Origin of the sequence: Pseudoalteromonas sp. T1lg48 (genome assembly GCF_002964785.1) — a bacterium.
Classification (GTDB): Bacteria; Pseudomonadota; Gammaproteobacteria; order Enterobacterales; family Alteromonadaceae; genus Pseudoalteromonas.
Genome location: NZ_PQCC01000003.1, coordinates 1 through 56,831, shown reverse-complemented (window position 1 = coordinate 56,831; position 56,831 = coordinate 1). Strand labels below are relative to the sequence as shown.

The following is a 56,831-nucleotide window of genomic DNA, read 5'->3' as shown; positions in this document are numbered from 1 at the left end:
GAGCAATTACCGAGCTGTGAGCCCAAGGATGTAGGTTGGTTTTCACATGCCAACCCATTCGAGTTCGATATCCATCATTTTGCCTACCATGACAGTGCCCTGCGATTTTGGGGGGGAACACCCAGCGTCGCCCCTTATGTATTAGCGGCGCACAGCATCAATTGGTTTAATGACTTTGGGGTCGACAAGGTACGCGCACATAACCTGAAGCTGCAGCGGCAGCTGCTTGATGAATGTGAAAGCCTAGCGGTCTCGCCTATGTCTGAGCAGCACCGTAGCGGTACCCTCATCCTTCATGGAGGCGCCAAGCAGGAGCAGATGATGCGGGAATTGGGGCAGCATAATATCAGTGTAGACGCGCGCCACCTGGGGGCTCGAGTGTCATTTCATATCTATAACGACGAGCAGGATGTGGCGCAACTGATATCAATATTAAAGCGGTTTATTTAATTTTGCCGCTGCGTTGATATTTTCTTTGTACTTTTGTAATTCGCTGATTGCGTTCTTTTCATTGTCGATAAGGGCGCGATAATTGGCACGCACTATGGTGGCCTGCTGTTTTTTCGCCTCGTCGATAGAGTCGCTGCCTAAATAGTTGGCGGTGGCTTGATTCATATTATCAAGTTGCGCCAGATCTTCAGCCATACGCGCTTCGTAGTCACTAATATTACGCTCGTGCATGGCGATGCGGCGGTCATATTCTTGCGACTTCAGATAGCTGTCTACCTCACTCACATTGGGCTGCTGTGTTTCTTCTTCTTCGCTGGTTACGGCTGTCACTGTTTTAGCGCCAGAGTAACGCACCTTAATAATTTGGGCATCTTTGCCACAGGGCTGCTGGCTAAAGGTGGCAACGCCGTTGATGGTGCATTTATAAACCGCGGCATAGCTGGGTAAGGCTGTAAGACAAAGTGCTGCGGCAAATATAACAGGGTATTTCATAGGACATGTCCGTATGGTTAGGGTTCTAAGATTCTAGAACTTTCCCTTGGGAAATCAACACCCCGTTAACAAACTAATATATTAGTAGCGGCTATCTCCGCTGACAGAGTGGGTGCTGTGTATAGGTATATTGCCGATAGGAGCAAGCTCTAATTAAGCTTTAGTTAAGGTGGTGGGGGCGCGATTGAACTTCGGACGCTTGCGACTGAACGCCGAAAAGCAAAAAACCGCGACAATGCGCGGTTTTTTCCAAAACTAATGGCGGAGAAGGAGGGATTCGAACCCTCGATAGAGCTACAAACCCTATACTCCCTTAGCAGGGGAGCGCCTTCAGCCACTCGGCCACCTCTCCGGCGCGAATCAGTTTGATAAAATATGGCGGAGAGATAGGGATTTGAACCCTAGATAGGCTATTAACCTATGCCGGTTTTCAAGACCGGTGCTTTCAACCACTCAGCCATCTCTCCATGGGGTAGGATAATACTGAGGCTTGTCGCCAGTGTAAATAGATAATGAATCGTTTGCTTGATTTTTGTTCTATTTCAGCGAGGTAGCCGCCTGGAGAAGGGGATTTTAGGTGCTAAGCTGGTTGGGTCTTAGCACCTAGTAGTAACATTAGTGTAATTAATTACTTGTAACGCACAACACCGCTAAGAGCGAGTTCTCTACCAAAGCGGTTTAGTTTGGCCATCATTTTCGCTTTACGCTTGCTTGGTTTTACTGCTACATGACTGGCTGCTGTTTGATTTAGGGTGTTTACTGGATTCATAGTCGCTTGCTCCGGGTTGTGCCTGTGGTTGAAAACAAGGCTATTTTGCAGCTCTCCTGGTTAAAAATAAAACGATAAATTTTGGCCCATTCGGATAAGTTATATTTATGCGATTAATGTTTTATTAAGTTTCATTTTTAGGTGTTGTTGCATGATTATTTAGGCGAAAAATATGATAACGGTCCATTTATCAAGGTTTTTTAGCTTGTAGTAATAGGTTTTATAAAATATTGTGCATATTTATTCAGATAAATCATATTTGTTATAGGTAGTTGTTTTGGACCGTCCAGACAGGTATTTACTGCTTTATCATCCGTTGCAAGCAAAGGCACAGTTAAAAACGATTCGCCATCATCTGGAAGAGTCAACTATCGGCTATGTTGAGGTCGCGACCAGCGGCGATTTTTACGCCGATTTACAGGGTCTGCAAAGCTACATACCAAATACCAAGCGAGTAATTGTGCTCGGTGGTGATGGTACGCTCAATTTGGCCGCCAATGCATTTGCCTACAGTGATGTTGAGGTCGCCCTGGTGCCCTGTGGCAGTGGTAATGATTTTGCTCGGCAATGGCGTTGCTCACAGCAACAATGGATAGGCAGTGCACTGACGCGTCCGAGTTCATCCATAGATCTGGGTAAGGTCAATGAGCGTTATTTTATCAATGTTGCGGGCGTCGGTTATGATGCTGCGGTGGTTAGCGCCAGCCAGAATAAGCGAGGCCGCTGGGCGCATTTAAGCTATGCATGGCAGGGAATAAAAATGTTGTATCGTTACGCTCCTTCGTTATTACAATTTTCCACTACCGAGGCGCAAGAGCAAAGGCTGCTTATGATGTGTCTGGCCAATGGCCGCTATTTTGGTGGCGGCATGTGTCTGGCGCCAGAGGCGAATCTTAGCGACGGCCAACTTAGTTGTGTGCAAATAGGAGCAGCGCCTTTTTGGCGGCAAATTCAGGCCTTAATTTTAAGCTATTTTGCGGCCCATACGAGGCTTAAGCAGGTCGCTATACATCCTGTATCCCAGCTCGATGTACACACCGCAAACATAGGCATAGAGGCTGATGGGGAGTATGTAGGAACCACACCAGCGCTCTTTTGCGTGCAGCGCGATGCCCTGCACTTTGTTATACCCCTCTAGGCAGGAGCCTTAAGCGGGTGCCTGTGTACGTCTGAAAAAATGGCCAATTTTATCGAAGGGTGTCAGTACGATGGCATTGCCCAAAAGGACAAAAACAAAGCCGTAGACCGTATTGAGCTGCCACACAAAGCCCTCGAACAGGGTGCTTAAAATCACTGCCACAAGTGGGAAGAGCACAATCACATAGCTGGCTTTCTCCGGGCCGATATTCTTTAGTAAGACAAAATAACAGGCGAAAGCGATCACAGTGCCGAAGGTGCTAAGGTACAGCAGCGATAACCAATAGCCCGTGCCGGCGGTGCTAAAGTCCCAACTGACATCGCTTAGTAAAGCAAATAGCGCCAGGCCTAAGGTGCTGTACAACATGCCCCAGGCATTGCCTTGCAGTACGCCGACCTGAGCTAAGGAGTTACGCACACTGACCATATTGCCAATGGAAGCCACGAGTGTGCCTGCCAAACACAATAACAGACCGATTAAGAGCTCATTGCTGAGATCTAAGGTGGCGATGGCCGGCCAGAATAAGATCACTATGCCCACTATGCCTAACAAGGCACCAAAATAAATGCGTTTGGCAATGGGTTTGCCGAAGAACAGTCGGGTGTTGAGGATATTCATCAGTAACAAGGTACTAAAGGCGATGGAGCTCATTGCCGAGGTAAGATAATGCTGCGCCCAATAGAGGATCAGATAGTTGGCGCCGAAGTTACACAGGGCCAGCAGGGTAAAAAAGCCATGATCACGGGCGCTAAAGCGCATGGGCAGCTTTTTGAGCAACACGTAAGTCCACATAATGGCGGCGGCAATGGCAAAGCGCAGGAACAGCGAGATCTGCACCGCCACGTCACCAAGCTGGAACTCGATAGCCAGCCAGGTTGAGCCCCAGATCAGGACAGTAAAAAAATACAGCAGGGCATTGTTCATGGCGTTTTTCTCTAGGCAAGTAAAGCTGGTATTTTAAAGTTATTCTGTATACTGTACATAAACAGAAAACATTATTTTACACCTGTACAGATTTGCTATGTCACGCATTATTAATAAGCAAGGTAATATCTACCTTTATCAGCAAGTAATTGATTTAATAAAAGATATGCAGTCACACGGCTCCTTGAGTGCAGGTGAGAAGCTGCCTTCTTTACGTGCTATGGCACAAAAGTTATCCATTAGCATTCCCACCATTCAGCAGGCCTACCAAGAGCTGGAGCGCCAGGGGGTGATCAGCGCCAGAGAGAAATCCGGTTTTTACCTCAATGCCAGCTCCGAGCAATGTCATCAACCGCGGCGCATTCAACTGGCGCGCCAGCCGGTGGCGGTTAATAAGCAGGCCCTGATAGAGCAGGTTTTTGATGGTCTGCATCGCGCCGCCGTGGTGCCTTTGGGGATCGCCAACCCGGTTGCGGTTAATCCCACCGATAAGGTGCTTAGTCGCACCATGCGTAAGGTGATGAATGTGGCTGGGCACCAGGCCATTAATTATGGTCCCCTGGATGGCTTTGCGGCACTGAAAAAACAGATTATTAATCGATATCTGGATTTTGCTATTGGCGTTAACAGTGATGAGCTGATTATTACCAATGGCGCCCAGGAAGCGTTGCACATTGCGGTGCAGTGTGTGACTCGGACGGGCGATATCGTCGCCATCGAGTCGCCCTGCTATTTTGGTATTATCGAAATGCTGGAAAGCCTGGGACTCAAGGTGATTGAAATTCCCATGTGTCCACAACAGGGCGTGTGCGTCGATGACCTGCAGCAGGCGTTTGCCGAGCATGACATCAAGGCCTGTATCTTTTCGACCAGTATTAGTAACCCATTAGGCTCGAAAATGCCCGAGGAGCGGCGCCAACGTTTGGTACGTTTGGTGGAAGAGCAAGGCGCGGTCCTTATCGAAGATGATGTCTATGGTGAGCTCGCCTACGAACCCGATGGCGCCAAACCGGCTCAGTATTATTCAACCAAGGGTAAAGTGATCACCTGTTCATCGCTGTCAAAAACTGCGGCACCGAGCTACCGTGTGGGCTGGATCATTGCCGGCAAATTTGCGCCTCAGGCGCGACGCTTAAAGCGTGCCATGAGCTGTGCTTCTTCACTGATGAATCAGTGGACCCTGTACGAATTTATGAACAGCGGTGATTACGATAAAAACCTGCGCATTATGCGCCAGCGTCTGGCGCTTAATAAAGAGCGGATGCGCGCCTTGGTGCAGCGGCATTTTCCACCAGGCACCCGCATGACCAACCCACAAGGGGGCTGTGTATTGTGGCTGCAACTGCCGACACAGTATGACGTTATTGCCTTGTTCCATCTGGCCTTGGAGGCCGGGATCAGCATTACCCCCGGGGCTATTTTTAGTGCCACCGATAAATACCGCCAGTGTTTACGCCTGAGTTTCGGGGTGCAGTGGAACGAGGAAGTAGAAAAGGCAGTCGCCCGGTTAGGGGCGCTCTGCCTGCAAGTGCAAAAGGGTAAGTCGAAGGGGACAGCGAAGGCTCTGGCAAAGACCTAATTCAGCATTGGTCAGGTGGCCCTCGCCTATTTACGCTTAGTTACCTAGCAGCTGATACTCTTTTAGTTCAGGGATCATGCTAAGTAATTGTGCTTCCTGCTGTGCCAGTTCGCTAAACGAATGACATAGCGCATCGGCACGCTCTTCAATATGAGCCGCCTGCAGTTCGACTCTTTGCTCGACCTGCTCACCAAGGCGCTCCATGCGTTGCTCAAACTCGTCCATGTCACCGCCCGAACCCAGTAGTTCAGAACCCAGGGCAATAAAGATACTGCCGATAGACTGCACCATGGCCTGTTCAATGGCTTGTTCAAAGTCTTCGTCAAACTGGCTTTCAATATCATTACCCAGCTGTTCGAAGCTTTGTTTGCCCATCACAAAGGCGCCGTCTTGGTAGAAGGTTTGCTCAATATTGACGCCGATATTGTCGACCAAATCGCTTAGCGCTTCATTGTGGCTGATGCCAAATGCCGCCCCGACTTCTTCCAAGGCCACTCCGGCGATTTTCACGCCATCCAGGGCTATCTGGGCCACCTCGGGCATATAGGTACGAACCTTGTCAGTGTAATCAGCCAAGGCCTGTTGCTGCTCGGCGTTTAACTCAACGGGCTGACCATCGACCTCAAGCAGGCCATCGCTGTACACCAGATGTTGATTATTGGCATTGGTGATCTGTAGGCGTTGTGGCTCGATACGCACATCATTTTTAAATTCAATGTTGCATTGCTCAGAGCCAAAGGACAGCGAATTTGCTTCCCCGGCAATGGCCGTGCCTGAAAGACTAAGGGCAGAGATAATGGCTAGCGTGCTGGTATTCATGATGATATTTCCTGTTATTCTGTTGACCCAATGAGCAATACAATTTCGATGCCAAATAATAAATTTATTAAAAATCAGCATCTTGTGTTTTCTTTGCCAAGGTGGTCAAGGCCTGTGTTAGTGCCTATGGCTAACATTTAGCGAAATTAACAACGACGGTAAGCCTGGCTATTTTGAGGCCGCGAATGATTAATAAAAGATGTTTGTCGAAACGATAAAAAAATCTCACTTTTCAGTTTGGGCTTTAGCGGCTATTTATTCACTCGAAGGCGCCTAGCCCTGAATTCGCCGGACCCGAGTAAGGGAAAGGTGAGAACTGATTTAGATTTATTGGAGTGTATTGTGGGTAAAACATATTCCTATGATGCGTTTGAAGACGAATTTGTTGCAGATGAATATGAAGCGATGGGACGCAATCAAAATGACCGTCGCAAGCGCAAAGTTAAGAAAAAACTGGACGACTACCTAGAGCAGCGAAAGCTAAGAAAGCATCTTGGTAGCGATGACTTTGACGACTATTTGAATGAATAATTAAAGGGGCTTTGGCCCCTTTGTTGTTAGCGCAGCACAAAAAAGACCGCCATGGCCAGTATGGTGGTGGCGTAAATGCTATGGCTTTTATAAGCGGTAATGATGGCGACGATGGCGGCGACAAGATACGGATTGCTGTAGCTGAGTTGCCACTGTCCGCCAGGTAACACGACGATGGGCACCCAAATAGCTGTGAGTACCGCCGGGGCGCTAAAGCTCAAAAAGCGTTGCATTTTAGGACCGACCCGAAAAGGCAGGGCGCGGTGTAAAAATAAATAACGACTGCCAAAGGTAATGGCCGCCATCAGCAAGATGGTGGTGATCATTGCGTTCCTCCACGGCTGAGTATGTAGCCAAAACTCATGCCGATGAGGGCACTAAATACCAACCACAACTCCACTCCCCAGGACTTCAGTAACGCGGCGCTTATCCCAGATGCCAACACGCACGCCAGAGTGGGCCAATTTTTAATGGCCGGGATCACCAGGGCGATAAAGGTGGTGGCGATGGCAAAGTCGAGCCCGAGATTGGTTAAGTCCGGCAGCAATTGGCCCGCGACTATGCCCAGCAGGGTCCAGATATTCCAAGCGACATAAAAGCTAAAACCGGCACTGAGGGCATAGATCAGCCGCACCTGGGTTTGATAAGCCTTAGGGTGGTGAGAAAAAGCAAAGAGCTCATCGGTCAGCACAAAACTCACTGGCAAACGCCATCGGAGCGGTTGCGCTATAACCTTCTGGCGAATGGCCAAGCCATATAAAAAGTGCCGTGAGCTGATGATAAAGGTGGTGATGGCTATGGTCAGTAGGGGAGTGTCGTTTGCAATCAGCTCAATGGCCACGAGTTGCGCCGAGCCGGCAAAAACCAACAAAGACATTAGTTGCGCTTCAACTAGCGTAAAGCCATTTTGCATCGCCAGCGACCCGCACAGTAGTCCCCATGGGAGTACGGCCAGGTTAAGCGGCATCATATCGAGCTGGCCTTTAATAAATGCCCGCTGTCGCAGCTTGGCGCTGCGTTTTGTGTGACTAGATTGAGCCATAGTTAAAAATTAACCAAGTTGATTTCGCACCGACGCTAGAGTTTGGCATAATCATGCCTATTGCAAAAGAAGTGGAGCAGTTATGAAAGTTTGGGATGGATATATACGGTTTTTCCATTGGGCCCTGGTGAGTTGTTTAGTCGGCTTATATTTCTCTGCCGAGGAAGGAGCCATGGAGCTGCATTTTGTACTTGGTTATATCACCCTGGCGCTGTTGGCAACGCGTTTAATTTGGGGCCTGGTTGGCAGTGATACCGCACGGATATCGGCTTTATTGCATGGCCCTAAAGCGGTTGCGCAGGCTTTAAAAGCCAAGCATTTAACGCCCGGACATAACGCTGCCGGCAGCTATATGGTGTTGGTATTTTTCGCCTTAATTTTGTTGCAACTGGTTACCGGCCTGATGGCCACCGATGACATTATGGTTGACGGTCCCTTGGTGCAATATGTTTCCTATGAATGGGTTGAATGGGCCTCCTCGCTGCATCATCAGAATTTTGATTGGCTGCTCATCGCCATAGGGTTGCACCTTTTGGCCATTATTGTTTATGCCCTACGCGGTAAAAAACTGGTGCCGGCGATGATCACCGGACGTAATCAGCAACTGAAAAACGCCGTGCGACTGAAAGCCAGTTGGCCGGCCTTTGCCATCTTTGCCGTTTTATTGGGTATGCTGCTCGCCACCTGGGGTTATGAGCCGCTGCAAGCCTTGTTGTAGGGATGAATGGCAGTTGTTTACATTTAGTTACAAAATGCTAATGCGCCGCTAGGGCGCATTGGATGCGGGGTTCTACCTCGCATTTTAGTGTTAACCTTGCGTTTACACGATTGCCATATTGTAACGTTCCTGTTTTGGCTTTATTGTCCGAAAACAACAATAAAGTAGTAGATTTAACAACAAAACAGGTATCACTATGAATAATAATAACCTTCGCCGCAGTGCAATTGCGCTAGGCATCTCTTCTGCGCTGTTAAGCGCACCGGCCATCAGTGCCACCTTACCTGCACAAACTAAGCTACTGGGTTCTCAGTATGAATCACAGGTACAGCGTCAGGTAGCCGAATTTAAACAACAAGAAAAAAATGCGGTAGCCTGGTTAATTGAGTTAAATGGACAATCGCTTTACGGCGTTAGCAAGTCACAACAAGCGGCTTTGAGCGCCAATATTACCGATATGCAGCAGCGTGTAATGAGCGACATGCAGAACATGGATCTCGGCCTAAACGTCATTACCCGTACTTCAAGGTTAGCCAATGCTTTGGTTGTTGAGGGTGAAGAAGCCGAAGTACGTCAGTTGGAAAACCATAGCGACGTTAAAGCCGTGTATCCGGTATATGACTACGAGCTGGCCGTTGCGGATAGCGCCGATTATATTAAGGCCACACCTTTGGTTGAGAATGGCCTTGCCAGCGGCAAGGGTGTGCGAGTGGCTGTGTTGGACACGGGTATCGATTACACTCACGCGGCCTTTGGTGGTGAAGGAACGGCAGAAGCCTATGCTGCAGCCATTGCCGATGAAACGGTTACCTGGCCTCAAGGCATAGTGAAGGGTGGTTATGACTTCTATAACATGGATGACGACCCGATTGACAACGGCACCAATCATGGTACCCATGTATCACACTCGGTGACCGGGATTGCCCCAGATGTAGAGCTATTCGTTTATTCCGTTTGTGCGGGCACATGTCCAGGGGTTGCCCAGCTTATGGCTTTAGAAGAGGCGATGGATCCCAATAAAGACATGGATATTGTTGACCGTGTCGATGTGATCAATATGTCTCTCGGTGGTGACTATGGTGATGTCGCCGAAAGTGCCGTGGGCCTATTTATCAACCGTGCCGTAACACTGGGCACCAATGTGGTGATCTCCGCCGGTAACGACAACAATATTCCGTATATTGTGGGCGGCCCGAGCACAACAGAGAATGCCTTGTCTGTTGGCGCGATGACGCATCCTACTGACGAGGTGCTTAACGCTAAGGGTACGGTTGCAGGTGAAGAAGCCGTATTCCAAGCGGCTAGTTTTGGTCCGCAAGAAGCATTTAGCTTTAGCAGTGAAGATATTGAGCTGGTTTACCCGGATGCAAACCAAACTGCCTGTACGGCATTTGCTGATGGCACAGATTTTACTGGCAAAGCGGTAATTCTCGATCGTGGTGGCTGTGCCTTTACGATGAAGGTATTGGCGGCTCAAGAAAAGGGTGCTGCCTTTGTTATTATCGCTAATAACAATGATGATGGTACGCCGGCGCCTATGGGCGGCTTCGATGCGGCAGTCACCATACCATCTGTGGGGGTTAGCTACGCCACGGGTATGCAGCTTAAAGGGGGTGCAAGCTTTAGTGTCAGTATTGAGTCCGTGGTTACATCGGGTGCGGTCGCTGGTTTCTCATCACGTGGTCCTTCTGTAAGCGGCTTACTTAAACCTGAAATTACTGCTCCAGGCGTAAATATTATGACTGCGCACCCAGGCACGGGCGATGGCTTAAGCGGTGCAAGTGGTACCTCTTTCTCCGGCCCAATTACTGCGGGGGCGATGAGCATTCTTAAAGAAGCCTTGCCCGAGCGCAATGCCCTTGAGTTAAAAGCGACGCTAATGAATGCGGCGAATTTAGATGTCACCATGACACCTAAGTCGATTGACGAAAATGCCGAGTTAGCACCGATCAGTATTATCGGCTCTGGTTTGGTAGACGTGGAAAAAGCAGCCAACTTACCGGTTGCAGCCTGGGCTAAAGACAGCGGGCAGGCAGCGCTTTCGTTTGGCTTACACAGTCTGACCGAGACAGCCACTATGACCAAAACGGTGCAAGTGAAGAACTTCTCAAACTCGGCTAAAACATACGACCTAGCTTGGCAACACCGCTTTGCGGATGATCAGGAGTCTGGAGCTATCACAGCTGAATACCCAGCGTCAGTGACCGTGCCGGCAGGTCAAACGGTTGAGTTTGATGTAACCGTAACTATCGACCCAACTAAGCTGCCAGAATGGCAAGTGAATTTCACTAACTCTTGGTCAAATGATGCAGGTGCATTACTGACTAAATCTGAGCTAGATGGTGCACTTGTGTTCAATGAAGGTGGTGAGCATGCATTACACATGGTTTATCATGTGTTGCCACGTGCAGCGGCAAAACCCGTACTAGATGCGCAAAAAACCGAAGAAGGTGTTGTATATACAATTACTAACGAAGGTGCCACTGATTTTGAGCCGGTGATCATTGAAAATACGGCGACCGATGAAGTAGGTGACGCTGAGCGTTTGGATATTGTTTCTGGTAGTGTTGAAACACTTCAGGTGCCAGCTTCTTTCTGTGCCTCAGGTTATGGTGTATTCACAACCATCGTTTTAAATCAGACAATTACCTCTAACTTTATCGGTAACTTTGCTGCCGATTATGACTTAGACAGTGATGGAGTTTGGGATGCACGTGCTCATTCATTGAGCTACCGTTCGTTCGCAAATGGTGTGCCACCAATTCCTGTTACTTACTCAGTTCCAGCGTCCACCTTGAACAATCTGTACTTCGATAGCGGTACTAACTTCGTGACGCTGCAAAACTGTATCGAAGATTACGGTCTAACCGCCGCCGATCTGGGCACGGTAAACGCTACGGTACGCTTTAGAGTGGGTGAAGGCTACTACGACAGCACAGGTGCTTATGCTGTAGATAGTGCGCAAGGTAGCTACAACTTTGCTCCTGCTCGTATTGTGGCCATGGCCGTAGATGCTCAGGGCGATGAAGTAGAAAGCCTGGCGCCGGGTGAGTCGGCGCAGTTCTTGTTTGCTGATGCAAACTTTACCGTATTGAGTACGTCCGGCTCTGCCGCCGTGCTTGGCTCGGCGCGTGACGATATGGAAGTTGCACCTAGCTTGGCCGACGCCGAATTCAGCGTTGATGAAAACACCGCGAATGACACAGTGATTGGCACCCTGGCGGCCATGCGTAATGCTCCGTTGGCGGGCGCTATTTCCGAGTTCATCGTTACTAGCTCTACCTCAACTGCGGTGGACATCAATGACATGGGCGAAGTGGTTGTAGTCAATGCCGAGCAATTGGACTTCGACGCCGGTCTTGAACAAATCACCCTGACAGTGGTTGCCACCGACACCTATGGTCAAATCTCTAATGAAGCGACCGTAGTGGTCAAGGTGAATAATCTGGCCGATGAAGCCTCTGAACAGCCGAAACCACAGCCTAAGATTGAACCTAAGAAGAGCACCAGCTCAGGTACTTGGGCCTGGTTGACTCTGCTGATGGCACCGGCGTTATGGTTACGTCGTCGTCGCAGCTAAGCTAACATTTGGGCACAAAAAACGGCGCTAATTAGCGCCGTTTTTTTATTTCTTAAAGGGCTTAGTCTTTAAACGAATTATGGCAGTCTTTACAACCTTTCGCCCAGTTTTGGAAAGCCGGTACGATCGTTTCTTTGTCGCCACTTTGCGCCGCTACTGCTAGCTCCTGCGCGTATTTCGCAAAGGCATCGGCCTTAGCATCAAAGGTAGCGCGGTCTTCCCAGATGGCCGGTAGTGCGCTGGTGTCGCCCTTATCTGTGCCGGCGCCGAAGGCTTCCCAAGGCATTTGCGATAGAGCCGCGGCGTTGTTGGCGCGCATGGCAAAGCGCTCAGCGTCGAAAGGTACCTTGCCTTTAAGCATGTCACCCATGTCGGCGATCTGTATACGGAGCATTGAAAATGCCGATTTACGGTAGTCGATAGCATCTTCTGGCTTTTCAAAAACAGAGTTTGCTAGGGCTGATGATGAGCTGGCAGCCAGCGCGATTGCAGTGATAATAGAGTGTAGTTTCATTCCATTAGTCCATTATTATAAAAATTGTGTCCCTTTTTACCTAAGGGGGGAAGTGAAGACAAGCCCAGTGGCGCAATCTTCACTGTACAGACCTATGATTAGTGTTAAGAAGTATTTACTCACCTAGGTCTATATCGGCAAAAATCATCCCTCGGCGCATGCTCCTAAATGCAAGGTAAACCTCGGCAAGCAGAGAAATAAACGCCAGGATCAGCAGCACCATGGCAATCATAAAGCACACGGCTATCGCAGTGCCCAGGTTAACTGATTGAATATTAGCCATAAAAAGTAACATAACCACGGCACTGACCAGGGTGGCGCTGAGTACGCTCAAGCTGAAGGCAAAATGGATATAGCGGGCGCGTTTAAGCAGGGCGCGTAATTCCGTGGTCAGGGAAAAGTTAAAATCTTCGTCGCTGCTAATTTTTAGCTTGCGCTCTAATGTCCGCGCCCGGTCGGTGATACGCGCCAAACGACTTGAAAGCACCCCTAGGGTGGCGGCGATACCGGTGATAAGGAAAACCGGGGCAACGGCGGTTTGAATCACCTTTGCCATGGTGAGGATATTAACGACGTCTGTGTTCACACTGACTCCCACAGAAACAATGACAATGCCGTTAGTCTAGCGGCAATTGTTGATGAAGGATAGACATTTGCTCTGGCGAAAAGCTGGACACTAAGCAATAAAACTGAGAATCTCAGTAACTTAACAACAATCACAGGAGTGAACATGGAACCGGTATTACCTGAGAACAATAACCAAGCGAAGAGCAATGATGAGAAGAGCATGGCGATGCTCTGCCATTTGGCCGCGTTAGCCGGCTTTATCGTGCCTTTTGGCTCAATCTTAGGGCCTTTAATTATCTGGTTGGTTAAAAAAGAAGACATGCCTGTTGTCGATCGCCATGGCCGTGAGTCATTGAACTTCCAGTTCACCATGTTGATCGCCTACATCGTTTGTTTCTTACTGATTTTCGTGGCCGTGGGTATTTTGCTACTGCCAATCGTGGCCTTGTTCTCCTTTATCATGGTGATCGTGGCATCGATTAAGGCCTACGAGGGAAAAGAGTTTAGTTATCCGTTGACGATTAGATTCTTATAAGTGGTGAGCTCGGTAGCAAGATGCCTATTTCGGTGCTCGGCGGTTAAGGTCAGGAAGCTGTTTTGCCCTATTTAAGCCTGTTTCTGAGCGCCTTTATTGCTGCCACCCTGCTGCCCAGCTCTTCGGAGCTGATGCTCAGCGCCATGGTGGTTAAGGGCGGCTTTTCTCTGTCCTTGCTTTGGCTTAGTGCCACCTGTGGCAATGTCTTGGGCAGTTGTGTGAACTATGCCCTCGGCACCCAGGTCACGCGTTTTGCCGATAGAAAATGGTTTCCCGTTTCTGCCAAGGCGATGGCCAGAGCGCAGCGACAATTTAACCGCTTTGGTGTGTACAGTCTGCTATTCGCCTGGCTGCCTGTCGTTGGCGACCCACTGACCTTGATTGGCGGGGTATTTCGGGTGCGCTTTGGCCTGTTCTTGCTGCTGGTGAGCATAGGCAAGGGCACCCGATACCTGCTGGTGATCCTGATGGCGCTTGGGTTTGAAGAGCTGTTTTAAGCGCTCGGTCGCTGCCAGTCCAGAGTCAGTGATACCGAGTCGGCAAAGCGCAGCGCATGAGGCTTGTCGACGCGGGCCTTGGCGTAATGCACGCTAGGGTGGCGATGACACAAGGCCAGAATCTCTGCCACCAGTTTTTCCAATAATAGAAAGTGCCCCTGCTCCACCACCTCGATCACCGCCTTGGTGATGGTTTTATAGTTCAGAGCCTGCTCGACTTCATCTTGTTCACAGGCCTTGTCGGCGGGGTAATGAATCTCCAGATTGATCACTACATCCTGTTTTTTTTCCCGCTCTTCGGGGTTAAAGCCGATATAGGTGCGCAGCCTGAGGTTGGTCACATTGATAATGGCATTGGTCATAAACGGTCCTAGTTTTTCACCAGCTGTAAGAATTCATTGCGAGTTTTCGGATCGGTGCGGAAGTTACCCAGCATCACCGAGGTGCGCATTTTCGAATTCTGCTTTTCCACACCGCGCATCATCATACACATATGCTGCGCCTCAACGATAACGCCCACGCCCTTGGCGCCAGTCACCTCTTCCACCGCCTTGGCGATCTGGTGGGTCAGCTGCTCCTGAATCTGGAAGCGTCGCGCAAACATGTCGACGATGCGGGCAAATTTCGACAGTCCCAGTACCTTGCCATCTGGAATGTAGGCGATATGAGCCTTACCGACGAAGGGCAGTAAATGGTGCTCACACATGGAATAAAGCTCTATGTCCTGGACCAAGACCATGTCATCGGCATCTGAAGTAAACACCGCATTGTTGGTGATTTCTTCCAGCGTTTGTCGATAACCCTGGGTCAGGTGTTCCATGGCTTTGGCGGCGCGCTTGGGGGTATCGAGCAGGCCTTCCCGTTGTGGGTCTTCGCCGACGGCGCTGATGATCTGCTTAAAGCTGTTTTTTAAATCGTCGTGCATAGTGTTCTCGTCTATTTTAAGTGGCGGCCGCCGTCGATGGCGAGGCTGCGCCCGGTAATGTAGTGACTGTTGAGCAGCAGTTCCACGGCGGCGATAATTTCCTGGCAGCCGGGCTCAATGCCCATGAGGGATTTGCTTAAGGTTTTTTGCTTATATTGCTCAGAGTCATGCTCGTTGAAAATGATCAGTGACGGGGCAATGGCGTTGACCTTCACTTTTGGTGCCCATTTGGCGGCGTACGACTTGGTCAGGTTGTCGAGCGCTGCCTTGGAGGCGGCGTAGGCCAAATGTTTCGGGCTGCCGGTTTCGACCACATAGTCGGTGAGGTGGATAACATCGGCGTAGTCCTGCGCTTGATGGAGCATATCTGCGCAGTGCTGATTGATTAAATACGGAACCTTGGCGTGAATGCGCATCATGGCATCGAACAGCTGAGCGTAATCACTGTTGTTGGCTTCGCAATCCCAACTCGAGGCGTTATGAATGATTGCGCGCAGCCCGCTGGTGTGGCAACGGAGCTCATCAATAAACTGCATAATGCTGTGGTCGTCGCTGAAGTCTGCGGCGATGCAGGTCGCCCCTTGCGCCGCCAATTCGTCCACCGCCGGGTGTCGAGTACGGTAACTAATAATGACGTCGTGTCCCTGGGCCAGCAGATGAGTGGCCAAAGCCAGGCCTATGCGCTGCCCGGCGCCGGTTATTAAAATAGGAAAAGACATAACTTCCAATGGCTAAGAGCTGATAACCCTTACTATAAACAAATGAATCCTTGATTGCAGTGTTTACGTATACAAAAGCCGGAGCGATCACTTGGCTGGCGAGAAGTAAGATAAATGGCATCGACGCCGGTGTGCGCCGATGCCAAGTCGTCGAATCTCGAGTTAGTCGTAAATGGTGGGGATCGGCTGGCGCTTATGCTGGGTGCGCTGGTAGATGCCGATAATATGTTCTTCAACCTCGGCGCTGACCGGCTTGCCTTCTAAAAAGTCATCTATTTGGTCGTAGCTTAGGCCAAGGGCGACTTCATCGGCCAGGCCAGGACGGTCACATTCGAGATCCGCAGTGGGGACTTTTTGCACTAGATCACGAGGTGCACCTAAGGCCTCGGCAAGAGCGCGTACCTGGCGTTTGGACAGACCAAACAGGGGCGCTAAATCGCAGGCGCCATCACCGAACTTGGTGTAAAAACCGGTGATGTTTTCGGCGCTGTGATCTGTGCCCACGACCAGGCCCTGAGTCAGGCCGGCGATTTCGTATTGCGCTATCATGCGCTGGCGGGCCTTCACATTGCCCTTCACAAAGTCGACCTGAGCTTGAGCCGGCAGAGTCAATTGCGTGTCGGCTGTGCCAGAGGCGATGCCAGCTAAAACCTGCTCATGCATATGATCGCTGGCCGGTTTGATATTTACGGTGATGCGTTGGCTTGGTTGAATAAAGTCAACGGCCAATTGGGCTTCGTGTTCATCGGCCTGCACACCATAGGGCAGGCGTACGGCAATAAACTGATAGCGCTGGGTGTTATGCTCCTCGTTGAGTTCGTTTACCGCCAACTGGCACAGGCGGCCACAGGTGGTGGAATCGACGCCGCCGCTAATACCTAGCACCAGACTATGGCAATGGGCCTGTTGTAGGCGGTGCTTAATAAATGCCACACGACGGGCAATTTCATGGTTAACATCAATGCTTGGTTGCACCTTCATTTCGGCAACGATTTCGGCTCGCATAACTCCCCCGCTTGAGCTCAATGGTGAATCGCTATTATGTAAGTATTTAACCAAAAGTTAAAGCGTCAGCGCGAGCTAGGACGCGGGCAAAGTAAAGGGCAGGAAAATGGATAAACAGAGAGAAGTGCATGCACCAAGGAGGTGCATGCTCTCGGGCTTTAGCTGTTGCTTACTTCGCGCGCCCAAAACTGCTCTTTGGCAGTGTGCAGTTTGCGGTAGCCGGCCAGTAAGGCGTTGTGCATGTTAAAGCCTTGAAGGGCCAGACCTGGGAAGGTTAGGCCGTGGAATAGCAGGCGTGCTTCGGCGATTTCAATGGCCTGCTCAACATTGTCTGAGCCGAACAGTAACCCAAGGGCGTTCCGGTATTGGCCGTAGTCTCGTTGATCGTCGTATTTGATTTCCAAGACCGCTTTGAGGCAGCGGAAGAAATGAAGGCGCTCTGGAGTGACTTGGTCGATGTGCAGGATCCAATCCACCCAGGCGATGGCTTCTTCGCTCTGTGCCGCCAGGCACAGGTGTGCTTTTAGCTCACCGATACGCAGCGTGTGCCAGGGCGTATCCGCATCGGTCACCACGCCAATAAATTCTGCGACGCGGCTAAGGTCGCAGTGGCCGATCTCTTCAAGGCGGTCGTAGATTTCCATCCACTGCTCGGGATCGCATTGATCCAGCGTGAGGAACTCTTCACGGAATTTCGCGCCTTCGTTGTTGTTGCGCCAGATTAGCTCATCCGTCGGGTAGATGTCCGACAGGCCGGGTACCAGGATGCGACAGGCGTAAACATTCAAGTGGGTGTAATCCATGATGTAGATGTCGTAACCCATGTCATGGATCAGGTCGACACAGAAACTGTATTCTTGCTCTGTGTTGCCACCGAAGTCCCAGTGAACAAATTCGTAATCCGGCTCGGTGCGGAAGAAGTCATAAGATAGCAAACCGCTGGAGTCGATGAAGTGCAGCTCGATATTTTCTGCCGAGGCCACTTCATCGTTATCAAAGGTTGGCGGTTGGAATACGTCAAGCTGGTCTAAACGACGACCTTGCAGCAGCTCGGTTAAGGTGCGCTCAAGAGCCACTTCAAACGATGGGTGAGCCCCGAAAGAGGCAACTGCCGAGCCGTTTACCGGGTTGATCAGGGTGATGCTCATTACCGGGTACCTGCCGCCTAATGAGGCATCGGCAATGCGCAGGTGGAAACCGTGGCCGCGCAGCTCTTCACAGGTCTGATGGATTCTTGGGTATTGCTGAATTACGCTTTGCGGTACTTCCGGCAGGCAGATGCCTTCGGCGATAATCTGGTTTTTAATGGCGCGCTCGAATATCTCAGACAAGCCCTGAGCGCGGGCTTCAAACCGGGTATTACCGGCGCTCATGCCGTTAGACACGAAGAGATTATCTATCACATTGACGGGAATGTAGGCGATTTCTGTATCGCGTATGCGGGTATAAGGTAGGGCACAGATGCCACGCTCCTGGTTGCCCGAGTTAAAGTCATACAGGTGCGAAGGCGTCAGCTCACGCTCTGGGTCAAAGTAGTCCCATAGCTGCTTGTTCATTAGTCCCGCCGGTACTTCTTCACCGTCAACGGCGAACCATTTCTCGGTGGGATAGTGAGTAAACTCGGCATTGGCAAACTCTTCGCCAAGGTAAAAGTCGGCAAAGAAATAGTTACAGCTTAAACGCTCGAAGTATGCGCCCAGCGCCGAGGCTAAACAGGCCTTACCTGTTGCGCCCTTACCCTTGGTGAACATGACGCCGCAGTCTTTATCTCGGATATGAACCGAGTAGCAGTTGGCTACCGGGTTAAGCCACTGGGCTTCTTCAATATTGATGTCCAGCGCCACCAGTTTGTTTTGCATGGTCGAGATCGATGATTCCAAATCCCTGTCCTTGCCCTTAATAAAAGTCTGTTTAGTCATAATATTCTCAAATAAACGAGAGGAATTGATGCGAATAAGCTCGGCTTCGGGCTAAGCACTCACCTAGATCTTTACAAATTATAATTGGCAACCTGGTTATAACACGAACAAAGCAGAAAAAATGTCATACACTGATGGGCAGAATAATAGGGTCTGTTTATCTTTGCGGTTTACTTTATGTTCAATCTAAACGCATTCTGGTGAATATAATCACTGATTTATCTGGTTAAATTCACCCATGAAGCTTGGTTACATCGCGCACCCATGCGCTCACCTTGCTAAGCTGCGAAGCATTGTCGCCTATGTACATAGCGAGCAACACAGAGCAGGATGCGTTTAGATGAACCCGCAGGGCAGCGCGTGTAGCGCATTTCTACTGTGTTGTTACATGTTTATGTAGAATAACTACACCACACATGTGCCGCCTTGTATAAATTCACTTCAAACTGCTGAAGAAACAAACAACAAAGGTCAACAGACCCTAATAACTGGTTAAAAGGATGGGATATTTATGTTGAGGTGGGTGCAGCGTCTGGTGGTCGGCGCGATCATTTTACTGTTACTGGGCACCGCGGCTGTGTACGGGGTTTTATCATTGAGTTTACCGACCCTGGACGGGCGTGGCAGCAGTGATGCGATCGAGAGCACGGTTACCATTAAACGTGACGCCTTGGGGCAGGCCATTATCGATGCGCAAAGCATGAATGACGCCGCCTATGGGCTGGGCTTTGCCCACGGCCAGGACAGATTTTTCCAAATGGACCTATTGCGTCGTAACTCCGCCGGTGAGCTCAGCGAGTTGTTTGGCGAGGCGGCACTGGAGCTGGATAAAAAAATGCGCTTTCATCAGCTGCGCCAGCGCAGTGAACGTATTTTAGCGCAATTATCCCAGTCCCAGCAGGGCTTGTTAAATAGCTACAGCCGTGGCGTCAATGAGGCGTTGCTGGCACAGTCGATCAAAAGCTTCGAGTACCTGCTGACCGGCGCCGAGGTAAGGCCTTGGCGGCCAGAGGATAGCCTGTTGGTGATCTACAGCATGTATCTGGATTTGCAGGCCGGTAATTTTGAGCGCGACATGGTGCTGGAGCAGATTGAACAACTTTACTCAAGGCAGATGCGCGAGTTTTTAACCCAGCCAAGCCCCTATCAGTCGGCGCTGGACGGCAGTGAAATAAGCCTAAAAGAGATGGCCATTCCATTTTTGTCACCCGCTAAACTCACCGCTGCGGTGCCTGAAATTATTGCTGCACGAGAAGTGGGTAGCAATAACTGGGCGGTCTCCGGGGAATTAACCGGCAGCGGCCAACCCATGGTTGCCGATGACATGCACCTGGGATTAGCCGTGCCCATTATTTGGTATCGCGCCCAGTTAAACATTGCCGAGCATCGGGTGACCGGTGTGTCGTTACCAGGGGCGCCGGCGATCGTGGTGGGCAGTAATGACCAAATCGCCTGGGGCTTTACCAATGCCTATGTCGATACCTCGGATTGGATCCGCCTCGACGCCGATGCCAAGGTAGTGACGGTGCAGGAAGCTATTGCCATTGCCGGTGGCAAGAGTCATGAATACCGTTTTTTAATGAGTGATTATGGCCCGGTGCAAGAGGTCAACGGCCAGCGTTATGCCCTCAGTTGGGTGGGCCATTATGATTATGCGGTAAACCTAGATCTGGCGGAACTCGCCACCGCGGGCTCTGTTATCGAGGCGTTCCAAATTGCCGATAACGCCGGTATGCCGGTACAAAATCTAATGGTGGTGGATAAACAAGGGCAAATTGGCTGGCAACCCATGGGCGCCATTGCCGCACGCACTAACCCAAGCGATGTCGCCATTGCTGCCGAAGAGTTTCAGGCCGAGTGGTTCAGCAATGAGCCCCAGCGACCTCGGGTGATCAACCCCAGCTCAGGTCGCCTTTGGAGTGCCAATGCCCGCGTGATATCGACCCAGGAACATACAAGATTAGGCGATGGTGGTTATGCCCTCGGTGCACGACAGCAGCAAATACGCGACCGGCTTTTTGCTCAGCAGACATTCGATGAACAGGCGTTTTTAAGCTTGCAGCTTGATAATGAAGCGCGTTTCTTAGCGAAATGGCAGGCGCTGTTAGTCGCCACCCTCAAAGAGCAAGACAGTACCCAGAACTTACCTCTGGTTGAGCAGTGGCAGGGTTGTGCCTGTGCCGACTCCGTTGGTTACACCCTGGTGCGCTATTTTCGCAGCGCTGTGATGGATACCCTGTTTGCCGATATTGAAAGCAGTTTAGCAACGCATCAGCTGTCTCTTGGCCCCATTAAGCGTAATTTAGAGCCGGCCACCTGGCAGTTGCTAGACAACCCAAGCGTATGGGGCTTTGCCGATAAGCAGCAGTTGTTAAGTAAGAGCTTTAACCTGGCTTTGGCGCGCCTGCGGGCAAAATATGGAGAAGATACGGCGACTTGGCGTTGGGGGAATGTTAATGCCATGGAGCTGAAGCATCCTTTTGCCAAGCAAATCCCGCAGCTCGGGAGCTGGTTGAATATGCCTAAAGTCGAGGGCTTTGGTGATAGTTTTATGCCGGCGGTACAGCGGCCTGACTTTGGCGCCTCACAACGTTTTATTGCCCAGCCGGGAAGGCTTGAGCAGGCGATTATGGCCATTCCCGGTGGTCAGTCGGCACACCCCTTGTCGACCTTTTACCGCGCCGGCTATGCCCAATATGCAACCCACCAGGCCACGCCCTTGCTGCCCGGCACGGCCGAGCATAGATTGGAGATCCGTCCGGCTCGTTAGTGCCCCTGTGCTGGGTAACCAGTGGTCGCAACCTTGGTTTGGTCGCGACCCTGAGCCGCCCGGGCAATTTGGCGGCGATAAACTACACTACAGATGATCATAATAAGCTAACCAAGGGGACAATAATGATTAAAAACAGCATGATGCTTGGCGTTTTGGCCGCCGGTGTGATTACCGTGCTAACGGCAAAGACCGCACAGGCCGAGGACGTTGAGGTAACCAGTCAGCAACTGGATCAGCATATTTACGTGTTATTTGGCCGCGGTGGCAATATTGCCGCCCATGTGGGCGCCGACGGCACCTATATTATCGATGACCAATTCGCCAAGCTGGCGCCGCAAATCAAAGCCAAGCTCAAAGAGCTCAACCCCAATGCTGCGGAGTTTGTACTAAACACCCATTATCATGGCGACCATACCGGTGGCAACGAGGTGTTTGCGCAGGCGGGGGCCCATGTTATCGCCCACCATAATGTTCATAAGCGCTTGGAAGAAAAGCATGGCGCGGGTTCTGAATTTTTGCCGCGCCTGAGCTTTGGTGCCGACCTGACTTTGCACTTTAACGGGGAGCATGCGCGCCTGGTGCATTATGCCAATGCCCATACCGATGGCGATGCGGTGGTGTTTTTTAGCGACGCCAATATAGTGCATATGGGAGATATCTACTTCAATACCGGTGGTCTGCCTTATGTTGATGTCGATGGTGGGGGCAGTGTCGAGGGTATTTTAGCGGCATTGCAAAGTGTGCTTGAGCAAATTGACGATAATACGCAGGTGATCCCCGGGCATGGACCGGTCAGCGACAAGGCCGGGCTTATGCGCTATCAAGCGTTGGTGGCCAAAGCCAAAGCCCTGATGCTCGATGCCATGGCCAAAGAGCAGTCCCTGGACGCTGTTATTGCGGCCGATCCTTTTGCCGAGCTGAATTTGAAGTATGCTCAATGGCTGCCGAAAGAGCGGGTGATCACCCTGTTTTATCGCAGCCTGGGCGGCGAAGAATTGAAACCTTAATTTAACATCTGTAATCGCTTACTTTATACTCCTTGTTCTTAACCACAAGGAGTATAAAGAATGAATAACAACAATAACTTGCCAGATCTCACTGCCTCGGTAGGCAAAAAGAAGGGTCTGATCGGCACTATTTTCGTGGTAGTGGTATTACTGCTTGTGGGGTTCAAGAGCATGTATACCGTGGATGAGGGCCATGTTGGTATTATCAAGCGCTTTGGGGAAGCCACCGAGCAGGTGAACCCTGGCTTGCATACCAAGATCCCCTTTGTCGATACGGTGGAAATGCTGGAGATCCGTACCCGTAAAAACGTCGAAAAGCTGCGCGCCGCAACCCATGAGCAGATGCCATTGACCGCGGAAGTGAGCATCAACTGGACGGTTAATCGTGAGGAAGCCTTTGATCTATTCAAAAGCTATGGCGGCCTGACTCAGTTCGAAAGCCGTATTCTCGACCCTAAATTGCGTTCCGCGACTAAGGATGCCCTGGCGCGCTATAAGGCCGAAGAACTGATCCAAAATCGCTCACAGGTTATCGCCCGTATCGAAGAATTATTGCTTGAAGAAATGAAGAGCTACCCAGTTAAACTGGACTCGGCGCAAATTGAAGACCTGGTGTTGCCGCCTAAATACATTCAATCCATCGAAACCAAGCAAACAGAGAAAAACCTGGCCGCTGCAGAAAAGCACAAGCTAGAACGTCAAAACCTGCAGGCGCAACAGGAAGTGAACACCGCTAATGCCCAACGTGATGCCGCCAAGGCCAAGGCCGACGGTCTGGCCTATGCGATCAAGGTTGAAGCCCAGGCCGAGGCGGAAGCCATTCGCATGAAGGGTTTGGCGGAAGCCGAAGCCATGCAAAAGAAGGCCGAAGCCATTAAGAACAACGCCACCTTGGTTGAGTACATGCGTGCGCAAACATGGAACGGACAAATGCCAACCACGGTTATGGGTTCGGATCAGGGTATTCTTTGGAATATGAAAGAGAAGTAAGTGCCTTGGCATACTGCATTAAGATGATTAGTGCGGTATGCCTATACCTACACCCCCGACGAGCTCTGCAGCGAACTCTTCGGCAAACGCTCGCCTGAGCCATGTTAATACTTTAGGTAATTTCCCTTCTTTTTAAGCACTCCGAGTCCTCGATAATGGCCAAAATTTTCAACGGGTTATGCTAGCGCCAAGAAAAAACAGTAAATTTTTTGATCGCTTTTTGCTCACCCCCTCGTAGTAACAAGGGCTATCCAGTTACACTAATGAGGGATTAAAACGTGAATAAACTACTTAAAACCCTGTTGCTACCCAGTTTGTTAGTACTTACTGCTGCTTGTAGTGACGATGACAACGACAAAACCCCAGTACAACCGGAACAGCCGCAAACTTCCGTGGTGGATGTGGCCGCTGCATCGGATGATTTCGAAACCCTGGTTGCCGCCCTTGAAGCAACCGGATTGGACGCCACGTTGAGCGACATGAATGCGCAGTTTACCGTCTTTGCACCAACCGATGATGCCTTTGCCTTGTTGGGTGAAGACACCATTAATGCACTGCTTGAAGACCCGGATACCTTATGACGATTTTAACCTACCATGTACTCGACTCTCGCGTTGAGTCGGGGGCGGCCGTCTCTGCCGCGGGCTCAACAGTGGAAACGGTCAATGGCGCATCAATCGGCTTATCCTTGTCGGGAGATGATCTTTTGGTCAATACCGCAACCGTCACTCAGGTAGATATTAAGGCGTCCAATGGCGTGATCCATGTGATCGACGCTGTGCTGATGCCGCCTGCGCAAAGCGACGAGATGCCGACCATGAATATCGTTGAAACGGCCGTTGCCGCAGGTAACTTTACAACTCTGGCCGCCGCCCTTGAGGCTGCTAATCTGGTCGCTGCGCTAAGCGACGAGAGTGAAACCTACACGGTCTTCGCGCCCACCGATGATGCCTTTGCGGCGTTGGGCGAAGAGACCATCAATACCCTGTTAAACAATACCGACGTGCTTAGCGAGATTCTGCTCCAGCATGTGGTCAGCGGCGAGGTGGACGCGGTGACCGCCTTCAGCCTAAACGGCACGCAAGCCGAAACACTGTCCGGCAACATGATTGACATTATGATCGACCCGGAAACCGATACCCTTAAATTTGGTGATGCCACAGTGACCATGACGGATATCATGACAACCAACGGCATTATCCATGTATTAGACACCGTGGTCGTGGGTGATGTGCAAGTACCGGCCCCCGCTCAGTCATTGGTCGATATTGCCGTTGCCGATGGCAACTTCACCACCCTGGTTGCGGCACTGCAAACTACTGGGTTGGACCTGGTACTGGCCGATATGGAGCGCGAATTCACCGTATTTGCACCCAACGACGCGGCTTTTGATAAGTTAGACGAAGCGACCGTAGAGGCCTTGTTTGCCGACGCCGAAGCATTGTCGGATCTGCTTTTATACCATGTTCTGCCCGATACAACCGTGCAATCGGATGCGGCGATTGCCCTAGCCAACTCGGACAATCCGGATATCACCATGGCCAATGGCGATGTGGCCACCTTGTCGGTTCAAGACAGCATGCTGTATATCGACCAGTCGCAGGTAACCACGGCGAATGTTGCCGCAGACAATGGCGTGATCCATGTGATCGATACCGTGTTGATGCCCACGCCTTAGTTCAGTACTTATTGTGAGCACGCTTGGCCCGCGTTGTTAGCGGGCCTTTTTTATGGGTGGGAACCGACTTTAAAACACTTCCTTTAAGGTCGCCATCATTTCCTCAACGGAGAGGGATTGCGGCGTGTCGTAATCGCTCAGCAGGCTGTCGGCAAGCGCCCGTTTATGTTGGTGCAGGGCGAGGATCTTCTCTTCTATGGTGCCCTTGGCAATCAGGCGATAGACGGTAACGGGACGGGTTTGCCCGAGGCGATGAGCGCGATCCGAGGCCTGCTGCTCCACCGCCGGGTTCCACCAGGGGTCCATATGAATGACATAGTCGGCGGCGGTCAGATTGAGCCCCGAACCACCGGCCTTCAGGCTGATTAAAAACACCTCGCCAGCGCCATTTTGAAAGGCGTCAATGCGGGTTTGTCTGGCCGCCGCAGGCGTCGAACCATCAAGATACTGATAGCCAATCCCCTGTTCGTCCAGGTACTCGCGGATCAATTGCAAGTGACCAACAAATTGGCTGAATATCAGCGCCTTATGATGGTTGTCGCGCAGTTCCTCGAGTAGGTGCCCCAGGGCCGAAAGCTTGCTGCTGGTCAGCGTGCTTTGCTCGGCCACCAATTGGGGATGGCAGCAGGCCTGGCGCAACTTGGTTAACTGGGCCAGCAGTTGAATGCGTTGCTCCCCCGGGTTATCTAGCTGCTGTAATTGCGTTAATTGTTCCAGGGCGTTTTGTCTCAGGGCTTCGTAAAGGTGCTGCTCATCCTCGCTGAGGGTGATCAATTGATCGATATCCGTGCGTTCGGGCAGTTCGGTTAGCACCTCGGACTTCAGGCGGCGCAGAATAAAGGGTTTGATCAGCTCTTTAAGTACGCGCTTGGCTTTGAGTGCCTTGGCGGGCTCCTGCTGCTGATTATCGATGGGCAGCACAAAGCGCCGGCCAAAACGTTTTAAGTTGCCGAGCAGCCCAGGATTGATAAATCGAAACAGGCTCCACAACTCGGTGAGGTTATTCTCTATGGGTGTGCCCGTGGTGATCAGGCGAAAATCGCCCTTGAGGGCATAGGCGGCTCTAGTACGCTTGGCCAGCGGATTTTTCAGGGCCTGAGCCTCATCGGCGACAATGGTACACCAGCGCATTTTTTCCAGCGTTTCAACATGACGCTGCATTTGCTGGTAACTGATCACCAAACAATCGAAGGCGGAGCTTTGCTCTATGGCTGCTTGTTGCGCCTCGGCAGTTTTTAACTCACTAAAGAGCTGCACCCTGATAGTCGGGGCAAATTTCGCCGCTTCCTTTTGCCAATTAAAACAGACCGAGGTGGGGGCGATGATCAGTGCCGGCCCTTTTGCCGCGCGTGCCACTAGTACCGCCAGCGCCTGCAGAGTTTTGCCAAGGCCCATGTCGTCCGCCAAACAGCCGCCCGCACCCCAATGGGCTAGGCGCATGGCCCAATCAAAGCCGTCGACCTGATAGTCGCGCAGTTGTGCCTGCAGGGTATTGGGCAGGGTCAGGGTTAAGGCGTTAGCTTCGCTCATGCGTTGATGTAATTGCTCCCAGCCGGGCACGGTTTGCATGCGCATGCCTGTGGTGTGGTCACGAATAAGGCGACTGCTCAGCGGATGATAGAAGCCTTGGTCGGCAGCGCCGTTGAGCACATCGAGCTGGGTTTTTAACTGTTCACTGAGGGCGAGAATGCGGTTGTCTTCCAAGGTAATAAAACGCCCGCCGCTGGTGGCCAGGGCATCAAGGAGCTGGCGTAATTCCAAGATCTTGCCATCGTCCAAGGTGGCACTGCCGCTAATATCGAACCATTCATTATGTTGGTTGATACTTAACTGAATATTCTCACTTTTTAGTGGCTTGGTCATATGCAGCGTTTTGCCCCGCGGCCAGCGTAGCTTGATTGGCAGCTCTTGGTTGGGCTTGCTAAGGGCCAGTTGTAGCTGTTCCAGGGTGGCCAGTGCCAGTTGCCAATCCGTCTGAGCTAAACAGGTGTCCTGCATGGCCTGAAAATCCGGGCATTGATTATCCAGCTGCTCCAGTAGCCTCTGCTCATAGGCGAGATCGCGCTCCAGAGCGATGCGTTTGCCCTTGATATGGGCGCTGACATGGCGACTGCCCAGCCCGGGCTTCATCGTCGGACCATGCTCGCCAAAAGGCATCACCACACAGTCGAAGTTCAGCCCGGTTTTCAGTGGTGTGATGTTGACCACCAGGTGTTTATCCGGCTCGGTTTGGGTGAGGGTTTCGCCAATCCCCTCGATATCCGACTCGAGATTGATCAGTGGCGCTATGGCGCGAATGCTGTCTATGGCTTTTTGTTTTGCATGTGCCGGAATCACTAACCCGGATTCGCCGATAATTTTGGCGACCTTAAGGTGATTGGCGTTGAAAATGCTAAATTCTGCTAAGCCGTCGCGGACGTGTTTTAGGCTGACCACGGGGGGCTCCGAGTGCGCGGTTAAAGTGGGAAGATGAGCGATACTTACGCTTAAATCAGGACCATGGGCGACGATACGAATGGTCGGTTCGCGCTGTACCAGCTCCAGGGGCCGGCCTTCACCATCGACCAAGTTATCGGCGCCAACAACAATGGGGAGGGCGCTACTGAGGTTGAGACGATACTCTTTGCTGCGGTAATAATCCTTGCCCGTGCTGGTTTCAATATGGGCGCAAATGGCCTTGTCCTGCTCGCTCAGATGAAAGTGCTCGGGCTCATTGACCAAGCGTTTTAAGCTCAGCGCCTTGCCTTTGCTCCAGCCCTGCTTGGTGCGTTTTTGCTCTTTTGCTTTGAGGCTTGACTCGAAACGGCCAATATCCAGCTGCCAGACGACGCGGCTGGGCTCTTCGCTGTTTTGTGCCGCCGGGGTGTCCAGTGCCAATAATTGTTCAAGGGCAATATCCCAGCTTTCCTGAGAACGCATTAATTGCGTTATATTGAACGTAAAATTCGGCGAATCGCCGGAAATTTGTCGTAAAAAGTACGTAAATAGCGACCATTGAATATGCTCAAAAAAGCGTTCGGCCTCGGCTTTTAATGCCAGTAGCCAGGGCTCGGGTGTGCGCATACTCCAGGTGTAAGCCGCTAAAGCAAAACAGACATAGAGGTAATAGTTAAGCTCACCCTTTTGGCAGTAGCTAAGATATTCTTGGCGAAACAGGTAGTTATCGCGCCCTCGCAGGTGCAGTAACAGGCGTCGCAGCACCAAATCAATGGTCAGTGCAAACTCGCCACGTTGTTTATCTTGCTGTTGGTTGTCGAGCTGGGTTTGCAGCGTCTGCCAGGACGAGGTATCACCTTGCTGACCGTTGCCCAATGCCAGCAAGGTGAGCTGATAGAAGAGGCCATACAGCCCCGCGATATAGGGCTTTTTACGTTTTTGATAGCGGCCTTTTTCCAGCTCGGCCTGGGTAAACAGGCGCATCGCCTTGGCATACTGCTGCTGCAAAAATGCCTGGCTGGCACGCAACAACAGGCTGTAGAGAGAATTGTCTTGTTCATCGAGATGTGCGTTTAGTTTGTCCAGTTGCCCCGCGAGCAGGTATTGCTCGGCCTTTAGGTAGTGTAGCCAGCGGTTTTTTGGCAAGGCGTCGCAGGCCTGATGCAGCCAATGTAAAAGCTGCGCCGTACTTTGCCCTTTTTGCCTGTGTGCCGCCAGCAAGGTGGCAAAGGCCTGATACTGCAGGCGTTCATCCAGGGTCTTAAATTCATCAAGATTAAAAGGGTAAAACACCAGACTGCATAGCGCCGGCGTGCGTTGCCAATCAAGCTGCATGGGATTTTTCGCCAGCTCCATCAGTTCCTTCACCCGCCCTTGCTCACCAAGGAAATACATATCGCGCAGCAAGCGGCGTTTATCCGTGGTGTTGTCTTGCCATTGGTAGCTGTTAAGTACGGGAGCCACCTGCTCGGCGGCGCTAAGCAGGGTCACAAATAGATTTTTGCCTATACAGCGTTTTACCAACGCATTGGCAATCAGGCGATTGATGATGTACCCGTGACGACTTTGTTGTACCAGTTCCAGGGTGCATAAATCGGCGATGATATGTTTGAGTGCCTTGTCGGTAATTTCCTCAAGGGCGCGTAATTCACTGTGCGCTAAAATGCGTCCCAGGGCATGCAGTTCTATGGGCTTGTAGATCACCGCCAGCGCTTGGGCCACATGTTGATGGGCTGAGCCACACTCATTAAAACGGTGTAACAGGGAGGCGATGGCCTCGTTGAGTTCGGCGGTGATGGTAATAAAGCGCATTAAGGGGTTAGAAGGTACTGATTAAGTAGCGAACACGCTAACAAAGCGATGGGGGATGGGCAAGAGAAAAGGCCGCCAGGCGGCCTTTGAAGACAAGATTTTAAAGCGCTAACGTCAGGATCTTGGTGGCCACTTCTGGCGTTATATCACCGTGTTCACCGAGTGCCGTCAGGCCATTGCGGCGCAGATTGTCTACCGCCTCGCTCACAGCCTGCTCCTGAAGGCCGTAATCGCTTAAGCGTGTTTTAACGCCCATTTGTTCGAAAAAGTCCTGAACTGCTTTGATCGTGGCGTCAATCAACGCCTCTTCGTCGGCATTTTCAAGGGCAAATACACGACGACCCAGTTGTAGGATCTTCTCGCGTTTTTGCGCTTTTTTCTCGAACATCAGCGCCGGGAGCACTATGGCCAGAGTTTGTGCGTGGTCCAGGTTGTACAGCGCGGTGAGTTCATGACCTATCATATGGGTGGCCCAGTCGTGCGGGACGCCTTGACCGATTAAGCCATTGAGCGCCATGGTGGCGGACCACATAACATTGGCGCGCACATCATAGTTTTGCGGCTCGGCCAGTGCCTGTGGGCCTTGCTCGATCAGGGTCGATAAAATGCCCTCAGCAAAACGGTCCTGCAGCGGCGCATTAACCGGGTAGGTGAGGTATTGCTCAATCACATGCACAAAGGCGTCAACCACACCGTTGGCTACCTGGCGTGGTGGCAGCGAATAGGTGTAGGTAGGGTCGAGCACGGCAAATTGTGGCTGCACTATGGGTGTACCAAAGGCGCGTTTTTGTTGCGTCGCCTTTTTGGTGACCACTGAGTTGCCATTACTTTCCGAGCCGGTTGCCGGCAGGGTGAGTACCGCGCCTATGGGCAGCGCGCTTTTTACCTCGGCGCCATTGACGAGAATATCCCAGCCATCGCCCTCATAGCGTGCCGCGGCGGCGATGTATTTGGCGCCATCGATGACACTGCCGCCGCCTACCGCGAGAATAAAGGTGATCTTGTGCTCCTTTACCACGGCTAATGCTTCGCTTAGGGTTTCATAGGTGGGGTTGGGCTCGACACCGGCAAATTCCACAAAGTCGAACCCCTCCAGGGCGTTGACAACATCGTCATACACGCCATTTTTCTTAATCGAACCGCCACCATATAAGAATAAAATCTTGTCGCTGGGTGCCAGGCGCGCGGTGATTTGCTTGGCTTGGCCCTGGCCAAAAAGAATTTCCGTGGTGTTCTTAAACTCAAAATTTAACATGGTAACTCCTACTTCTTATTTACTGCGCTGCTGCAAAGCAGAAATCAATGCGCTAGCCAGTTGCTTGTCTGAAAATGGGTTTTGCCCCGTGATTAACTCGCGATCGATCACCACATTGGGTTGCCACTGTTCGGCAAATTGCATCTCGGCACCGGCGTTGCTCATGGCCTTGGCCGGGTAGTAACGTAGTTTTTTACCCTCGAGTGAACTCTCAAACGTGGCTTCTTCAGGGTTAGAAAAGATGGTCATGCTATACCCGTCATACAGCCAGTCAGTTGCTTGTGCATCGCCACCTTGAGCAATGTTTTGTTCATATTCCACCGGGTTTTGCTGGGCCGACAACAGGGCGATGGGGCCGTGGCAGATAGCCGCTGTTGGCTTACTTTGTTCATGAAAATGCTGCAATATGGTGCGAACGTCTTCGTTATTTGCGAGGTCGATCAAGGGCGCATGACCGCCGGGAATAAATACGCCGCTGTATCTATCCAAACCCTGCTCGATCACCTCTTTTAGCGTATGGGTGTCGTTAATGCCTTCTAGGTTGGCGATCACTTTTTGAATGCGTGCCATTTCGGCCTCATCATCGCCAAAATACATGGCCTGCACCGAATTTTTATCCACCGCGGGGGCATTGCCTTTGGGCGTTGCAAGAACCAGTTCATAACCGGCTTTAAGTAATTCGTCCGCCGGCACGCCAAATTCATTGAGGTAGTAGCCGGTTTCATAGGTGCTGCCATCGGCAAGCTGCATCTGGGTTTCACTGGATAAGAGCACCAGTACCTGCTCGCTATTTTCTTGTGCCTGTGCAGCGCCGGTGGCCGTCAGTGACAGAGCGGTTGCGAAGACCGCGGCAATTTTTTTCAAGCTCATCTGTGCCTCTGGTTAATAACCAAGTTAGGTGAAAGATGTATCCAGTATAGTTAAGCTCTATAATAAGTAGAATTCAGTTTAATTTGGGTTAGGTATAAAATATCTGATGTCTTACTTTGTCCAGCTCCGTACCTTTGTTGAGGTGTATCGCTGCCTTAATATTTCCCGGGCGGCCAAAAACCTCGGTTTGTCGCAACCGGCGGCGACCGCGCATATCCAAAGCGTGGAGTCTACCGTGGGCAAGACCTTGTTTACCCGACGTCATCGTGGTGTTGAGCCCACCAACCTAGCCCATGAGCTGGCCGCACAAATAGGCAGTCATTTTGATGCCATAGAGCAGAAAATGGCTTCCACGCGCAGCCGCTCCAGTGAGGTGAGAGGCACTATCACCCTGGCCGGGCCGGCTGAGTACATCAGTTATGTGGCATCGGCACAGTTGGCAAACCTGCTGCAGGGCGGCCATGTCGATGTCAGTATTTTGCCCGGTAATAGGGAGCAGATTTATTCGGCCCTGGATAACGGCATAGCCGACTTAGCCATTACCGCTTCCTTGCCCGATAGCAGCATGTATGATTATCAGGTGCTGGACTCGGAGCGGCTGATGTTAGTGACACATAAATTACTGGCCGACTCATTACCTAGGCAAGAGATCGACGCCACTTTGCTAAATACCTTGCCGGTGGTCGCTTACAGCCCCCAGTTGCCGTTGATCCGCGAGTACTTTGATGTGGTGTTCAAGGCCCATTGCCGCTCGCAGATAATTGCCACCTGTCCTGATATTCGCGCCCTGGCCGGCATAGTGCGCACCGGAGTGGGCTATTCGGTATTGCCCGATTATTTATGTTATGACGACCTGCGCAGTGGGCGCTTGGTAAGCCTGGGTCCAGAGGGACCGGAGAATAATATTTACCTGGCCTGGCGCAAGGGCGCCTTGGCCCATCCCAGGGTGAATTATGCCCGCGATATTTTGATGGCGTTTTCCAATATCAATCGCTATGCATTTCATCGCGAATAAGGGGTTAACCCCTTTCGTTTTGGTGAGATTATCACCACAATAGATTGGAGTTGTGTATTAGGAGGTGAGCATGTCGGTCGAAACTACGCGTTTGGCAATTTGTAATCTGACAAAAGAGCAGTACCCGCAAATCAAAACCCTGATGGATGAAACCTATCCTGAGCTGGGCGGTGCCTGGCCCAGCCACACTATTTTTAGGTTGATCGACCAGTTTCCAGAGGGGCAAATAGGCATAGTCGACGATGATAAGCTGGTGGGCATTGCCCTTAGCGTTCAGGTGGACTACGGGCGTTTTTCCAACCCCCATACCTATGACGATATCGTCGACAGTCATGATCGGGTATTTAGCGATCCCAATGGCGATGCCCTCTATGGCTTAGATGTGGCCATAGCATCCACCCACCGTGGCATGCGCCTGGGTCGACGTTTATACGATGCCCGCAAAGAGCTCTGCCGTCAGTATAACCTGCGCGCTATTCTGGCCGGAGGGCGCATCCCTATGTATCACAATTATCGTGAGCATATGTCGCCCATGGAGTACATCGAAAAGGTGGACCGCAGAGAAGTGTACGACCCTATTCTGAGTTTCCAACTGGCGAATGATTTCCAGGTGAAGCGATTATTAAAAAAATACCTGCCGGAAGATGAAGAATCGGAGGGCTACGCCACCTTATTGGAATGGAACAACATCCTCTTTGAGCCCACGGATACGGTGATCGAAAGCACCAAGACCGTGGTACGGGTTGGCGCGGTACAGTGGCAGATGCGCCTGGTAGAAAGTGTCGATGAACTGTTAAAACAGGTGGAATACTTTGTCGATACCGTTTCGGACTATCAAAGCGACTTTATTCTCTTCCCGGAGTTTTTCAATGCGCCGTTAATGGGGCTGCATGATCACCGCAATCAAACCGAGGCCATCCGCAGCCTGGCGGAATACACGGACACCTTTGTTAAGGCCATGTCGCGCATGGCGGTGGAATACAATGCCAACATCATCACCGGATCCATGCCGCTGGCCGAGGGTGACATCATCTACAATGCCAGCTATTTGTGCCATCGCAGTGGCAAGGTGGACGAGCAGCGCAAAATTCATATTACTCCGCACGAGGCTTATGACTGGGTGATCCAGGGCGGCGATAAAATTGCGGTATTTGAAACCGATGCCGGACGCGTCGGCATTCAGATCTGTTATGACGTGGAATTTCCCGAGCTGTCGCGCATTCTCGCCGAGCAGGGGCTGGATATTCTCTTCGTGCCCTTTTGGACCGACACCAAAAACAGTTACCTACGGGTACGCCATTGCGCCCAGGCCCGTGCCATAGAAAACGAGTGTTATGTGGTGATCGCCGGCAGTGTCGGCAACCTGCCCGAGGTGGAAAGCCTGGACGTACAATATTCCCAGGCCGCGGTGCTGACGCCGTCGGACTTTTCTTTCCCCCATGATGCCTGCCTTAATGAGGCCACGCCCAACACCGAGATGCTGCTGTTCTCCGATTTGGACATGGATAAATTGAAGATCCTGCACAGTGAGGGTACAGTGCGCAACCTCAAGGATCGTCGCGGCGATCTCTATGAAGTAAAACTGGTTAAGGAGAACGGCTAGTGGCCTGGGTGTATTTGATTTGTGCGGGATTGTTTGAAATTGGCTGGCCGGTGGGGCTGAAGTTGGCGCAAGAGCCGCAAACCCGTTGGTTCGGCATTGCCATGGCGGTGCTCTTTATGGCCATTAGCGGCTTTTTGTTGTGGCTGGCACAAAAAACCATTCCCATGGGAACCTCTTATGCGGTGTGGACCGGCATCGGCGCCGCCGGCACCTTCCTGGTAGGGATCTTCTTTTATGGCGACAGCTCCTCGCTGATGCGTTACTTTGGCGTGCTATTGATTATTGCCGGGGTGATCACCCTGAAACTAGCGCACTAAGTGCTTAATATGTGTTACTAAAAGCCCATTGGCAGGCCTAGCGGCGTGTGCGAATAGGCTTTTTTAATGCCCCCACCACGCTGACGATAGGCGCCGTTATCAGCAGTAAAATACCGATGGCATACAACCAGCGATTTTCCTCTCTCGACTGATATCACGTTACCCATAAAAACGATACTGAGTGTCACCAGCGGCACTGATCGCCGCCTCAGGCAGTTCCATGCTAACGCCTGGGTTTTTCTTCTATTGTTGCCTAGTATATTAAGTAGGCCTAGTATCTGGATAATATTCATTAGTGATAATAGTAGGAATATTATTGTCTTACATAAATGGTGTCGCGGTTTGCGATTAGCATTCAGGGGCAAATAACAAGAAGGAAGCAAGAGCATGAAATACCTAGCAACCGCCTTATTACTTACCCTGAGTGCTTGGCCTGCGAGGGCCGAGGTGCCTTTATTCGCAGTCAAGATAGACATCTACCGTACGCAAACGGACCAATCGTCCCCCAACATGATTGCTGCCTTTAATCGGGCCCAGTTGGCACATCAGCCGCGTATTATCACCCGTGCGGGTAAAGAAGCACTGATTGAAACCGGCGAGCAGGATAAGCACTTGTTGTCTATCACCTTGCTTCCGAGTGCTGACGGAGAGTTTTACAGCGCCAATATGAACTATAAGATCAAGCGGCAGGACTGGCTGCAAGCCAGCAGTGAAAGTGAGCAAATACCCTTGGGGCAAAGCGTCTTAATGAGCAGCCATGTTGGCGAACAGCTTATTCTGATGCAAGTGACGGGCAAGCGCTTCCATGACCTTGATACCGCAACGCAATGGCTTGAAGTCGATTAGGGTTATTGCCTAAATAGTCTTAGTCTTTTAATTGAGCAAAAAGAATATATGTAAGGGTTTGTCGGCACTTCACATTTGCTGGTTGCCCTGCTTGATGAGGTTATCACCGCCCTCAACAACCCCAGACATTCAGCAACTGCAGGGGGCAGTGATAATTTAGCGTGGTAAAGCGTTATTCCTGAGGGACGGCAACGCCTCGAAATCGAAATGAGAGGTAGACAGCTGTTATCATTTCGGCTGCGGTACCAAAAACACCAATGACAAATATGCACAAGGCGACAGTCTCATTTTCTAAAAAATCAAATACTGCATTGTTACCAAAATAGGCCAAGCAGCCAAAAATAAGTGCCATGAAGAAGGGGGCGCCAATAACCCCCAGTATGGTTAAGCTCTTACGTAGTTTTGCCGCGTTGTTATTAGATTCCATTTTTATCATTTCCTTTTGGTTTGAATTATGACTAGATGCTGGTTGATCCTAGCGTTCTTCATCTATTGAGGTATTAGCTTAGATGCTTTTACAAAACTGTCTTGCATCAAATTCATTTTTGATTTCTTTGCCGTTACAGTGAGGCCATGGTGCAATGCACTCGAAATATTTACCCACTACTTCTGCACCTAACGTCTTGCTATCGATTAAGTCAGGCAGATCTCGAGGTAGTTTAGATTTGCATTCTGGGAATTTGCTGCTGATATATGTTGGGCAAACATTCACATCAATATTGTAGGATTGTGCGTTGGTTTCACACATTTTGATGGCTTGTGTTTCTCTAAGCTCTATATATTCACTGGTAGGAATAGGTTTGTTTGCGACATCAAAGATTCTTTCATGACCATTCTCTGTTGTTGTCGAATAAAAGTAGTAGCCGCCAGCTAGAAGGGCTATTAGTAAAAATTTTTTCACAGTACTTCCTTGATACTCAAAAATATATAGCAGTTTATAATAACACGCATAAAGGCGAAGGCGTTGGAGTTATAACTTACATTGGCGTTTTAGTGTTGTACAGAGGTGTCTAATTTTGTTCAAAGATTCCAATTACGTAAAACCAATAGTTGCGTTCACCAGCGGGTGCGCTCTTCATTATCTTGACAAAAAAGCCGGTGCTGGGCACCGACTTGGGTTGGGTCCATAACTATCAGCGCAGGGATCACTGCGGCGTAAACTTCAGCATCCTGGTTTGGTCTGTTAATTCAATGTCCACCAGACGGTAGGGGGCATTGGCGCCTTGTGTGGCGCTAAAGGGCATAAGGAACTGCCCGTTGCTATCAAGTTCCTTGGCCACCTCAACCGTTGCCAGCTTAATGCGTTCGCCATTATCGGCACGGCCGGTCAGGGTTGCGCGAATAGCATAGCGACCACTGTTGGTTACCTCCACCGGAACGCTAGCCTGGTATTGATTACCACCTAAGGCCTGTACCTTGGCATCGCTCATGCTGATGGTTTGCATGCTGTGCACAAAGGGCATTTTCACCGAGCGTTTGACCTTTTGGCCGTTAACCTGGGTGTCGACACTGGCCTCCAGTTCGTAGTAGCCATTGGCGGCGCCCAGGTAGGTCAGAGGCTGATCGAAAATCGCTTCGCCACCTTTGTAGCGAGCACCTATTTGCTCTCCCGTTGGGCTATGGAGCTTAAGCTGCACATTTTTATCCTGCAGCTTTTGCGATCCCATGTTGAGCTCGACCCCTAGGCGTTGCTGGTGCTCGGCCAGGGTAAACTGGGTACGAGCCTGCAGTGCATTACCTGAGCCTTTTTCGATTACATGAATCAGATAGATATCCTGGTCATTGAGTGCCTGAGTGGTGTGCAGCATGGGCTGGCCCTTGCCATTAATCTGCTCCAGCCTGAGGCCGACGCTGCCGTCGTTAAAGCCGGCTTGCTGCATCTGCTCGCGCGCGGCGATGGCCCGCACTGGTATTAGGCGCTGGCTTTGGACATCGCGAACGGAGAATTTATCGAGTTGCAGGTCGTAGGGCTTGATCACCTCACCGTTTTCAAAGCGGGCCTTGGGGGCAATGCGGATCAGGTGATCGGCCTGGTTTACAAACACCGGCACCCCCTGTTTCAGTTCTTTACCCGAGACCTGTTGCCAGTATTCAACGCTGGTTTTTTCCAATGACTGTAAGGGCGTTGCGGGTGTGGCTTGCACCTGCGGGAATTGATAAACGGTTTGGGTGTTACCGGCATTCGCCATGGCGCCTGTGCTGCTGAACATCATCAGGGCGCAAATTGTGGTTAATTTTTTCATTTTTGAGCTCCTAGATACGGTTCTTCAGCATGTCGCCAAGGCCAAAGCAGTTACGGCGACTTTGTTGGTGGCTGAGCGGTTCGCTGCCACGGGTGCGTGATTTATCTTGAAACCACACCGCGCCCGCCAAGGATTGGGAACTGCAATTTAGGAAGCCGTCGGAGCAGCTGTCTAACCAATTTTGAGTGACTTCCAGCGACACCTGATTTTGGTAGCCGCCGCAATAGCTGTCGCTATCCCAAATGGCCGAGTCCACATCACTGCCGACCACGGTTTCAAAGTGTGAAGGCAGGCCGGGGCGATTGGGGGTGCCATAGAGCCACTGGGCATTGTAAGACGCCATCCAGGATACCTGTTGCTGCTTTACCGCATCATTGGCGAAGCCCAACAGCCAGCCAAGACTTTGCTCAAAGGAATTGCCGGCCACCACCGCATCGGCTAAGGGGGTGCCACCACTGGAAGGCGCCAGCGCTATGGTACGGGTGACCTTATTAATGATGTTGGGGTAGCGGTTATCCCAGGTGGGGTTGGATAAAATCCAGCGCACCACGTTGCCCCCGTTGGAATGAGTGATCAGCGTCAGCTCGGTAATGTTTTTATTATTAATAAAGCTGGTGAGTTGTGAGGCTAAACAGCCGGCGGCACCGTCGGTCCACATATATTGTTCAAAATCACAATTAATAACCGTGTAGTTGTTGGTATTGGTCAGGCCCTGGCGCACCGTATTGATGAAGCCGCTGGTCCAATAGTCGTTATAGGCGTCGGTTTGCTGGCCGGTGCCATGGATAAATGCGACTCCTTGCGCGGCCATGGCCCCCTGGCTTATGCCCAGTGCCAGCGCCAATGTGAGTAGTTTTGTTTTCATGTGTATTCCTGTTGATTCTATTCCTATCTTTCTGGTTGGAGGAGTGACCTCCGATCAGAAAATAGACTAAACAGGTACAAATGCAAGAAATTGTTACAAATATTTAACCTAACTGTCTTCATGCGTTATTGCTGTTATGTTTGTAGTGATAAAAGCGCAATAATTGATGGGGCGTGTACGACGCAGGTGCGACAAGTTGCTACAGCGACAAATCCTGCCTTGTCATTATTACTTGCTGTGATATGACATATTGTGAGTGGAAGCTCGGCCAGCCATGCTGGCCATTATTTTGTTCTAAATTTGGCTGTTGAGCTTGATTGCAAAGCGGCGCACAATGATAAAAACAAGAAGAAAAATAAGGATCAAGCATGAGTACCTTAGTGATTTGCGCGCTCTTGGCGTGTTTAATTCCCTTCCTTGCTAAAGCCCCCTTGGCCTGGGCCCAGCAACAAAGCGGTGGCTACGATAACCGCCATCCACGGGCACAACAGCAGGCCTTAACCGGATTTGGCGCCCGCGCCCTCGCGGCACATCAAAACAGCTTCGAATCCCTGATCGTGTTCGCCGTGGCCATGGCCGTGGTGCTGGGCACCAACACCTCGGGGGCTGTGATGGATACCCTGGCCATTACCTATTTGCTTGCCCGCGTGCTTTACTGCCTGTGTTATTGGTATAACTGGCATGTGGCTCGTTCGCTGATTTGGGCCCTGTCCCTGGCCTGCCCCTTGGCCATGATATCCCTATGTATTTAACGTTTTTCTGTCGAGATCATTTCCTCGACCAAGGCCAGGCGCAGTTGGATATCTTGTAACGAGGCACTGCGCTGGCGCACCAGTAGTATCACTGTGGTCAGTGCCGCCACCATCATGGAGATAGTAAAGGCGATAAAGGCAACGCCCTTGAGTGCTTCAGATACATCTTCTTTATGCGCCAGACCAACGCTGAATCGGCTTTGTATAAGCTGATAGTCCAAATATTCGGTATAACCGATAAAACACAGAATACCCAGTGTCAGCAGCCAGGCTACAAGGCTGATGGCCATGATTGAGGTGTATATTTTCTGGTCCCGATGAATTTGCTGAAGTACCGGGTTGTGTTGATTAGGCATGTGTAAGTTCCTTTTCAAGGTGTTGTATCTGTGCTGAGTTAGCCAGTTTTTTACGGGCATGAAATAAACGCGATTTTACGGTCGCCGTGGGCAGGTCGCAGATCACGGCAATTTCTGTACAGCTCATCTCCTGCCAATAGAAGAGGTAAAGCACCTCCCTAAAGTATCGCGGCAGGGCGCCGAGCAATTCAATATCGAAATCTAACAAGCAACTGGTTGGTTCTTGGTCAGGTGATTCAATAAGATCATCTGTTAACTCAATAACTTGAGGTTCTTTGATTTTTTTATAGGCGTGGTGGTGCGCAATGCGTAGCAGCCAGCGCTTAAACGCATAAGGAGATGACAGGGTGTGTAATTGCTTATATACAGTAAGCCAGGTTTGCTGTTGGACATCATCGCTGTCCTGGCCTTGAACACCTAGCTGTATCAGGTAGCCCGCGATGGTGGCAGAAAAGGTGTCATACACCTGAGTGAATGCCTGCTCACATCCTGTTTGTGCGCGAATTATTGTTAGATTTAGTTGCATCCGTGCTCATTTTTAAGGCTCTGTTATAGATAAAGAGGCCGTAAGTTTTAATTCGGTTTAAATTATTTTAAAAAAACACAAAGCAAGCACCTTAATTAAGGGGCTTGCTTTATACTCTTGGTCGTTGCGAATTAATGTGATTTTACATTAATACGCTCTGCTAATTCAGGTAGTTGCACCTCTGCGCTGAGTGCGAAATCCAGTTGCACCAGGTGTTCCTCTTGTGGAAATGCGTAAGGCTCATAACGCCATTGTTGCAGCGCACGCACCGCTTCTTTATCAAATACCTTGGCCGGTTGAGACTGCACCACCACCACATTACGAACAGCGCCTTCCTCGTCAACTTGGAATCGTAAAACCACAGAGCCAGAAATTTTTTGCTCCGCTGCTTCTTTAGGGTAAATGGGCTCAATACGCATCACGGGTTTGGGTTGACTCGCTGACTTTTGTCTATGGCCTTCGCCAGCCTGAGTGCCGGCAACCAAGGTAAAACTTCCCAGGGCAACAAGCAGGGCCAGCACCTTGGCCAGGGCATAGCCCTGATTGGCCGATTGCATATTGTATAGGCGTTGTAACATCATGTTTTTATCTCCGTAGTAAGAATAAGCCAAGCTATGCAGCCGTGACTGGCTGGCGCACTCGACCATGGATTTGCCGTACTGCAAACGCTGTGCGGCGGATTTATCGGCTAGCACCCGCTCATCGCAGGCCAGCTCTTGAATGCGTCTCAGGCTGAAATAAGCCACCCAGCCCAAGGGGTTAAACCAGATTAAAATGGCGGCGCTCAGGGCAATCAGGTTGATGACATTATCGCGGCGCTCCAGATGCACCCGCTCATGTTCGAGCATCAGGGTGAGGGCCGAGGCATCGACGTCTTGCAGTAAACGCTGCGGTAGTACAATGCGCGGGTTAAAGAAGCCAACCACCATGGGTGAGCTGATCGCCTTGCTGAAATACAGAGTCGTATTACCTGCCTGTCCCGGCAGCTGGTTATCGAGGGGAGCGGCGTTCAGGCGGCGCTGAAATACCAGGTGTTGGTAGGCAACCAGGGCGAACAAGGCGGCGGCAATAAGCCAATAGGCCAGCTCCCAGCTAATGCTTACCTCGGCACCTGCCTGGCGCAAGGGCGTCACCACATACTGGCCAATCATGGCCGGAGCGGCCAGGGTATGTTTTAACTCTATGCTTTGCGCCAGCAGCAACGCCGGGAGCAACAACCAGAGGCCATAGATAAAGCGCGCACTCAGTGCCTTAAGGGCATAACGCTCCGCTACAATCAAGGCGACGAGTAAGGTGCACAGCAGTGCCTGTTGCGAAATAATCCATGACAACATATTACTTTCCTTGTTGGTCTTCCCACTCTTTAATAACGGCTTTGAGCTCGTTGATATCCTGCTGTGACAGCTGTTCGGTTTTGGCAAAACCGCTGACCAAGGGGGCAATGCGGCCACTGAAGAAACGCTGGATCAGATTCTTGCTCTGTTTAAGAGTGTAATCTTCACGGCCTATGGTGGGGCTGTATTGGTAGAGGCGGCCTTGCTTTTCAAAATTCACCGCTTGCTTTTTAACGAGGCGACCCAGTAAGGTTTTGATGGTTTTGTCATGCCACTGGGTATCATCGCTCAGGCGCTCGATAATTTCACTCGACTTTGCCGGATGGCCCTGCCACAACGCTTCCATTACCTCAAACTCTGCTTTGGATAGCTCAATCATAACTTTGCTCACAAATGTAATCCTTAATTTTAAGATTACATTTGTAGTCAAAATGATCAAGCTATTTTTTCAACAACTTAACTTCCTCAGGTGTGAGCTCGATAAATTGATTTTCGGCGAGGCGGGTGCAATCAAGGTGCAGTTGGCCGATGCGCACGCGCAGTAAGTCGACCACGCGGTAGCCGCAATAACGTGCCATTTTACGGATCTGCCGATTGAGCCCTTGGGTGAGGATGATCTTAAAGCGCGTTGGGGAGAGTGGGGTGCAAACACAAGGTTTAGTGAGAATGCCGTTCACCGGCACGCCTGCGCTCATGCGGGAATAAAATGCCTCGTCCAAGGGCTTGTCTACCTCGACCCAGTATTCTTTTTCATGGCTGTGATCCGGATGGGCCAGCTGGTTACAGAGCTCACCATCATTGGTGAGGATCAACAGGCCACGGGAGTCCTTGTCTAAGCGGCCAATGGGGTAGGTGCGCTGCTGGGGCGGTAAGTGATGGATCAGACTGTGTGAATCCTCGGTTTTGAGTTTGCAATCTATGCCTATCGGTTTGTGGTAGGCGTAATAACGTTTGGCCGCCAAGCCATCAACACGCTCGCCGTCAACGATGATCTCATCCTGCTCGCTGACATGATCAATATGATTGGCGGCGCGGCCATTGACAGTCACTCTGCCGGCATCAATAAGGCGCGAGGCGCCACGGCGGGAGCAGACTCCGGCGTGAGATAAATACTTGGCAAGACGGATGCAGGCTGACATAACAAGACAAGGAAATACAGATGCCGCCATACTAGCATGATATCCTCAATGATGCCGCATGATGGCTGCTTAGCGGTCCGGTTTTTACTGGGCATTAAGCGCGCCAAAATAACCTTACTTTTATGCTGGTCAATTGCCTAATCTTATGTAAATCTGAGCTTTATTAGGGATAGAGAGGGTGTATGACCATGAGCGATTTTTTGATCCGTGCCATCGACTTGCTAAGCAGTTTATTTTTACTGTTTATCGGTATCTTGGTACTGCTTACCATTTACTATTATTTGGTCGATATTCACCAAAATAAGCATGCTATACGCCGAAATTATCCGGTTATCGGTCGTTTTCGTTACTTTTTCGAACGTCAGGGTGAATTCTTTCGGCAATACTTTTTTGCCATGGATCGTGAAGAAATGCCGTTCAACCGTGCCGATCGCAGTTGGGTGTATAAGGCGGCGAAGAATCTTGATCGCACCGCCGCGTTTGGCTCCACCCAAAGCCTGGATCCCACGGGCACCATCATGTTTATGAATACCGCCTTCCCTACCCTGGAAGAAGACGCCATAGAGCCCGAGCCGGTCACCATAGGTGAGCATTGCCCTCACCCCTACCAGGCAAAAAAAGTGTTTAATATTTCCGGCATGAGCTATGGCGCCCTTTCTAAGCGCGCCGTGCTGGCGCTCTCGCGCGGAGCCCGTCAAGCCGAGTGTTGGATGAATACCGGTGAAGGGGGGTTGAGTCCTTATCATCTGGAAGGAGGCGCTGACATCGTCTTTCAAATCGGCACCGCCAAATATGGGGTGCGCGATGAGCAGGGCAGATTAAGCGATGTCAAGTTGAAGGAAATCGCCGCTCATGATCAGGTAAAAATGTTCGAAATTAAAATGAGCCAGGGTGCCAAACCGGGCAAGGGCGGCATGTTGCCTGGGATCAAGGTAAATGCGGAAATCGCCCAAATTCGCGGCATTCCCGAGGGCAAGGATTCCATCAGCCCCAATGGTCACCCGGAAATAAAGAACGTGGGCGACTTGCTGGATATGATAGCCCATGTGCGCAACATTACCGGCAAACCCACCGGCTTTAAAGCTGTGATTGGCGAAACCTCCTGGTTAGAAGAGCTGGCCGAAGAAATTAATAATCGCGGCCCAGATTCGGCTCCTGATTTTATTACCATAGACAGCGCCGATGGTGGCACGGGGGCGGCACCCCAGCCACTTTTGGACTCGGTCGGTTTGCCGCTCAAAGAGAGCCTGCCCTGGGTGGTCAACTTGCTTGAACGCCATGCCCTGCGCAAGCGGATTCGCATTATCGCCTCGGGCAAGCTGATCGTGCCCTCTAAGGTGGCCTGGGCGGTGGCGCTGGGAGCGGACTTTGTGGTTTCGGCCCGTGGTCATATGTTTTCACTGGGCTGCATTCAGGCCCTGCAGTGTAATAAAGACACTTGCCCGACCGGCATTACCACGCATAATCCTAAATTAATGAAGGGCTTGGATGTTGTGGATAAAACCCAGCGGGTGGCCAACTACAACAAATACATTCATTATGGCATTGGCCTTATTGCCCACTCCTGTGGGGTCAATAATATCCGCGGTCTTAACCGCAAGCATGTGCGCGTGGTGCAAGAGGACGGACTATCGCAATCCCTGGATGAAATGTATGCCATGTACAAGTAGCACATGGCGAGTGCTTACCAACTGCGTTAAACTGCGGTTTATCACATGTTTCGAGGCAATTTAATGCATCAAGAACAACCTAAAAATCCGCTACACGGCGTTAAGCTGGAGCAAATCGTTACCCGCCTGGCCGAGCATTATGGTTGGGAGGAGCTGGCGCAGCAGATTAATATCAATTGCTTTAAGAAAGACCCGTCGGTGAAGTCATCACTGAAGTTTTTGCGCCGTACTCCCTGGGCGCGGGAGCAGGTCGAGCAGCTGTATATCAAAACCTTTTGTACCTGGCCTTATAACGCCGGGATATAAGGACTAAGTGCATGAATCTGAGCGTCGCCCTGGTACAACAGGATATCCGCTGGCTCGATGTTGATACCAATCTCACGCAGCTAAGTACATGCCTTGAGTCCATCGGCGATGTCGATTTAATTATCCTCGCGGAAACCTTCGCCACCGGATTCGCAGTGGCCGATAGCCAGGTGCATGAGTCGGCCGAGCAGATCTTAATCTGGCTTAAAGAGCAGGCGCAGCGTCATCGGTCGGTTATGTGTGCCAGTGTGATCGTCGCCGAGCAAGGGCAAAAGTTTAACCGCCTGTACTGGGTGTCTCCCGGCGGTGTGGTGCAGCATTATGATAAGCGGCACCTGTTTTGCCTGGGGCAAGAAGGCAAGTACCTTAATCCCGGTAAGCAAAGAGTCATTTTTACCTTAAAGGGTCTGCGCATCTTGCCGCAAGTTTGTTACGACCTGCGTTTTCCCGTGTTTGCCCGCAATCGCAACGATTATGAGGTGATGATCAATATCGCTAATTGGCCGGCGGCACGACGTAGCGCCTGGGATACCTTGCTACGGGCACGAGCCATTGAAAACCAATGCTATGTGTTGGCGGTTAATCGTATTGGCGATGATGGTCACGGCATAGCGCATAATGGTGGTACCGCGGTCTATGACTTTGGCGGCGAACCTTTGGCTCAGGCCACAGATGACCAGCCACAAGTCCTCACTATTACTCTGGATAAAGATGCGTTAGAGGAATACCGCCAGGCCTTTCCCGCCTGGCAGGATGCCGACGCTTTTGACTTGCGCTAGGGTAGTTGTAAGGTCATCGGCAGGAGCCCCGGGGCAGTGGTATAATGCTGATATGACTTAGCGAACCCGAGCCCCTATCTTGATTTTACCCGTACTTCTCGCCGGTGGTGGCGGCACCCGGTTATGGCCGCTGTCGCGCCAGGATCGTCCCAAGCAGTTTTTGCGTCTTAATGGCGAGCATTCCTTGCTACAGCAAACGGCGTTACGTTTTCGTGGTGCGGGCTGTCTGGCGCCTTTGGTGATCTGCAGTGCCGAGCACCGCTTTATGGTGGCGCAGCAGTTGCTGGAGATAGATATGTGTGCCAGCGCCATTATTCTCGAGCCTGAAGGGAAAAATACCGCGCCGGCGGCGGCCTTGGCAGCGCTGTGGGCGCAGCAGCATCATGCCGAGGCGAGCCTGTTCTTTGCCCCGGCCGATCACGCCATTGCCAACTTCGAGCTACTCACAGACAAGCTGGGTGAGCTTGAGGGCGCAGCGCAGCAGCATTTAGTCTTATTTGGTATTACCCCGAGTGAGCCGCAAACCGGCTTTGGCTACATCCGAAAGGGCAAACGTTTTGCTTCGTCTGCAGACTGTACCGAAGGTTTGTATCGAGTTGCCGGCTTTACCGAAAAGCCGGATCGGGCCACCGCCGAGGATTATCTTAAGCAGGGTCAATATTATTGGAACTCGGGTATGTTGCTGGCCGGTTGTGGCGTATTTATCCGCCAATTTCAGGAGCACAGGCCGCAGCTATTGGCCAAAGTGCGTAGTGCCGCAACATTTAGCAGTGATCTGGACTTTACCCGTGTCGATGAACACGCCTGGCAACTGCTGGACGGGGACTCTTTGGACTATGCGCTGCTGGAGCGTAGCGAGCAGCTTTTGCTCTGCCCGTTGCCGCTGCAGTGGTTTGATCTCGGCAGTTTTGCGCAGCTGTATCAATATCATAGCCGCGACGAGCATGATAATTTGGTGCTCGGCAGCGCCGTTTGTGCCGACAGCCGGGGTAACCTGATCGCCGCCGATGAACAGCACCTGGTGGCGACCTTAGGCATTAGCGATACCGTTATAGTACACAGCGGCGATACCATCTTAGTGGCAGCTAAGGATCACCTGGAAAAGATGCCCGAGCTGGTGGCCAAGGTGGCCGAAGAGCATCCGCAACAACGTCGCTACCATAGACAGACTTTTCGCCCCTGGGGGCATTACGAGGTGCTCAATGAGGGAGACGGCTATAAGGTCAAGCGCATTGTGCTACAGGCCCAGGCGCGCTTGTCCTTGCAGGCGCATCAACATCGCTCCGAGCATTGGGTCGTGGTTAGCGGTGAGGTCCTGGTGCAGGTTGAGCAGCAGGAGCACCGACTAAGTAGCGGTCAGTCCATCTATATTCAGGCGCAGCAGCGCCACCGCCTAACCAATGTGGGTAATAGGGCGGCGATCATTATTGAGGTGCAAAGCGGTGATTATCTGGGTGAAGACGATATTATCCGTTTTGACGACGATTACGGCCGCTAAAGTGCGGCTGCGAGAGCACGGCCGTTAACGCAGCGTCTGGCTGCGCATAAACTTAAGGTATTGCTCCAGACTTTGCTGCCATAGGTCGAGGCCTTCGGCCAGACCCTCGTCTATGGTCTTACCGTCGAGCAGACGGCGTTCGATTTTTTTCAGTGCCATGCCATAGCGATTAAAGCCCAGTTGTAAGGCGGTGCTGGCCTGACGGTGTAACAGCTTGATGCACTGCTCCTTATCATTGCCCACCAGTTGCTGACAGCGCAGCAGTTTGTTGCGCGCCGAAAGCACGAATTCATTGTAGATGGATATCAGTTCTTGCTCGGCAAAGGTATTGGCCATCAGCTCGGCGGCGGTTTCATCGTAGAGCACGTCCTTTAACGCGACGCTGATATTTGGGGTTTGGTTTGATTGCGAGTCACTTAGTGCCTGTCTGAGCTTCTCTTGCTTAATTGGTTTGCCGACTATGTCCTTGATACCCAGGGCCAGATATTCCTTGACCTCATCGGGACTAAGGCTGGCGGTAAAGGCCAATATCGGGGTGCGGTGATTGCGATGGTCCATGGTTTTGAGCTTGCGGATCACTTCCTGGCCGCTGAAGTCCGGCAGGTTCATATCCAGGAGCACGACATCAAAGTGATGTTGCTTGAGCAGCTCGATGGCACTGCGACCATCGGTGGCCAGTTTGACTCTGTGTTCATCCTCGGCCATAAATTCGATGGCGATTTTCTGGTTCAGTTCCAGATCTTCAACCAAGAGCACATCCAAACCGGTACGATAATTGTCTGATTTGGGGCGCTTTTCTACCAGGCTCAGTTCACCCACCGTGAGCTTTACGGCAAAGCTAAAGGTGCTGCCTTCACCGAGGTGGCTGGTAATGTTTAACTGGCTGCCAAGGTGGGCCAGCAGGCGGCTGGTGATAGCCAGTCCTAGCCCTGAGCCGCCCTTGAGCTTACCAGCGCTGCTTTGCACATAGGGTTCAGTTAAATACTGGATTTCATCCTCTTCGATGCCCGGTCCTGAGTCGATAACGCTAAAGCTCAGGGTGTGTTCCTCTTGACCACCATGGAGCAGGTCGACCTTCAGGGTGACCTTACCCTGATCGGTAAATTTAATGGCGTTGCCTACCAGGTTGATAAGAATTTGTCTGAGCTTTTGGTGGTCGCAGTAATAGCAGGCCTGTTTCGCCAGGTTGTAGTTAAGCTCAAACTTCACCCCCTTTTGCTCCGCCAATGGACTGAGCAATAAACACAGGTTGTTAAGCCAGGTATGCAGCTCAACGTCTTCCTCATACAGGGCTTCATCGCTTTGCTCCAGGCTGGCGTACTCCAATACCTTGTCGATCAGCAGGGTAAGGGATTCGGCTGAATTGATAATGGCCTCGCAATAGGGTTTGTTCTTCGGCGTGCTCGCCTGATTCAGGATCAACTGGGCGCTACCGAGTATGCCGTTTAACGGGGTACGGATCTCATGACTGATGGTGGACAAAAACATGCCCCGGATCTCTAAATCCTTTTGTGTTTTTGACGTTAATTGATTGAGGTTGAGCTCGCGGCGCTCATTACAAAACAGTGCTACACCGGCGGCAAACAGCATGGGCGCGAGCACGCCTTTAACCAGTAACGCGACACTAAACCAATCGTTATCAAATTGTGTCGTGTGCTCACTGTGGGTCATGACCAGGGCGCGGGCGGCAAACACTAAGAGCGACATACTCAGAGCGATCAGGTACACCAGGCTGGCGCTGGGGTACTTACTGCGGCCATAGCGACTAACAATGTAGAACAGACAAGCCGCTTCGACGAAGCGATGCAGGTCGATCAGCAGCACCTGGGCGGAGATATCCACGGCGATAAACATAAAGTAGGTAAAGCTGATAAATAAGCAGCAGCTGACAAAGATAAAAAAGTAGGTCAGCAGGCCGTTATAGTTGAGGAAGCGATTGATGGCCAAGACATGGATCACCGAGCCGCAAATAAAGAAGAAGTTGGCCAGGGTGATAAAGTGATCATGTTGTTGCGGTGCTTCAATGGCGGAGATGATGATGCCTACTAATAGGCAGACCGGGTACCATACATACAGGCCGATGCCGACAAAATTACGGTTGGCGCGCCAGGTAATAAAATTGAGCAAGGCCATCACAAAGATGGCCGCGGCGCTGGTATAAAAGAGGGTCGCTGTGTCTAGCATCCGTGATATGTATTGGTTATGGGTATTTAGTTTCTACTATACGGAAAAATCCCAGCTTGGCTATGTGTAAGTATCCAGAGGCAATTTATTGCGGATAAGAAAAAGCCGGAATAGCGCCGGCTTTTAGATTAGGGCCTGTTGACCTTTGCCGCATAGCTCGCGTCGCGATCAGAATGCGTTTCGATTAAACATAAAGTAAATCGAAAAGTTAAACAGACCCTAACGTAATTCGTTCGGGATATTGGTCTGGGCCCAGGACAACAGCTCGATGCGGTTGCGGCACTTGGTTTTACGGAAGGCACTGTAAAGGTGCGTTTTCACCGTGTGCGGGCTGATACTGAGTTGTTCGGCGATCTCTTTATTCTTAGAGCCCTTACTCATTAAGCCAACGATGGCTTTTTCACGCTTGGTAAGTTTAACCGGCTCAATGTCGCCTTCGGTCAGCTTGTGCAATGAGTCTTTGTTGAACTGCAGCATGCGATTAAGCACGTTACACATGACGTCACGGCGATACCATAGATGGTTTTCTTGCAATAAACGAATGCCCTTCATCATCACATCGGCGTTATCCGAGGTATAAAACACGCCGCGAATACCGCTTAGCAGTGCACGGTTGGCCAGCTCAGGGTTCTCATCCAGATTGAATAGGACGATATCGCACTCCACTTTTAGGTTGACCAAGTGGTGCTTTAAGCGACCCCAGGCGTCCTCGTTAGACGTCTCAATAAATAAATAAGCCGTATCCGGTTGCACCTGGCTTACATCGGTGCCTTTTTGGACATCAAAACCTTGGGTGCGCAACAGCGGTGCCAAGACATTAAGGCCGATTTGGTTGATCGGCTCCTGCTCAAGCAATAAAAATACGGTCTTACTCATTGGGTGGTTAGCTCATTCAAAACTATTTGCACTATCCTAACACGCTATTCACTTCTTTTGTATTAGGGGTATTAGATTTAATAGTGAAAAAAGATGATTAATGGTTATTTGCCACACATTTGTAAACAATAGGTTACGAAAACCTAAAATTAGGCGCCAAAAAGCGCCTAATCGCACCAGAAAAAAGTATGTGAAGAAGTTAATAAGGTGATGATTACTATACTTTTAGCTTATCTTGGTAGGGAGGCCAACCCATCGGCTTGCCAGCTAACATATGTAGGTGGATATGGTACACGGTTTGCCCGCCATGGCCGTTACAATTCATCACCACGCGATAACCATCCTCGGCATAGCCATGTTCCTTGGCCAGCTTAGCAGCAACCACATATAAGTGGCCTACTACGGAGGCATTTTCCGTGGTTACGTCATTAATGGTCGCTATTGGGTTTTTCGGGATAATCAAAACATGAAAGGGAGCCTGAGGATTGATATCGGTAAAGGCCAGTGCATGGTCGTCTTCGTAAATGATATCGGCGGGGATCTCGCGATTAATAATTTTGGTGAAAATGGTCTCTGTGCTCACGGCGAGCTCCTTAATTTAGCTACTAGGGTGTCAGTAATGACAAAGAAAAGCATAAGTGTCAAACTGAGAACCAAAGCTTAAATGGAAGGTAGGTACCTCATGTGGAAAAAATTCTCCGGTGCAGCGGCGCTGGCTTTGTTGCTAACGCCTTCGGCTTATGCCGAAACTGTGTCCTTTGTGAACGAAATCATCCCCTTACAGGTTAATGATAAAACCATTTCGCATTCTATTTTTAATACCGTCGACGAGCTGAAGTTGGCTCCGGGTAGCTATCGTCTCAAGCTTAAATACAGTGACCTGTATGAAAGTGGCTTTGACGACCATGAGGTGATCGAGTCGGAACCCTTTTGGGTGACCCTGGAGGTTGCCGCCGGGCAGGATTACGAAGTGGTTTTCGACCGGGCCGACACGGTAGCCGCCGCCAAGGCATATGCGCAAAATCCCACCGTGCGTTTGCGGGTTGAGGGCCAGGAGCTTGAAGCACCTATGTCTAAAGCGGCCGCGCCTAGTGTGGCTGCACCCAGCGTAGCCGCCCCAGCGATAGCCGCTCCCACCTTGGTGCCTGCAAATATAGCCCCGGCCCCTGCAGCCGCCACAGCAACAACTGAGGCTGGGACTACAGCAGCCTCTCAGGCCGCCGGTAATGTCAGCGCAGCAGCCATGTTAGAGTTCTGGTGGCAACAGGCGACGCCGGCACAGCGCCAGGCGTTTTTGCAGAAAGTGCAGTCTGATACCAATTCACTTAAATAGCTAATCATTCTAGCGGGCTAAATATCGTGCTCACTGTGTTGGGATTTTTCTATGTAGAATAACTACATAAGAAAAATTCCGCCTTGTTATCACATCATTTATCCAGCGCTATATCTGATCACATACTTAACAGAATTGGTATGAGCAATAAACTCAACTATTTGTTTGCAATAAAAAAGGGTGCATCAAGCACCCTTTTTTACTTAGCCATCGCTATTAGTTAAATAGCGCGTCTATCGTACCTTGCGCCAGTGGGTGATAACCCGGACGAGCGCCTTGGTATACTTCATAGGCCCAGTCACGCTTGTTGTTTTGGATCAGCGCCTTGTACAGGGGCACGATCAACTTACGACGACCTATGCCGCTTAGGTGTTTATCCAGCGCCGGGTAAATTGCTTCATAGCCATTGCCGACTGCCAGCATAAACCAGGCGAACGCGACTTCCTTATTGGTTGAAGCGGTCAGGTTAAACTGGGTATCCAGCTCTACCATCTTCTCGCCAGCCAGGTCGCGCGGCAGGTTGTTGATAAAGTGCAACCACTCATGCACGGTCCAGTTTGCGGTAGGTAAGTCGCTGGCTTTTTTGCTGCCTGCTAACCAGGCCTGAGTCTCGGTATCGACCTTGTCGAAGACATCCGAGGTAGGCTGAGGTGCATCGGCAGGTAGACCCGGCTGATGGATCCACTCATTGACCTTGTCCATGCTAACCACACCTTGGTGTTTGTTGATAAGGTTCTCTTCCAGGTAGCGCTCAAATTCCGCCGTGGTTAGCGACTGGAATGAATAGGCCTTAAAGTAGCCCTTCACGAACTCGTCAAAGACATCGCGACCAAACTTTTCTTCCAAATAGATAAGGAATAGCTGGCCCTTGGTATAAGGCACTGAGCTAAAGGCATCGTCCGGATCGCGTCCGTTTAGCTCCAGGTTTAAGCGGGTATCCGGCGCCGGTAATCCTTTGAGCAGGGCATTTAGGCCGGCGGCATCCAAAGACTGTTCCATGACCGCACGCTCGCGACCGAATACTTCTTCCATAATGCGGTTTTCAACGTAGGAGGTGAAACCTTCGTTCAGCCATAAATCTTCCCAAGTGGCGTTGGTAACCAGGTTACCTGACCAGGAGTGCGCCAGTTCGTGAGCGATCAGGTTGACCAGGCTCTTATCGCCGGCCACTACGGTAGGGGTGATAAAAGATAGACGTGGGTTTTCCATGCCGCCGAATGGGAAGCTGGGAGGCAGCATCAACAAGTCGTAGCGACCCCATGCGTATTCGCCGTACATGACTTCCGTTTTATCGATCATCGCCTGGGTATCGTTAAACTCGGCCACCGAGGCATCAAGAATTTGCGGCTCGGCAAAAATGGCGGTCTGGTGTGACATTTCTTTGTATTCCAGGTTACCGGCACCGATGGCAATCAGGTAAGGAGGAATGGCCTGCGGCATATCGAAGAAGTAGTCACCATCTTTGATGAAGGCACCCGTGTTGTCGGCACTCATAACCGCACGGACATTTTCCGGCGTTTCGATACGAGCGCTGTAGGTTACGCGCATGGCCGGCGTGTCCTGTACCGGGATCCAGCTACGGGCATGAATGGCCTGCGACTGGCTGTACATAAAGGGCTGGGTTTTGCTGGCCGTTTGCTCCGGCGTCAACCATTGCAGGCCTGAGGCTTGAGGCAAACTGTTGTAATAAATACGCACCTTAGGTGCCTGCTGCTTAAAGCGAATGGTCAGTTTTGACCCTTTCACATCGTCACGAGCCGCTAAATCAAATTTTGCCTTGTGCCATTTACCCTGCGCATCCTGATAGCTCACGCGGTCGACTTCAAGGTCGCGGGTATCCAGTACCAGGGTACGAGCGGCGTCATTTTTCCAGTTCAGGCTATGCTCAACGAAGCCTTCTAATTGCTTGTCGGCGAAATCGACATCAAGATCTAAATACAGATGCGTGGAGACCACATCGTCTAGGTTGGCATAGGTGTGCTCGTCGCTGGCCGCCAGGCTGTGCAGGCTAACGCCGCCAAGCGCTAAGGCAAGAGCAAGAGGTTTTAATTTCATAGCATCCTCAGAACGGGTGAAATAAGAAGTGCTTGTTATATCAGATATAGACAACGACTGACAGCTATGTCTGTTCGCTGGCTTGGGGTACACTTAGGGCAAATAGCTAATCGAGACGTTTTCTTTTGCCTGCATTACAACGCCATCATACCTTTGCGCTGGACGTGCCCTGTCACCAGCTTGTGACCATCACGGATCCGGCACAGCTTCGCGAGTTCGATTACACCCAAGCATTTTGTGTGCTCGGCGAGGGTAGCAACACCATCTTTACCACTCCCTATCAAGGCACCGTGATGCTGATCGCCAATAAAGGGGTGCGTATTGAGGAGTTGGCGCAAAGCTGGCTATTGCATTGTGCAGCGGGTGAAAACTGGCATGCGTTGGTGGAGAACACCTTGGCTCTGAACATGCCTGGGCTGGAAAACCTGGCACTCATTCCCGGCAATGTCGGTGCCGCGCCGGTGCAAAATATAGGTGCTTATGGGGTCGAACTGGCGCAGTTTGTCGAATATGTAGAAGGCTATCATATCGCTCGCGGCGAAACCCAAAGGCTCAGTGCCGAGCAGTGCCGCTTTGGCTATCGTGATTCCATCTTTAAGCATGAGCTGAAAGGTCGGTTTATTATTACCCAGGTCGGCTTGCGCCTACCTAAACAGTGGCAGCCGAATATCAGCTATGGGCCCTTGCAGGGCTTACAGCAGCCGAGCGCCAAGCAGGTGTTTGATGAGGTGGTGGCGGTGCGTCAGGCCAAGCTGCCGGACCCCAAGGTGCTGGCCAATTGCGGCAGCTTCTTTAAAAACCCCATCCTGCCACGCGCTCAGGTAGCCGCTTTAAAAGAACAATATCCGCAACTGCCTTACTATGACGTCAATGCCGAGCAGCAAAAGGTGGCCGCCGGGTGGCTGATAGAGCAGGCCGGACTTAAGGGCTTTCATATAGGCGACATCGCCGTGCATGATAAGCAGGCGCTGGTGCTGGTTAATCGTGGTGCGGGCCGGGCCGAGGAGTTGTTGGCAATGATCAAGCATATTCAAAGCGTGGTAGCACAGCGTTTCGGTATTGACCTGGAGCATGAGGTGCGATTGATGGGCGAGCTGCAAGAAATTCATGTAGGGGCTGCACATGAAAGCGCCTGATGGCAACAAGCTGGCCATACTGCAGGCCCTGAACAAGGGCGAGTTTATTTCCGGGCAAGCCATGGGCGAGCAACTGGGTATTAGCCGAGCCGCCGTGGCCAAGCATATTACGTCCTTGCAGGAGATGGGGCTGGATATCTACAAGGTTAACGGCAAGGGCTATCGCCTAAGCCGACCCTTGAGCCTGCTTAAGCAAGCAGATATCGAGCTGGCGTATCAGCAGCTTGATGGCTCGGGCTGTGAATTTGAAGTGCAACCTATTATTGACTCAACCAACACCGAGCTGATGCGTCGGGTGCAAAGCACCGAGGCAAACAACAATACCGTGCTGGTGGCGGAAATGCAGCGTCAGGGCAAGGGGCGCCGTGGTCGCACCTGGCAATCCCCTTTTGCCGCTAACCTTTATTACAGCTATTACTGGCGCTTAGACGACGGCATGCATGCCGCCATGGGTCTTTCCATTGCCGTGGGGCTGGCGGTGTACGACAGCCTTAAGGCCCTATATGACCTTGAGGTGCAGCTGAAATGGCCGAATGATGTGCTGGTTAATGGTCGTAAACTAGCGGGCGTGTTGGTGGAGCTTGATGGTACCGCCGAGGGGCCTTGTCATCTGGTGATCGGTATAGGTCTTAATATTTCCATGCCTCAGGCCGCTGCCGAGCACATCGACCAACCCTGGTGTGACCTAAACGAGTTTGCCGGTGAGTTGGATAAAAACCAGTTGGTGGCGGTGTTGACCTGCTTTTTACAAAAGCGCCTGGCCCAGTATCGACAAACCGGCCTGCAGGGCATGTATCAGCAGTGGAATAGTGTGCATGCGTTTAGCGGTCAATGTGTGGAGCTCAGCTCGGGCACCAATACCTGGCGCGGAATATGTGAGGGTATCGACGAGCAAGGCGCCGTGGTGCTGCGCGTCGATGGCCAAAGCAAGCGTTACTTTGGCGGTGAGATCAGTTTAAGGGTTAAGTCGACGGGTTAATCATGAAGCTATTAATCGATGCCGGTAATACGGCACTTAAAATGATGCTGGCCTCGGGCTGTGAACAGATGCAGGCATTAACGCCACAGGCAACGCCATCGGCTGTGCCCTGGGCACAGGTAGATGAAGTCGTTATTTCTGCGGTGGCCGACTCCGATGCCTTGAGTGCCTTGTTAAAAGAAGCCGAAGATCATGGAGTTGGGGTGCGCCGCGCCAAGGTCACGGCAAAGTGGCAACACCTTAGTTGTGCCTATGATAACTATCATACCCTGGGCATCGACCGTTGGCTGGCGGTGATCGCTGGCTACTGTGCCAACCCCAATGACTACACCCTAGTGGTTGACGCCGGCACGGCGCTGACCCTGGATATAATCGATGATGCTCATAATCATCTTGGTGGCTATATTCTTCCCGGTTTAACGCTCAGTGAGCACAGCATAGTGAGTCGCGCCGAGAAGGTTTTTACCGTCGATGATCTGGTGGCGCAGCCCGGGCCGGGGCGCTCGACCCCGGCAGCGGTAAAAAATGGTGCCTTGATTGGTGCCCTTGGTGCCATCGAATATGCGCTGGCGCATCATTGTCGTGGACGGGAAGTGCAATTATTGCTCACCGGCGGCGATGGTTTGGCTCTACATCAACACTTGGGGCAAGGTATTTATCGTCCCCATTTAGTGTTCGAAGGCCTGTGGCAGTGGCAAAAACAGGGATGAATTGTTTAAAAAACCTCTGTTTTGGGTGAATAATGAACGTTCGCACCATAAACCTGAACTTTTTTTAATTTTATGGTTGCATCCCAATAAACCTTACTCTAGAATCTCGCCCCGTACTAAAGCAGTGCCGACTTAGCTCAGTTGGTAGAGCAACTGACTTGTAATCAGTAGGTCATCCGTTCGACTCGGATAGTCGGCACCATTTCCTCATCTTGGAAAGGCTTTAGAAAGAATTTTGCGTGGAGGGGTTCCCGAGCGGCCAAAGGGATCAGACTGTAAATCTGACGGCATTGCCTTCGCTGGTTCGAATCCAGCTCCCTCCACCACTCTAAATTCTTGACGGTTAGAGGTAGTTAAGAACAGGTTCCTAGAAAGCGGGCATCGTATAATGGCTATTACCTCAGCCTTCCAAGCTGATGATGCGGGTTCGATTCCCGCTGCCCGCTCCAGTTTTCTGGTGTGCTGATATAGCTCAGTCGGTAGAGCGCACCCTTGGTAAGGGTGAGGTCGGCAGTTCAAATCTGCCTATCAGCACCACTCCAGTCCTGTCTGTCCTGAAATACTTCCTTTGATTTGTCTAAAAAATATTCAATAATTGAAGAATTGAATTGATCGTCGTTTTTTGTCGATCGTTTGATATGTAATCTAGATACACAAAAACTGATAGGTTCCGTCATGGCAAAAGAAAAGTTTGAACGCGTAAAACCGCACGTAAACGTAGGTACAATCGGCCACGTTGACCACGGTAAAACAACTCTAACTGCA

55 protein-coding genes, 6 tRNA genes and 1 pseudogene (1 of these 62 running past the window's edge) are annotated in these 56,831 nt (G+C 51.1%); 31 read left to right on the top strand and 31 right to left on the bottom strand.

Annotated elements, in window-relative coordinates:
• A protein-coding gene (locus tag C2M29_RS04895) for an aminotransferase class V-fold PLP-dependent enzyme (RefSeq protein WP_105188688.1) crosses the window boundary here: on the top strand, positions 1–450 show its final stretch. The gene continues 660 nt to the left of window position 1, outside the view; the window shows 450 of its 1,110 coding nt (coding positions 661–1,110); its start codon lies off the left edge, out of view; the stop codon is at positions 448–450.
• Here C2M29_RS04895 and C2M29_RS04890 read toward each other — a convergent pair.
• The 4 genes from C2M29_RS04890 to C2M29_RS16630 form a co-directional block, all read right to left on the bottom strand.
• Positions 433–942, bottom strand: a complete 510-nt coding sequence (locus C2M29_RS04890; protein ID WP_105188687.1) for a DUF4124 domain-containing protein — start codon at positions 940–942, stop codon at positions 433–435. The genes C2M29_RS04895 and C2M29_RS04890 overlap by 18 nt on opposite strands.
• A gap of 259 nt (positions 943–1,201) precedes the next feature.
• A tRNA-Ser gene (locus C2M29_RS04885) sits at positions 1,202–1,294 on the bottom strand.
• A gap of 24 nt (positions 1,295–1,318) precedes the next feature.
• Positions 1,319–1,409, bottom strand: a tRNA-Ser gene (locus C2M29_RS04880).
• Between the two features lie 161 nt (positions 1,410–1,570).
• Entirely contained in the window at positions 1,571–1,711 is a 141-nt protein-coding gene (locus tag C2M29_RS16630) for a hypothetical protein (protein ID WP_199774857.1), read from the bottom strand.
• 277 nt (positions 1,712–1,988) lie between these two features.
• On the opposite strand from C2M29_RS16630, the gene C2M29_RS04875 reads away from it, so the two are divergent.
• A complete protein-coding gene (locus tag C2M29_RS04875) occupies positions 1,989–2,849 on the top strand; it encodes a diacylglycerol/lipid kinase family protein (RefSeq protein WP_105188686.1) in 861 nt (286 codons plus the stop codon).
• A 9-nt stretch (positions 2,850–2,858) separates the two neighbouring features.
• Here the strand turns inward: C2M29_RS04875 and C2M29_RS04870 are convergent, their stop codons facing one another.
• On the bottom strand, positions 2,859–3,773 hold the full coding sequence (locus C2M29_RS04870; protein WP_105188685.1) for a DMT family transporter: 915 nt from the start codon (positions 3,771–3,773) through the stop codon (positions 2,859–2,861).
• A 97-nt stretch (positions 3,774–3,870) separates the two neighbouring features.
• Between C2M29_RS04870 and C2M29_RS04865 the strand changes: the two genes are divergently transcribed.
• A complete protein-coding gene (locus tag C2M29_RS04865; protein ID WP_105188684.1) occupies positions 3,871–5,352 on the top strand; it encodes an aminotransferase-like domain-containing protein in 1,482 nt (493 codons plus the stop codon).
• A 36-nt stretch (positions 5,353–5,388) separates the two neighbouring features.
• On the opposite strand, the gene C2M29_RS04860 is transcribed toward C2M29_RS04865, so the two are convergent.
• A complete protein-coding gene (locus tag C2M29_RS04860; RefSeq protein ID WP_105188683.1) occupies positions 5,389–6,171 on the bottom strand; it encodes a YggN family protein in 783 nt (260 codons plus the stop codon).
• A 342-nt stretch (positions 6,172–6,513) separates the two neighbouring features.
• Between C2M29_RS04860 and C2M29_RS04855 the strand changes: the two genes are divergently transcribed.
• Positions 6,514–6,702 (top strand): PA3496 family putative envelope integrity protein, encoded by a 189-nt coding sequence (locus C2M29_RS04855; RefSeq protein WP_105188682.1) that lies wholly within the window; start codon positions 6,514–6,516, stop codon positions 6,700–6,702.
• 26 nt (positions 6,703–6,728) lie between these two features.
• Here the strand turns inward: C2M29_RS04855 and C2M29_RS04850 are convergent, their stop codons facing one another.
• Both C2M29_RS04850 and C2M29_RS04845 read right to left on the bottom strand, forming a co-directional pair.
• On the bottom strand, positions 6,729–7,028 hold the full coding sequence (locus C2M29_RS04850) for an AzlD domain-containing protein (protein WP_105188681.1): 300 nt from the start codon (positions 7,026–7,028) through the stop codon (positions 6,729–6,731).
• Positions 7,025–7,744 (bottom strand): AzlC family ABC transporter permease, encoded by a 720-nt coding sequence (locus C2M29_RS04845; RefSeq protein WP_105188680.1) that lies wholly within the window; start codon positions 7,742–7,744, stop codon positions 7,025–7,027. The genes C2M29_RS04850 and C2M29_RS04845 overlap by 4 nt, the downstream gene beginning before the upstream one ends.
• An 82-nt stretch (positions 7,745–7,826) precedes the next feature.
• Between C2M29_RS04845 and C2M29_RS04840 the strand changes: the two genes are divergently transcribed.
• Positions 7,827–8,462, top strand: coding sequence for a cytochrome b/b6 domain-containing protein (locus C2M29_RS04840; protein WP_105188679.1), 636 nt, complete (start codon positions 7,827–7,829; stop codon positions 8,460–8,462).
• Between the two features lie 196 nt (positions 8,463–8,658).
• Positions 8,659–12,042, top strand: coding sequence for a S8 family serine peptidase (locus C2M29_RS04835; RefSeq protein ID WP_105188678.1), 3,384 nt, complete (start codon positions 8,659–8,661; stop codon positions 12,040–12,042).
• Positions 12,043–12,103: 61 nt separating this feature from the next.
• Here the strand turns inward: C2M29_RS04835 and C2M29_RS04830 are convergent, their stop codons facing one another.
• On the bottom strand, positions 12,104–12,556 hold the full coding sequence (locus C2M29_RS04830; protein WP_105188677.1) for a c-type cytochrome: 453 nt from the start codon (positions 12,554–12,556) through the stop codon (positions 12,104–12,106).
• 115 nt (positions 12,557–12,671) lie between these two features.
• Positions 12,672–13,142, bottom strand: a complete 471-nt coding sequence (locus C2M29_RS04825) for a DUF2721 domain-containing protein (RefSeq protein WP_105188676.1) — start codon at positions 13,140–13,142, stop codon at positions 12,672–12,674.
• A gap of 144 nt (positions 13,143–13,286) precedes the next feature.
• Here C2M29_RS04825 and C2M29_RS04820 point away from each other — a divergent pair, with 144 nt between their 5' ends.
• Together C2M29_RS04820 and C2M29_RS04815 are read left to right on the top strand one after the other, a co-directional pair.
• Entirely contained in the window at positions 13,287–13,658 is a 372-nt protein-coding gene (locus C2M29_RS04820) for a DUF4870 domain-containing protein (RefSeq protein ID WP_105188675.1), read from the top strand.
• A 62-nt stretch (positions 13,659–13,720) separates the two neighbouring features.
• A complete protein-coding gene (locus C2M29_RS04815) occupies positions 13,721–14,155 on the top strand; it encodes a YqaA family protein (protein WP_105188674.1) in 435 nt (144 codons plus the stop codon).
• On the opposite strand, the gene folX is transcribed toward C2M29_RS04815, so the two are convergent.
• The 5 genes from folX to ycaO form a co-directional block, all read right to left on the bottom strand.
• A complete protein-coding gene (folX, locus tag C2M29_RS04810) occupies positions 14,152–14,517 on the bottom strand; it encodes a dihydroneopterin triphosphate 2'-epimerase (RefSeq protein WP_105188673.1) in 366 nt (121 codons plus the stop codon). The two genes, C2M29_RS04815 and folX, sit on opposite strands and share 4 nt — an antisense overlap.
• An 8-nt stretch (positions 14,518–14,525) precedes the next feature.
• Positions 14,526–15,080, bottom strand: coding sequence for a GTP cyclohydrolase I FolE (gene folE / locus C2M29_RS04805; protein WP_105188672.1), 555 nt, complete (start codon positions 15,078–15,080; stop codon positions 14,526–14,528).
• A gap of 11 nt (positions 15,081–15,091) precedes the next feature.
• Positions 15,092–15,799: a dihydromonapterin reductase gene (folM, locus tag C2M29_RS04800; protein WP_105188671.1), complete on the bottom strand. Its 708-nt coding sequence runs from the start codon at positions 15,797–15,799 to the stop codon at positions 15,092–15,094.
• Between the two features lie 162 nt (positions 15,800–15,961).
• Positions 15,962–16,804 (bottom strand): ammonia-dependent NAD(+) synthetase, encoded by an 843-nt coding sequence (gene nadE, locus C2M29_RS04795; protein WP_105188670.1) that lies wholly within the window; start codon positions 16,802–16,804, stop codon positions 15,962–15,964.
• Positions 16,805–16,962: 158 nt separating this feature from the next.
• On the bottom strand, positions 16,963–18,723 hold the full coding sequence (gene ycaO / locus C2M29_RS04790; protein WP_105188669.1) for a 30S ribosomal protein S12 methylthiotransferase accessory factor YcaO: 1,761 nt from the start codon (positions 18,721–18,723) through the stop codon (positions 16,963–16,965).
• A gap of 511 nt (positions 18,724–19,234) precedes the next feature.
• On the opposite strand from ycaO, the gene C2M29_RS04785 reads away from it, so the two are divergent.
• The 5 genes and pseudogenes from C2M29_RS04785 (at position 19,235) to C2M29_RS04770 (ending at position 25,171) form a co-directional block, all read left to right on the top strand.
• Positions 19,235–21,493 (top strand): penicillin acylase family protein, encoded by a 2,259-nt coding sequence (locus C2M29_RS04785; RefSeq protein ID WP_105188668.1) that lies wholly within the window; start codon positions 19,235–19,237, stop codon positions 21,491–21,493.
• Between the two features lie 143 nt (positions 21,494–21,636).
• Complete coding sequence (locus tag C2M29_RS04780; RefSeq protein ID WP_105188782.1) at positions 21,637–22,503, top strand: MBL fold metallo-hydrolase; 867 nt, start codon at positions 21,637–21,639, stop codon at positions 22,501–22,503.
• 60 nt (positions 22,504–22,563) lie between these two features.
• The gene (locus C2M29_RS04775) at positions 22,564–23,493 is read left to right on the top strand and encodes an SPFH domain-containing protein (RefSeq protein ID WP_105188667.1); all 930 of its coding nucleotides are present in this window, start codon (positions 22,564–22,566) and stop codon (positions 23,491–23,493) included.
• Positions 23,494–23,972: 479 nt separating this feature from the next.
• A pseudogene (locus C2M29_RS16875) lies at positions 23,973–24,223 on the top strand (fasciclin domain-containing protein); the annotation flags it as partial.
• A 54-nt stretch (positions 24,224–24,277) separates the two neighbouring features.
• Entirely contained in the window at positions 24,278–25,171 is an 894-nt protein-coding gene (locus C2M29_RS04770) for a fasciclin domain-containing protein (protein WP_442792536.1), read from the top strand.
• A 69-nt stretch (positions 25,172–25,240) separates the two neighbouring features.
• On the opposite strand, the gene C2M29_RS04765 is transcribed toward C2M29_RS04770, so the two are convergent.
• From C2M29_RS04765 to C2M29_RS04755, 3 genes are all read right to left on the bottom strand, one after another.
• Positions 25,241–29,419 (bottom strand): DEAD/DEAH box helicase, encoded by a 4,179-nt coding sequence (locus tag C2M29_RS04765; protein ID WP_105188666.1) that lies wholly within the window; start codon positions 29,417–29,419, stop codon positions 25,241–25,243.
• Between the two features lie 100 nt (positions 29,420–29,519).
• On the bottom strand, positions 29,520–30,674 hold the full coding sequence (locus C2M29_RS04760) for an iron-containing alcohol dehydrogenase (RefSeq protein ID WP_105188665.1): 1,155 nt from the start codon (positions 30,672–30,674) through the stop codon (positions 29,520–29,522).
• A 15-nt stretch (positions 30,675–30,689) separates the two neighbouring features.
• Entirely contained in the window at positions 30,690–31,544 is an 855-nt protein-coding gene (locus tag C2M29_RS04755) for a type 1 glutamine amidotransferase domain-containing protein (protein ID WP_105188664.1), read from the bottom strand.
• Between the two features lie 106 nt (positions 31,545–31,650).
• On the opposite strand from C2M29_RS04755, the gene C2M29_RS04750 reads away from it, so the two are divergent.
• The 4 genes from C2M29_RS04750 to C2M29_RS04735 all read left to right on the top strand — a co-directional run bounded on the left by C2M29_RS04750 (position 31,651) and on the right by C2M29_RS04735 (position 35,325).
• Positions 31,651–32,559, top strand: coding sequence for a LysR family transcriptional regulator (locus C2M29_RS04750; protein WP_105188663.1), 909 nt, complete (start codon positions 31,651–31,653; stop codon positions 32,557–32,559).
• A 70-nt stretch (positions 32,560–32,629) separates the two neighbouring features.
• Entirely contained in the window at positions 32,630–34,162 is a 1,533-nt protein-coding gene (locus tag C2M29_RS04745; RefSeq protein WP_105188662.1) for a carbon-nitrogen hydrolase family protein, read from the top strand.
• A complete protein-coding gene (locus C2M29_RS04740; RefSeq protein WP_105188661.1) occupies positions 34,162–34,479 on the top strand; it encodes a DMT family transporter in 318 nt (105 codons plus the stop codon). The genes C2M29_RS04745 and C2M29_RS04740 overlap by 1 nt, the downstream gene beginning before the upstream one ends.
• 387 nt (positions 34,480–34,866) lie before the next feature.
• Positions 34,867–35,325 (top strand): hypothetical protein, encoded by a 459-nt coding sequence (locus C2M29_RS04735; RefSeq protein WP_105188660.1) that lies wholly within the window; start codon positions 34,867–34,869, stop codon positions 35,323–35,325.
• Positions 35,326–35,497: 172 nt separating this feature from the next.
• Here C2M29_RS04735 and C2M29_RS04730 read toward each other — a convergent pair whose 3' ends face one another.
• From C2M29_RS04730 to C2M29_RS04715, 4 genes are all read right to left on the bottom strand, one after another.
• Positions 35,498–35,752, bottom strand: coding sequence for a hypothetical protein (locus tag C2M29_RS04730; RefSeq protein ID WP_105188659.1), 255 nt, complete (start codon positions 35,750–35,752; stop codon positions 35,498–35,500).
• A 78-nt stretch (positions 35,753–35,830) separates the two neighbouring features.
• Entirely contained in the window at positions 35,831–36,226 is a 396-nt protein-coding gene (locus C2M29_RS04725) for a hypothetical protein (protein ID WP_105188658.1), read from the bottom strand.
• A gap of 244 nt (positions 36,227–36,470) precedes the next feature.
• Positions 36,471–37,568, bottom strand: a complete 1,098-nt coding sequence (locus C2M29_RS04720; protein WP_105188657.1) for a DUF4785 domain-containing protein — start codon at positions 37,566–37,568, stop codon at positions 36,471–36,473.
• A 10-nt stretch (positions 37,569–37,578) separates the two neighbouring features.
• Positions 37,579–38,439 (bottom strand): hypothetical protein, encoded by an 861-nt coding sequence (locus tag C2M29_RS04715; RefSeq protein ID WP_199774859.1) that lies wholly within the window; start codon positions 38,437–38,439, stop codon positions 37,579–37,581.
• A gap of 362 nt (positions 38,440–38,801) precedes the next feature.
• On the opposite strand from C2M29_RS04715, the gene C2M29_RS04710 reads away from it, so the two are divergent.
• Complete coding sequence (locus C2M29_RS04710) at positions 38,802–39,185, top strand: MAPEG family protein (RefSeq protein ID WP_105188655.1); 384 nt, start codon at positions 38,802–38,804, stop codon at positions 39,183–39,185.
• On the opposite strand, the gene C2M29_RS04705 is transcribed toward C2M29_RS04710, so the two are convergent.
• From C2M29_RS04705 to C2M29_RS04685, 5 genes are all read right to left on the bottom strand, one after another.
• Complete coding sequence (locus C2M29_RS04705) at positions 39,182–39,541, bottom strand: hypothetical protein (protein WP_105188654.1); 360 nt, start codon at positions 39,539–39,541, stop codon at positions 39,182–39,184. The genes C2M29_RS04710 and C2M29_RS04705 overlap by 4 nt on opposite strands.
• Positions 39,534–40,067 (bottom strand): RNA polymerase sigma factor, encoded by a 534-nt coding sequence (locus C2M29_RS04700; RefSeq protein ID WP_105188653.1) that lies wholly within the window; start codon positions 40,065–40,067, stop codon positions 39,534–39,536. The genes C2M29_RS04705 and C2M29_RS04700 overlap by 8 nt, the downstream gene beginning before the upstream one ends.
• A 131-nt stretch (positions 40,068–40,198) precedes the next feature.
• Entirely contained in the window at positions 40,199–41,401 is a 1,203-nt protein-coding gene (locus C2M29_RS04695; protein ID WP_105188652.1) for a M56 family metallopeptidase, read from the bottom strand.
• A 1-nt stretch (position 41,402) separates the two neighbouring features.
• On the bottom strand, positions 41,403–41,780 hold the full coding sequence (locus tag C2M29_RS04690; protein ID WP_105188651.1) for a BlaI/MecI/CopY family transcriptional regulator: 378 nt from the start codon (positions 41,778–41,780) through the stop codon (positions 41,403–41,405).
• 61 nt (positions 41,781–41,841) lie between these two features.
• Positions 41,842–42,540, bottom strand: coding sequence for a pseudouridine synthase (locus tag C2M29_RS04685; RefSeq protein ID WP_105188650.1), 699 nt, complete (start codon positions 42,538–42,540; stop codon positions 41,842–41,844).
• Positions 42,541–42,728: 188 nt separating this feature from the next.
• Here C2M29_RS04685 and C2M29_RS04680 point away from each other — a divergent pair, with 188 nt between their 5' ends.
• From C2M29_RS04680 to C2M29_RS04665, 4 genes are all read left to right on the top strand, one after another.
• A complete protein-coding gene (locus C2M29_RS04680) occupies positions 42,729–44,210 on the top strand; it encodes an FMN-binding glutamate synthase family protein (RefSeq protein ID WP_105188781.1) in 1,482 nt (493 codons plus the stop codon).
• A 63-nt stretch (positions 44,211–44,273) separates the two neighbouring features.
• The gene (locus tag C2M29_RS04675; protein ID WP_105188649.1) at positions 44,274–44,516 is read left to right on the top strand and encodes a VF530 family DNA-binding protein; all 243 of its coding nucleotides are present in this window, start codon (positions 44,274–44,276) and stop codon (positions 44,514–44,516) included.
• 11 nt (positions 44,517–44,527) lie between these two features.
• On the top strand, positions 44,528–45,295 hold the full coding sequence (locus C2M29_RS04670; protein ID WP_105188648.1) for an amidohydrolase: 768 nt from the start codon (positions 44,528–44,530) through the stop codon (positions 45,293–45,295).
• A gap of 79 nt (positions 45,296–45,374) precedes the next feature.
• Positions 45,375–46,793, top strand: a complete 1,419-nt coding sequence (locus C2M29_RS04665) for a mannose-1-phosphate guanylyltransferase/mannose-6-phosphate isomerase (protein ID WP_158684646.1) — start codon at positions 45,375–45,377, stop codon at positions 46,791–46,793.
• 24 nt (positions 46,794–46,817) lie between these two features.
• Here C2M29_RS04665 and C2M29_RS04660 read toward each other — a convergent pair whose 3' ends face one another.
• The 3 genes from C2M29_RS04660 to C2M29_RS04650 all read right to left on the bottom strand — a co-directional run bounded on the left by C2M29_RS04660 (position 46,818) and on the right by C2M29_RS04650 (position 50,436).
• Positions 46,818–48,977 carry a response regulator gene (locus C2M29_RS04660; RefSeq protein ID WP_105188646.1) on the bottom strand — a complete coding sequence of 720 codons (2,160 nt, stop codon included), beginning with the start codon at positions 48,975–48,977 and terminating at the stop codon, positions 46,818–46,820.
• A 219-nt stretch (positions 48,978–49,196) separates the two neighbouring features.
• Positions 49,197–49,853 (bottom strand): helix-turn-helix transcriptional regulator, encoded by a 657-nt coding sequence (locus C2M29_RS04655; RefSeq protein WP_105188645.1) that lies wholly within the window; start codon positions 49,851–49,853, stop codon positions 49,197–49,199.
• A gap of 217 nt (positions 49,854–50,070) precedes the next feature.
• Positions 50,071–50,436: a histidine triad nucleotide-binding protein gene (locus C2M29_RS04650; protein WP_105188644.1), complete on the bottom strand. Its 366-nt coding sequence runs from the start codon at positions 50,434–50,436 to the stop codon at positions 50,071–50,073.
• Positions 50,437–50,535: 99 nt separating this feature from the next.
• On the opposite strand from C2M29_RS04650, the gene C2M29_RS04645 reads away from it, so the two are divergent.
• Positions 50,536–51,186, top strand: coding sequence for a DUF2057 family protein (locus C2M29_RS04645; RefSeq protein ID WP_105188643.1), 651 nt, complete (start codon positions 50,536–50,538; stop codon positions 51,184–51,186).
• 216 nt (positions 51,187–51,402) lie between these two features.
• On the opposite strand, the gene C2M29_RS04640 is transcribed toward C2M29_RS04645, so the two are convergent.
• On the bottom strand, positions 51,403–53,241 hold the full coding sequence (locus C2M29_RS04640) for a M1 family metallopeptidase (protein WP_105188642.1): 1,839 nt from the start codon (positions 53,239–53,241) through the stop codon (positions 51,403–51,405).
• A 125-nt stretch (positions 53,242–53,366) separates the two neighbouring features.
• On the opposite strand from C2M29_RS04640, the gene murB reads away from it, so the two are divergent.
• The 8 genes from murB to C2M29_RS04600 all read left to right on the top strand — a co-directional run.
• Positions 53,367–54,377, top strand: a complete 1,011-nt coding sequence (murB, locus tag C2M29_RS04635; protein WP_105188641.1) for a UDP-N-acetylmuramate dehydrogenase — start codon at positions 53,367–53,369, stop codon at positions 54,375–54,377.
• Positions 54,364–55,356, top strand: coding sequence for a bifunctional biotin--[acetyl-CoA-carboxylase] ligase/biotin operon repressor BirA (gene birA, locus C2M29_RS04630; protein ID WP_105188640.1), 993 nt, complete (start codon positions 54,364–54,366; stop codon positions 55,354–55,356). The genes murB and birA overlap by 14 nt, the downstream gene beginning before the upstream one ends.
• 2 nt (positions 55,357–55,358) lie before the next feature.
• The gene (locus tag C2M29_RS04625) at positions 55,359–56,066 is read left to right on the top strand and encodes a type III pantothenate kinase (RefSeq protein ID WP_105188639.1); all 708 of its coding nucleotides are present in this window, start codon (positions 55,359–55,361) and stop codon (positions 56,064–56,066) included.
• A gap of 126 nt (positions 56,067–56,192) precedes the next feature.
• Positions 56,193–56,268: transfer RNA gene (locus C2M29_RS04620), tRNA-Thr, on the top strand.
• Positions 56,269–56,307: 39 nt separating this feature from the next.
• Positions 56,308–56,392: transfer RNA gene (locus tag C2M29_RS04615), tRNA-Tyr, on the top strand.
• 48 nt (positions 56,393–56,440) lie between these two features.
• A tRNA-Gly gene (locus tag C2M29_RS04610) sits at positions 56,441–56,515 on the top strand.
• A 12-nt stretch (positions 56,516–56,527) separates the two neighbouring features.
• Positions 56,528–56,603 (top strand) — tRNA-Thr (locus C2M29_RS04605).
• Between the two features lie 138 nt (positions 56,604–56,741).
• A partial coding sequence (locus tag C2M29_RS04600) for a GTP-binding protein (protein WP_233997923.1) occupies positions 56,742–56,831 on the top strand: 90 nt, incomplete at its 3' end.

Coding starts and splice junctions, on each gene's coding strand:
- C2M29_RS04745 (WP_105188662.1), top strand. CDS start 32,630: ATGTCGGTCGAAACTACGCGTTTGGCAATTTGTAATCTGACAAAAGAG.
- C2M29_RS16630 (WP_199774857.1), bottom strand. CDS start 1,711: ATGAATCCAGTAAACACCCTAAATCAAACAGCAGCCAGTCATGTAGCA.
- C2M29_RS04720 (WP_105188657.1), bottom strand. CDS start 37,568: ATGAAAAAATTAACCACAATTTGCGCCCTGATGATGTTCAGCAGCACA.
- C2M29_RS04655 (WP_105188645.1), bottom strand. CDS start 49,853: ATGAGTAAGACCGTATTTTTATTGCTTGAGCAGGAGCCGATCAACCAA.
- C2M29_RS04695 (WP_105188652.1), bottom strand. CDS start 41,401: ATGTTGTCATGGATTATTTCGCAACAGGCACTGCTGTGCACCTTACTC.
- folX (WP_105188673.1), bottom strand. CDS start 14,517: ATGACCAATGCCATTATCAATGTGACCAACCTCAGGCTGCGCACCTAT.
- C2M29_RS04780 (WP_105188782.1), top strand. CDS start 21,637: ATGCTTGGCGTTTTGGCCGCCGGTGTGATTACCGTGCTAACGGCAAAG.
- C2M29_RS04845 (WP_105188680.1), bottom strand. CDS start 7,744: ATGGCTCAATCTAGTCACACAAAACGCAGCGCCAAGCTGCGACAGCGG.
- C2M29_RS04685 (WP_105188650.1), bottom strand. CDS start 42,540: ATGTCAGCCTGCATCCGTCTTGCCAAGTATTTATCTCACGCCGGAGTC.
- C2M29_RS04690 (WP_105188651.1), bottom strand. CDS start 41,780: ATGATTGAGCTATCCAAAGCAGAGTTTGAGGTAATGGAAGCGTTGTGG.
- C2M29_RS04660 (WP_105188646.1), bottom strand. CDS start 48,977: ATGCTAGACACAGCGACCCTCTTTTATACCAGCGCCGCGGCCATCTTT.
- C2M29_RS04760 (WP_105188665.1), bottom strand. CDS start 30,674: ATGTTAAATTTTGAGTTTAAGAACACCACGGAAATTCTTTTTGGCCAG.
- C2M29_RS04675 (WP_105188649.1), top strand. CDS start 44,274: ATGCATCAAGAACAACCTAAAAATCCGCTACACGGCGTTAAGCTGGAG.
- C2M29_RS04735 (WP_105188660.1), top strand. CDS start 34,867: ATGAAATACCTAGCAACCGCCTTATTACTTACCCTGAGTGCTTGGCCT.
- folE (WP_105188672.1), bottom strand. CDS start 15,080: ATGCACGACGATTTAAAAAACAGCTTTAAGCAGATCATCAGCGCCGTC.
- C2M29_RS04770 (WP_442792536.1), top strand. CDS start 24,278: ATGCCGCCTGCGCAAAGCGACGAGATGCCGACCATGAATATCGTTGAA.
- C2M29_RS04860 (WP_105188683.1), bottom strand. CDS start 6,171: ATGAATACCAGCACGCTAGCCATTATCTCTGCCCTTAGTCTTTCAGGC.
- C2M29_RS04625 (WP_105188639.1), top strand. CDS start 55,359: ATGAAGCTATTAATCGATGCCGGTAATACGGCACTTAAAATGATGCTG.
- C2M29_RS04710 (WP_105188655.1), top strand. CDS start 38,802: ATGAGTACCTTAGTGATTTGCGCGCTCTTGGCGTGTTTAATTCCCTTC.
- C2M29_RS04840 (WP_105188679.1), top strand. CDS start 7,827: ATGAAAGTTTGGGATGGATATATACGGTTTTTCCATTGGGCCCTGGTG.
- C2M29_RS04775 (WP_105188667.1), top strand. CDS start 22,564: ATGAATAACAACAATAACTTGCCAGATCTCACTGCCTCGGTAGGCAAA.
- C2M29_RS04785 (WP_105188668.1), top strand. CDS start 19,235: ATGTTGAGGTGGGTGCAGCGTCTGGTGGTCGGCGCGATCATTTTACTG.
- nadE (WP_105188670.1), bottom strand. CDS start 16,804: ATGCGAGCCGAAATCGTTGCCGAAATGAAGGTGCAACCAAGCATTGAT.
- birA (WP_105188640.1), top strand. CDS start 54,364: ATGAAAGCGCCTGATGGCAACAAGCTGGCCATACTGCAGGCCCTGAAC.
- C2M29_RS04750 (WP_105188663.1), top strand. CDS start 31,651: ATGTCTTACTTTGTCCAGCTCCGTACCTTTGTTGAGGTGTATCGCTGC.
- C2M29_RS04865 (WP_105188684.1), top strand. CDS start 3,871: ATGTCACGCATTATTAATAAGCAAGGTAATATCTACCTTTATCAGCAA.
- C2M29_RS04870 (WP_105188685.1), bottom strand. CDS start 3,773: ATGAACAATGCCCTGCTGTATTTTTTTACTGTCCTGATCTGGGGCTCA.
- C2M29_RS04890 (WP_105188687.1), bottom strand. CDS start 942: ATGAAATACCCTGTTATATTTGCCGCAGCACTTTGTCTTACAGCCTTA.
- C2M29_RS04640 (WP_105188642.1), bottom strand. CDS start 53,241: ATGAAATTAAAACCTCTTGCTCTTGCCTTAGCGCTTGGCGGCGTTAGC.
- C2M29_RS04835 (WP_105188678.1), top strand. CDS start 8,659: ATGAATAATAATAACCTTCGCCGCAGTGCAATTGCGCTAGGCATCTCT.
- C2M29_RS04765 (WP_105188666.1), bottom strand. CDS start 29,419: ATGCGCTTTATTACCATCACCGCCGAACTCAACGAGGCCATCGCCTCC.
- folM (WP_105188671.1), bottom strand. CDS start 15,799: ATGTCTTTTCCTATTTTAATAACCGGCGCCGGGCAGCGCATAGGCCTG.
- C2M29_RS04705 (WP_105188654.1), bottom strand. CDS start 39,541: ATGCCTAATCAACACAACCCGGTACTTCAGCAAATTCATCGGGACCAG.
- C2M29_RS04830 (WP_105188677.1), bottom strand. CDS start 12,556: ATGAAACTACACTCTATTATCACTGCAATCGCGCTGGCTGCCAGCTCA.
- C2M29_RS04730 (WP_105188659.1), bottom strand. CDS start 35,752: ATGGAATCTAATAACAACGCGGCAAAACTACGTAAGAGCTTAACCATA.
- C2M29_RS04755 (WP_105188664.1), bottom strand. CDS start 31,544: ATGAGCTTGAAAAAAATTGCCGCGGTCTTCGCAACCGCTCTGTCACTG.
- ycaO (WP_105188669.1), bottom strand. CDS start 18,723: ATGACTAAACAGACTTTTATTAAGGGCAAGGACAGGGATTTGGAATCA.
- C2M29_RS04645 (WP_105188643.1), top strand. CDS start 50,536: ATGTGGAAAAAATTCTCCGGTGCAGCGGCGCTGGCTTTGTTGCTAACG.
- C2M29_RS04820 (WP_105188675.1), top strand. CDS start 13,287: ATGGAACCGGTATTACCTGAGAACAATAACCAAGCGAAGAGCAATGAT.
- C2M29_RS04670 (WP_105188648.1), top strand. CDS start 44,528: ATGAATCTGAGCGTCGCCCTGGTACAACAGGATATCCGCTGGCTCGAT.
- C2M29_RS04850 (WP_105188681.1), bottom strand. CDS start 7,028: ATGATCACCACCATCTTGCTGATGGCGGCCATTACCTTTGGCAGTCGT.
- C2M29_RS04680 (WP_105188781.1), top strand. CDS start 42,729: ATGAGCGATTTTTTGATCCGTGCCATCGACTTGCTAAGCAGTTTATTT.
- C2M29_RS04700 (WP_105188653.1), bottom strand. CDS start 40,067: ATGCAACTAAATCTAACAATAATTCGCGCACAAACAGGATGTGAGCAG.